The 56,453-nt window shown below is 69.5% G+C and carries 57 protein-coding genes and 2 pseudogenes (2 of these 59 cut by a window edge); 31 read left to right on the forward strand and 28 right to left on the reverse strand.

Annotation, left to right across the window (positions count from 1 at the left end; translation table 11 throughout):
* Positions 1-423, forward strand: partial view of an NUDIX hydrolase gene (locus ACWD10_RS04970; RefSeq protein WP_451087059.1) — the 3' portion only. Its footprint begins 42 nt before the window's first position; only the last 423 of its 465 coding nucleotides appear in the window; its start codon lies beyond the left edge, outside the window; its stop codon occupies positions 421-423.
* Positions 424-502: 79 nt separating this feature from the next.
* On the opposite strand, the gene ACWD10_RS04975 is transcribed toward ACWD10_RS04970, so the two are convergent.
* The 12 genes from ACWD10_RS04975 to ACWD10_RS05030 form a co-directional block, all read right to left on the reverse strand.
* Complete coding sequence (locus ACWD10_RS04975; RefSeq protein WP_451087061.1) at positions 503-1,159, reverse strand: HNH endonuclease family protein; 657 nt, start codon at positions 1,157-1,159, stop codon at positions 503-505.
* Positions 1,160-1,374: 215 nt separating this feature from the next.
* Positions 1,375-2,040, reverse strand: a complete 666-nt coding sequence (locus tag ACWD10_RS04980; RefSeq protein WP_451087063.1) for a hypothetical protein — start codon at positions 2,038-2,040, stop codon at positions 1,375-1,377.
* 83 nt (positions 2,041-2,123) lie between these two features.
* A complete protein-coding gene (locus tag ACWD10_RS04985) occupies positions 2,124-2,444 on the reverse strand; it encodes an STAS domain-containing protein (RefSeq protein ID WP_451087221.1) in 321 nt (106 codons plus the stop codon).
* 125 nt (positions 2,445-2,569) lie between these two features.
* Positions 2,570-2,851 carry a helix-turn-helix domain-containing protein gene (locus ACWD10_RS04990; RefSeq protein WP_451087223.1) on the reverse strand — a complete coding sequence of 94 codons (282 nt, stop codon included), beginning with the start codon at positions 2,849-2,851 and terminating at the stop codon, positions 2,570-2,572.
* A gap of 334 nt (positions 2,852-3,185) precedes the next feature.
* Entirely contained in the window at positions 3,186-3,980 is a 795-nt protein-coding gene (locus tag ACWD10_RS04995; RefSeq protein WP_451087065.1) for an NUDIX hydrolase, read from the reverse strand.
* 53 nt (positions 3,981-4,033) lie between these two features.
* On the reverse strand, positions 4,034-4,852 hold the full coding sequence (locus tag ACWD10_RS05000) for a phosphotransferase family protein (protein ID WP_451087066.1): 819 nt from the start codon (positions 4,850-4,852) through the stop codon (positions 4,034-4,036).
* 501 nt (positions 4,853-5,353) lie between these two features.
* A complete protein-coding gene (locus tag ACWD10_RS05005; protein WP_451087068.1) occupies positions 5,354-5,623 on the reverse strand; it encodes a hypothetical protein in 270 nt (89 codons plus the stop codon).
* On the reverse strand, positions 5,623-5,850 hold the full coding sequence (locus ACWD10_RS05010; RefSeq protein WP_451087069.1) for a hypothetical protein: 228 nt from the start codon (positions 5,848-5,850) through the stop codon (positions 5,623-5,625). The genes ACWD10_RS05005 and ACWD10_RS05010 overlap by 1 nt, the downstream gene beginning before the upstream one ends.
* A gap of 159 nt (positions 5,851-6,009) precedes the next feature.
* The gene (locus tag ACWD10_RS05015; protein WP_451087071.1) at positions 6,010-6,330 is read right to left on the reverse strand and encodes a VRR-NUC domain-containing protein; all 321 of its coding nucleotides are present in this window, start codon (positions 6,328-6,330) and stop codon (positions 6,010-6,012) included.
* On the reverse strand, positions 6,327-6,617 hold the full coding sequence (locus ACWD10_RS05020; RefSeq protein ID WP_451087073.1) for a hypothetical protein: 291 nt from the start codon (positions 6,615-6,617) through the stop codon (positions 6,327-6,329). The genes ACWD10_RS05015 and ACWD10_RS05020 overlap by 4 nt, the downstream gene beginning before the upstream one ends.
* A gap of 206 nt (positions 6,618-6,823) precedes the next feature.
* A complete protein-coding gene (locus tag ACWD10_RS05025; RefSeq protein ID WP_451087075.1) occupies positions 6,824-7,009 on the reverse strand; it encodes a hypothetical protein in 186 nt (61 codons plus the stop codon).
* A 632-nt stretch (positions 7,010-7,641) separates the two neighbouring features.
* Positions 7,642-7,899, reverse strand: coding sequence for a hypothetical protein (locus ACWD10_RS05030; protein ID WP_451087076.1), 258 nt, complete (start codon positions 7,897-7,899; stop codon positions 7,642-7,644).
* A 187-nt stretch (positions 7,900-8,086) separates the two neighbouring features.
* Here ACWD10_RS05030 and ACWD10_RS05035 point away from each other — a divergent pair, with 187 nt between their 5' ends.
* On the forward strand, positions 8,087-8,590 hold the full coding sequence (locus ACWD10_RS05035) for an N-acetyltransferase family protein (RefSeq protein ID WP_451087078.1): 504 nt from the start codon (positions 8,087-8,089) through the stop codon (positions 8,588-8,590).
* A gap of 24 nt (positions 8,591-8,614) precedes the next feature.
* Here the strand turns inward: ACWD10_RS05035 and ACWD10_RS05040 are convergent, their stop codons facing one another.
* The 7 genes from ACWD10_RS05040 to ACWD10_RS05070 all read right to left on the reverse strand — a co-directional run bounded on the left by ACWD10_RS05040 (position 8,615) and on the right by ACWD10_RS05070 (position 13,502).
* The gene (locus ACWD10_RS05040) at positions 8,615-8,896 is read right to left on the reverse strand and encodes a hypothetical protein (protein WP_451087080.1); all 282 of its coding nucleotides are present in this window, start codon (positions 8,894-8,896) and stop codon (positions 8,615-8,617) included.
* 441 nt (positions 8,897-9,337) lie between these two features.
* Complete coding sequence (locus ACWD10_RS05045; protein WP_451087082.1) at positions 9,338-10,216, reverse strand: hypothetical protein; 879 nt, start codon at positions 10,214-10,216, stop codon at positions 9,338-9,340.
* A 73-nt stretch (positions 10,217-10,289) separates the two neighbouring features.
* A complete protein-coding gene (locus tag ACWD10_RS05050; RefSeq protein ID WP_451087084.1) occupies positions 10,290-10,532 on the reverse strand; it encodes a hypothetical protein in 243 nt (80 codons plus the stop codon).
* A 30-nt stretch (positions 10,533-10,562) separates the two neighbouring features.
* Positions 10,563-10,790, reverse strand: a complete 228-nt coding sequence (locus tag ACWD10_RS05055) for a hypothetical protein (protein WP_451087086.1) — start codon at positions 10,788-10,790, stop codon at positions 10,563-10,565.
* A complete protein-coding gene (locus tag ACWD10_RS05060; protein ID WP_451087088.1) occupies positions 10,787-11,119 on the reverse strand; it encodes a hypothetical protein in 333 nt (110 codons plus the stop codon). The genes ACWD10_RS05055 and ACWD10_RS05060 overlap by 4 nt, the downstream gene beginning before the upstream one ends.
* Positions 11,120-11,239: 120 nt before the next feature.
* Entirely contained in the window at positions 11,240-12,190 is a 951-nt protein-coding gene (locus ACWD10_RS05065; RefSeq protein WP_451087090.1) for a ParB/RepB/Spo0J family partition protein, read from the reverse strand.
* A 580-nt stretch (positions 12,191-12,770) separates the two neighbouring features.
* Positions 12,771-13,502, reverse strand: a complete 732-nt coding sequence (locus tag ACWD10_RS05070) for a beta-ketoacyl-ACP reductase (protein ID WP_451087092.1) — start codon at positions 13,500-13,502, stop codon at positions 12,771-12,773.
* 378 nt (positions 13,503-13,880) lie between these two features.
* Here ACWD10_RS05070 and ACWD10_RS05075 point away from each other — a divergent pair, with 378 nt between their 5' ends.
* The gene (locus ACWD10_RS05075) at positions 13,881-14,717 is read left to right on the forward strand and encodes an MmyB family transcriptional regulator (RefSeq protein WP_451087225.1); all 837 of its coding nucleotides are present in this window, start codon (positions 13,881-13,883) and stop codon (positions 14,715-14,717) included.
* On the opposite strand, the gene ACWD10_RS05080 is transcribed toward ACWD10_RS05075, so the two are convergent.
* From ACWD10_RS05080 to ACWD10_RS05090, 3 genes are all read right to left on the reverse strand, one after another.
* Positions 14,639-15,568: an MBL fold metallo-hydrolase gene (locus ACWD10_RS05080; RefSeq protein ID WP_451087094.1), complete on the reverse strand. Its 930-nt coding sequence runs from the start codon at positions 15,566-15,568 to the stop codon at positions 14,639-14,641. The genes ACWD10_RS05075 and ACWD10_RS05080 overlap by 79 nt on opposite strands.
* A gap of 75 nt (positions 15,569-15,643) precedes the next feature.
* Positions 15,644-16,573, reverse strand: coding sequence for a recombinase family protein (locus ACWD10_RS05085; protein WP_451087227.1), 930 nt, complete (start codon positions 16,571-16,573; stop codon positions 15,644-15,646).
* Between the two features lie 294 nt (positions 16,574-16,867).
* The gene (locus tag ACWD10_RS05090) at positions 16,868-17,056 is read right to left on the reverse strand and encodes a DNA-binding protein (RefSeq protein ID WP_451087096.1); all 189 of its coding nucleotides are present in this window, start codon (positions 17,054-17,056) and stop codon (positions 16,868-16,870) included.
* A 186-nt stretch (positions 17,057-17,242) separates the two neighbouring features.
* Here ACWD10_RS05090 and ACWD10_RS05095 point away from each other — a divergent pair, with 186 nt between their 5' ends.
* The 12 genes from ACWD10_RS05095 (at position 17,243) to ACWD10_RS05150 (ending at position 33,556) form a co-directional block, all read left to right on the forward strand.
* Positions 17,243-18,925: a tyrosine-type recombinase/integrase gene (locus ACWD10_RS05095; protein ID WP_451087098.1), complete on the forward strand. Its 1,683-nt coding sequence runs from the start codon at positions 17,243-17,245 to the stop codon at positions 18,923-18,925.
* A 183-nt stretch (positions 18,926-19,108) separates the two neighbouring features.
* Positions 19,109-19,882 carry a GntR family transcriptional regulator gene (locus tag ACWD10_RS05100; RefSeq protein WP_451087100.1) on the forward strand — a complete coding sequence of 258 codons (774 nt, stop codon included), beginning with the start codon at positions 19,109-19,111 and terminating at the stop codon, positions 19,880-19,882.
* A gap of 296 nt (positions 19,883-20,178) precedes the next feature.
* Entirely contained in the window at positions 20,179-21,186 is a 1,008-nt protein-coding gene (locus ACWD10_RS05105) for a sugar ABC transporter substrate-binding protein (protein ID WP_451087102.1), read from the forward strand.
* Positions 21,183-22,244: an ABC transporter permease gene (locus ACWD10_RS05110; RefSeq protein WP_451087104.1), complete on the forward strand. Its 1,062-nt coding sequence runs from the start codon at positions 21,183-21,185 to the stop codon at positions 22,242-22,244. Before ACWD10_RS05105 ends, ACWD10_RS05110 begins: the two co-directional genes overlap by 4 nt.
* The gene (locus ACWD10_RS05115) at positions 22,241-23,065 is read left to right on the forward strand and encodes an ATP-binding cassette domain-containing protein (RefSeq protein WP_451087106.1); all 825 of its coding nucleotides are present in this window, start codon (positions 22,241-22,243) and stop codon (positions 23,063-23,065) included. Before ACWD10_RS05110 ends, ACWD10_RS05115 begins: the two co-directional genes overlap by 4 nt.
* Before the next feature lie 210 nt (positions 23,066-23,275).
* Positions 23,276-24,445 carry an ROK family glucokinase gene (locus ACWD10_RS05120; RefSeq protein ID WP_451087108.1) on the forward strand — a complete coding sequence of 390 codons (1,170 nt, stop codon included), beginning with the start codon at positions 23,276-23,278 and terminating at the stop codon, positions 24,443-24,445.
* Complete coding sequence (locus ACWD10_RS05125) at positions 24,442-25,023, forward strand: sugar kinase (protein WP_451087110.1); 582 nt, start codon at positions 24,442-24,444, stop codon at positions 25,021-25,023. The genes ACWD10_RS05120 and ACWD10_RS05125 overlap by 4 nt, the downstream gene beginning before the upstream one ends.
* Before the next feature lie 146 nt (positions 25,024-25,169).
* On the forward strand, positions 25,170-28,208 hold the full coding sequence (locus ACWD10_RS05130) for a DEAD/DEAH box helicase (RefSeq protein ID WP_451087112.1): 3,039 nt from the start codon (positions 25,170-25,172) through the stop codon (positions 28,206-28,208).
* Positions 28,205-30,400: an SWIM zinc finger family protein gene (locus ACWD10_RS05135; protein WP_451087114.1), complete on the forward strand. Its 2,196-nt coding sequence runs from the start codon at positions 28,205-28,207 to the stop codon at positions 30,398-30,400. Before ACWD10_RS05130 ends, ACWD10_RS05135 begins: the two co-directional genes overlap by 4 nt.
* A gap of 208 nt (positions 30,401-30,608) precedes the next feature.
* Positions 30,609-31,895, forward strand: coding sequence for a bifunctional 3-oxoadipate enol-lactonase/4-carboxymuconolactone decarboxylase PcaDC (gene pcaDC / locus ACWD10_RS05140; RefSeq protein ID WP_451087116.1), 1,287 nt, complete (start codon positions 30,609-30,611; stop codon positions 31,893-31,895).
* Positions 31,896-32,038: 143 nt separating this feature from the next.
* Entirely contained in the window at positions 32,039-32,707 is a 669-nt protein-coding gene (locus ACWD10_RS05145; RefSeq protein ID WP_451087118.1) for an MBL fold metallo-hydrolase, read from the forward strand.
* A 69-nt stretch (positions 32,708-32,776) separates the two neighbouring features.
* Positions 32,777-33,556, forward strand: a complete 780-nt coding sequence (locus tag ACWD10_RS05150; protein ID WP_451087120.1) for an exodeoxyribonuclease III — start codon at positions 32,777-32,779, stop codon at positions 33,554-33,556.
* Positions 33,557-33,707: 151 nt separating this feature from the next.
* On the opposite strand, the gene ACWD10_RS05155 is transcribed toward ACWD10_RS05150, so the two are convergent.
* Complete coding sequence (locus tag ACWD10_RS05155) at positions 33,708-35,579, reverse strand: SGNH/GDSL hydrolase family protein (protein ID WP_451087122.1); 1,872 nt, start codon at positions 35,577-35,579, stop codon at positions 33,708-33,710.
* Positions 35,580-36,039: 460 nt separating this feature from the next.
* On the opposite strand from ACWD10_RS05155, the gene ACWD10_RS05160 reads away from it, so the two are divergent.
* From ACWD10_RS05160 to ACWD10_RS05190, 7 genes and pseudogenes are all read left to right on the forward strand, one after another.
* Complete coding sequence (locus ACWD10_RS05160) at positions 36,040-38,082, forward strand: ABC1 kinase family protein (protein ID WP_451087124.1); 2,043 nt, start codon at positions 36,040-36,042, stop codon at positions 38,080-38,082.
* 76 nt (positions 38,083-38,158) lie between these two features.
* A pseudogene (locus tag ACWD10_RS05165) lies at positions 38,159-39,192 on the forward strand (zinc-dependent alcohol dehydrogenase).
* Positions 39,193-39,261: 69 nt separating this feature from the next.
* On the forward strand, positions 39,262-39,660 hold the full coding sequence (locus tag ACWD10_RS05170) for a 6-pyruvoyl trahydropterin synthase family protein (protein WP_451087126.1): 399 nt from the start codon (positions 39,262-39,264) through the stop codon (positions 39,658-39,660).
* Between the two features lie 10 nt (positions 39,661-39,670).
* Positions 39,671-40,351: a RibD family protein gene (locus ACWD10_RS05175; protein WP_451087128.1), complete on the forward strand. Its 681-nt coding sequence runs from the start codon at positions 39,671-39,673 to the stop codon at positions 40,349-40,351.
* Between the two features lie 153 nt (positions 40,352-40,504).
* Entirely contained in the window at positions 40,505-40,816 is a 312-nt protein-coding gene (locus tag ACWD10_RS05180; protein ID WP_451087130.1) for a trypco2 family protein, read from the forward strand.
* Positions 40,806-43,763, forward strand: coding sequence for a trypsin-like peptidase domain-containing protein (locus ACWD10_RS05185; RefSeq protein WP_451087132.1), 2,958 nt, complete (start codon positions 40,806-40,808; stop codon positions 43,761-43,763). Before ACWD10_RS05180 ends, ACWD10_RS05185 begins: the two co-directional genes overlap by 11 nt.
* Positions 43,764-43,960: 197 nt before the next feature.
* Complete coding sequence (locus ACWD10_RS05190; protein ID WP_451087134.1) at positions 43,961-45,049, forward strand: DUF2278 family protein; 1,089 nt, start codon at positions 43,961-43,963, stop codon at positions 45,047-45,049.
* Between the two features lie 158 nt (positions 45,050-45,207).
* Here ACWD10_RS05190 and ACWD10_RS05195 read toward each other — a convergent pair whose 3' ends face one another.
* Positions 45,208-45,675, reverse strand: a complete 468-nt coding sequence (locus ACWD10_RS05195) for a MarR family winged helix-turn-helix transcriptional regulator (RefSeq protein ID WP_451087136.1) — start codon at positions 45,673-45,675, stop codon at positions 45,208-45,210.
* A gap of 79 nt (positions 45,676-45,754) precedes the next feature.
* Here ACWD10_RS05195 and ACWD10_RS05200 point away from each other — a divergent pair, with 79 nt between their 5' ends.
* Positions 45,755-46,084 carry an HGxxPAAW family protein gene (locus ACWD10_RS05200; protein ID WP_451087138.1) on the forward strand — a complete coding sequence of 110 codons (330 nt, stop codon included), beginning with the start codon at positions 45,755-45,757 and terminating at the stop codon, positions 46,082-46,084.
* Between the two features lie 103 nt (positions 46,085-46,187).
* On the opposite strand, the gene ACWD10_RS05205 is transcribed toward ACWD10_RS05200, so the two are convergent.
* Positions 46,188-46,529 (reverse strand): BTAD domain-containing putative transcriptional regulator, encoded by a 342-nt coding sequence (locus ACWD10_RS05205; protein WP_451087140.1) that lies wholly within the window; start codon positions 46,527-46,529, stop codon positions 46,188-46,190.
* A gap of 189 nt (positions 46,530-46,718) precedes the next feature.
* On the opposite strand from ACWD10_RS05205, the gene ACWD10_RS05210 reads away from it, so the two are divergent.
* From ACWD10_RS05210 to ACWD10_RS05225, 4 genes are all read left to right on the forward strand, one after another.
* Positions 46,719-47,279 carry a PepSY domain-containing protein gene (locus ACWD10_RS05210; protein WP_451087142.1) on the forward strand — a complete coding sequence of 187 codons (561 nt, stop codon included), beginning with the start codon at positions 46,719-46,721 and terminating at the stop codon, positions 47,277-47,279.
* A gap of 270 nt (positions 47,280-47,549) precedes the next feature.
* A complete protein-coding gene (locus tag ACWD10_RS05215) occupies positions 47,550-48,152 on the forward strand; it encodes a carbonic anhydrase (protein ID WP_451087144.1) in 603 nt (200 codons plus the stop codon).
* A gap of 35 nt (positions 48,153-48,187) precedes the next feature.
* Positions 48,188-49,654 carry a SulP family inorganic anion transporter gene (locus tag ACWD10_RS05220; protein WP_451087229.1) on the forward strand — a complete coding sequence of 489 codons (1,467 nt, stop codon included), beginning with the start codon at positions 48,188-48,190 and terminating at the stop codon, positions 49,652-49,654.
* Between the two features lie 463 nt (positions 49,655-50,117).
* Positions 50,118-51,737: a CocE/NonD family hydrolase gene (locus ACWD10_RS05225; RefSeq protein ID WP_451087146.1), complete on the forward strand. Its 1,620-nt coding sequence runs from the start codon at positions 50,118-50,120 to the stop codon at positions 51,735-51,737.
* A gap of 503 nt (positions 51,738-52,240) precedes the next feature.
* Here ACWD10_RS05225 and ACWD10_RS05230 read toward each other — a convergent pair.
* Together ACWD10_RS05230 and ACWD10_RS05235 are read right to left on the reverse strand one after the other, a co-directional pair.
* Positions 52,241-52,594 carry a hypothetical protein gene (locus ACWD10_RS05230; protein WP_451087148.1) on the reverse strand — a complete coding sequence of 118 codons (354 nt, stop codon included), beginning with the start codon at positions 52,592-52,594 and terminating at the stop codon, positions 52,241-52,243.
* Positions 52,584-54,230 (reverse strand): polymorphic toxin-type HINT domain-containing protein, encoded by a 1,647-nt coding sequence (locus ACWD10_RS05235; RefSeq protein WP_451087150.1) that lies wholly within the window; start codon positions 54,228-54,230, stop codon positions 52,584-52,586. The genes ACWD10_RS05230 and ACWD10_RS05235 overlap by 11 nt, the downstream gene beginning before the upstream one ends.
* Positions 54,231-54,754: 524 nt before the next feature.
* Between ACWD10_RS05235 and ACWD10_RS05240 the strand changes: the two genes are divergently transcribed.
* Complete coding sequence (locus ACWD10_RS05240) at positions 54,755-55,027, forward strand: transposase family protein (protein WP_451087152.1); 273 nt, start codon at positions 54,755-54,757, stop codon at positions 55,025-55,027.
* On the opposite strand, the pseudogene ACWD10_RS05245 reads toward ACWD10_RS05240, so the two are convergent.
* Positions 55,020-55,214, reverse strand: a pseudogene (locus ACWD10_RS05245) (DUF6624 domain-containing protein); the annotation flags it as partial. The gene ACWD10_RS05240 and the pseudogene ACWD10_RS05245 sit on opposite strands and share 8 nt — an antisense overlap.
* Positions 55,215-55,378: 164 nt before the next feature.
* Here ACWD10_RS05245 and ACWD10_RS05250 point away from each other — a divergent pair.
* The 3 genes in view from ACWD10_RS05250 to ACWD10_RS05260 are tightly spaced (at most 18 nt apart) and all read left to right on the forward strand, a layout consistent with a single transcriptional unit that may run on beyond the window.
* The gene (locus ACWD10_RS05250) at positions 55,379-55,585 is read left to right on the forward strand and encodes a hypothetical protein (protein WP_451087154.1); all 207 of its coding nucleotides are present in this window, start codon (positions 55,379-55,381) and stop codon (positions 55,583-55,585) included.
* Positions 55,586-55,603: 18 nt separating this feature from the next.
* Positions 55,604-55,972: a hypothetical protein gene (locus ACWD10_RS05255; protein ID WP_451087156.1), complete on the forward strand. Its 369-nt coding sequence runs from the start codon at positions 55,604-55,606 to the stop codon at positions 55,970-55,972.
* A gap of 15 nt (positions 55,973-55,987) precedes the next feature.
* Positions 55,988-56,453 carry the 5' portion of an SUMF1/EgtB/PvdO family nonheme iron enzyme gene (locus ACWD10_RS05260; RefSeq protein ID WP_451087231.1) on the forward strand. Its footprint extends 266 nt past the window's final position, so the window shows 466 of its 732 coding nt (coding positions 1-466); its start codon is at positions 55,988-55,990; its stop codon lies beyond the right edge, outside the window.

A 56,453-nucleotide genomic window follows, 5' to 3' on the forward strand; every position in this document is an offset into this window, starting at 1 on the left:
ACCCGTGCCGCTGAACGTGACGGCATCGACAAGACTGCCGTCGGCGCCGTCATCGCGGACGGGGACGGGAAGGTTCTGCTGCTGCACCGGACATCCGACGACTACCTCGGCGGGTTGTGGGAGCTGCCTTCCGGCGGCGTCGACGACGGCGAGAACCTGATCGAGGCCCTGCGGCGGGAGGTCGCCGAGGAGACCGGTCTGGCCGTCGCCGCCGTCGGCGACTACCTGGGCCACTTCGACTACCGCTCGGGCAGCGGACGCGCCAGCCGCCAGTTCAACTTCGCCGCCACCGTCACCGAGGCCGACGAGACGGTGAAGCTTACCGAGCACGACGCGTACCTGTGGGCGGACCGCTCCGAGCAGGACCAGGTCTCCAGCGCCACCCAGGCCGTCCTCGACACCTGGCGTAACCGAGCACCCTGACCGGCTCGCGAGCCGGAAGCGGGCTCCGCCCATGCCTCCGAGGAGGATGGCCGGGGCCCGCTGCCGCACATACTGGTGATTACGGGGCGGGCTCGAATTGGACGGTGGTGTCGGGGCATGCCTCGGCGAGCTGGGTCAGGGCGCCCAGCTCGTCGGCGTCGACACTCAGACGCCAGCGCAACTTGGCTCCGGTCCACTCGGACAAGTAGCGGCACGTCACCTCGGCGTTCGGGAGCCACTCGGCAGGGTCCTTGTCGGCCTTGCTGCGGTTCGAGCCGGCCGTGACGGCGACGAGGTGGGTCTCGGAGTCAAGGTCGTTGGCGTAGGCCTCACGCCGTGCCGCGGTCCACTGCGAGGCTCCCGAGTCCCACGCTTCGGCGAGGGGCACCATGTGATCCACGTCCAGGGCGCCGGCGGAGGTCACCCACTTCGCGTCGTAGTAGGACCACCAGCGGCCGCCTGACAGCTTGCAGCCGGGCAGGACCTCCGGCGCGATGACCGCCTCCGCGAGGAGTACCTCCATGCGCGTGTTGCAGCCATCGGCCGGGTCCTGCCCGGCGTTCCAGTGCTTGAAGCTGCTGCGCCGGTAGCCGTCGCGGCTCTCCGCGGCCAGGGGCAAGCTGGCCACCGCTTCGGCCAGGGGCAAGGTTTCGGCGGCGTGTGCCGGTGCGGTCATGGTCAGGGGCAGGACGGCGAGCGCGGCTGCTGTCGCGGCGTGCAGAAGAGTCTTGATCACAACGCGAGTTGTAGCGGCCTGGATCAACTGTTCTGCACGACAACCGGGCTTCTCACCCAAGCGGGTGGGCAAGTTCACCGGAGAAACGATCAACTGCTGTGGCCTGGCGGCAGCCGCTGTGCAGGTAGAGGTGTACGCGGCTGTGACTTTCACGCGTACGCCGACAGGAGCCTCAACAGCATTCTGTCTCTGCCGCTCATTGGCAGGTACAGGACCTAGGAACGCTTGCCGCGAAGAGATTCGTTCAGCGTCTGGATGATCTCCCCTGGCATCCCGAGGTCGGCACACGGCGGCGTCGTGGAGGTCTCGCGGAGCTGTGAGTAGTAGGCGTACTGCTCATCGGTGAGCCGCTGGATGACGGCGCCCCCGCAGAACGAGCAACCGCGGAAGTCGGGAGTGCGGTAGAGGAAGGTGGCGAGGGTGAGGCAGTCCGCACCAGCCTGCAGTTCGGTCGGCACGTGCATGCATTCGGGCTCGTAGCGTCGGCGCCGCGGGCAATCGATCGGGTTGTGGGATTTCAGGCCGAGCCCGCCGTAGCCGTAGCCGTAGCCTGCGGTCAGGCCGTGGAGGTCCGTGCCGTAGACCAGCACGTCAGCCAGCGGCCCCAGGTCTTCTGGCCGGGCGAAATGGTGTAGCTCGATCCACCGGACAGCGAACGTAGTGGCCTCGAAGAACGCTTGCCTCAGTCCGCCATGTGTCTTTTCGGGCAGTTCAATCGTCCGCAGATCGGTGGAGTGGGTCACCGTGTGCCGCAGGATGTCCGCGACCGCGTTGGCTTGGCGCCAGTTCCACGCCGCGCGTTCGATGGCAGCCGTGAGTTGGTCGAGCGATGCGGACGCCTTCAACCGGTCCTCGATGTTCTTCACGGCGAGTATTCCCATGTCAAGCATCCTAGTTCGGCGCCGGCCCGCAGCGGCTTGTGGCAGTTCTCGCACCGGCGCATTACCCGCCTGGCCATTGGTCTTCACCGTGCGCCCGGCTGTTGGATGGTGAAGGCGCTGCCGGTGTGGGTGAGCCGCAGTAGCCGGGCCAGGGAGTGCGGGACCGCGTGCAGCCGCAGCTCGCTCCCGCTGGCTTTGGCTTCGCGGGCGACGGCCAGGAGCGCGGACAGGCCGGAGCAGTCGCAGAACGTCAACCCGCCGCAGTCCACGTCGACGCGGTCGTGGGTGGACACCGCGGCCCGGAGGGTGTCCCGCACGTCCGGGGCGCTGACCACGTCGAGGTCCCCCGCCACGGTCACCCGGCAGCTGCCGGGCTCGCTCGGAAGCACGGCCACCCGGAACATGTCGTACACGACGCCCCCAGTCAGCGAAACGGACGGGGCCTCGTGTCCAGGAAACCCCGGGCCAGGGCCGGTGTCCACACTCGCCATGGGGCCTGGCGGCTAGGCACTGTCCGGCGGATCTTTCGCTACGTGCTGGACTTTCCGCAGAGAACCCCAAGTTCCGATTCGAAGAGGCGAGTTGCAGCCTCGATCTGCCGAGCGGACTGACCTGTTTGACCCAGGATCCGGCCGCCACGTGGAGACATAACAGCACCGGCCTCGATGAGCAGTCTGCGGACGAAGCCGAAGCTCCGGCCGCAGGTCCGTGCCAGGGTCCGGATCGAAACTCCCTGGACGTATGCCCGCCGCAGGGCGACGCCCAACTGCCTCCGTTGCATCCCAGTGATACGGGCATGTTTGCTGAGCATGATGCCTTGTTGCTCCTTCACGTTCACAAGGCGATCTTGGCGCACGCGAAACTCCGGCTACCGCGGGACGGCAGCCCCCGCGACTGCATCACTCAATGAGCGGAGCCTGAGTCAAGAGGTGAAGAAGCCCTGTTCGCCACGTACCCCGATCATGAGCAGGCCAAGCCAGAGCCAGAGCCAGAGTCGGATCGACACGACAGTGACGGTGCCATGGAAGACGTAGGCGCATTTGACATGCCAACGACGAGAAGCCGACGGGTTCGCTGAATCTCGCAGGGATTGTTGCAGGAACCCAAGAGGCATCCACCTCATTTTCGGGAGAAGGCACGCGAGTTCACTCGTGCACGGGGCTATCGCTGTACCCGTGGTGCCGGGCGATGATTTTCCAGGTGTCGCGGTTGCTGTCCCAGTACAGGGCCTCGGCGACGCGGGCTGGTGGGAGCCACTGGTGGGCCTGGTGCTCGTGCGCGTTGGTGGTCACCATGGTGTCCGGTGTGACGGCGGTGTAGAGGGTCTTGCTGATGGTCAGCTCGGAGGAGATGACAACGGTCAGTCCGGTGGCGATCTCAGTGAGCTGAGTGTCGGCAAGTTTCAGTCCGGTCTCTTCACGGATCTCGCGGAGGGCGGCCTGGAGTGGGGTCTCGCCGGCTTTGATGCCGCCGGTGATCGGTTGCCAGAACGCTTCGTGCTTGCCCGACTGGCCCGGAACCTGGAGAAGAAGGATGTCCTGGCCAGGGCTGGTGAGCCAGCACTCGATGCTGTACGTGGTCGTCACAGAGCCCGACCTTCTCATGCGGGAGTGGTTCCCAGGGGTTCTTCTGAGGGGGCAGATGAAGCGTCTCGGCGGGCTCGGTGAGAATGTCGGCGCCGTACCGGACGACGACGCCGAGGGCTGGGAGCGCATGTCGGCGGCGAGGTCCCGTAGCGGGGCGATGGTGCGGTGGGAGCTGATCTCCTCGGTGAGGTCGAGTGCTCGGTGGGCGGTGGTGCATGCGTGCTCCAGGTCGCTCTGCCGCCACTGGGCGTCGGCCTGCCGGGTGAGGTAGAGCGCGTGCCTACGGACCCGGTCGGCCGGGAACAGTCCGGCGACCTGGGCGAATGTGCCCGCGGCGCGGTCGGCCTGGTTCATGTCGAGCTGGGTGGGGGCGAGGGAGCCGAGGAGCTCGGCCTGTTCGGTGAGGCTCAGTCCAGCAGCGCCAGCAGCCGTACGGCCTGCCGTTCCAGGGTTCCCTGCGGGTTGCGAGCGTGCCCTGGCCGGTCGGGCAGCAACATGACCAGCCACAGCAGCGCGAACAGCCGCCGCAGCTCCCGCAGCCGTACGGTCTCCGCCGCGCTCAGGTCGACGTGCGCGAGCAGGGCGGCCACATCGAGGGTGCTGTCCACCCAGCCGGAGGGGTGCTCGGCGAGCTCGGCGAGTTCGAAGGCACGGTCGCTGCGGCCGGAGTCCTCGAAGTCGACCATCCGCACCACGTCCCCGTCGAACAGGTAATTGGCGAGGTTGCCGTCCGTGAGGCCGAAGACCGGCACGACCTCGGCCTTGACCACGTCGTCCAGCGGCGCCATGCCCAGCCACCGCTGCCCCGCGGTGAACGCCTGCTCGACCTGAGGGACTGGGCCGAACCGGTGCGACTGAGCGCACCAGTCCCGGGCTTTGTCGACGGCCTTGACCACGTTCCACGCGCCCTCGGGGATCTTGTGGAGCACCTTCGCAGGGACGGCCTCGTGCAGCGTGGTGACGGCCTCGGCCAGGGCCGTCGCTGCGTTGCCGGTGACCGTGGTGCCGCGCAGCACCTTCCCCGGCAGGCGGGACATCACCACCACCGGCGGTTCGCCGTCCAGGTCGGCCTCCAGCGGCTGCGGAGCCAGACCGGGGGCGTGCTCGGCGAGCAGTGTGAGCGCCTGCCACTCCCGCACCGGCTCGCCGCGGTCCCAGGACGTGAACCGCTTGATCACCGTGTCGGGACGGATCTCCAGCCCATGGGTGCTGCTCTGCCCGGTCACACCATCCTCCTGCCGCCCTGCCGGGCATGCTTTCTGGATCACGGACACCGACACGCCCATGCTACGGCCGCTCCGGGCGGCCTGACTTTGCCGATCACGGTGTACGGGATCGTGATCGGTGCCAGGATGGCGGCGCGAACAACAGGGCGACGGGCAGGAGGGGCGTGCTGGAGGGAGAGCCCTGGATTGTCCGCCACCTCTAGGCTGCCGTCGACCGGCGGTTCGGTCCCCACCTCAGCGCCATGATGGACCTCCTGGGCAGGGCCCAGGAGACGCAGTGGATCTCCACGGTGCGCGACCGGCCCATCAGGGCGAAGGACGACATCGCACGCGCGTTGAAGGAGTCGGAGCCCGGAGCTGGTCACGGACAAGACGGAACGACTCCCATAGCAGGCGCCGGCTCCCGCGGCGGGCGCCCGAGCCCCTTCGGCGGGCACGCGAGGATCGCAATCGGCATGGGGCCCGCCTGGCTTTCTCATCGCGGTTCGTCTGTCAGATGCGTTACTGGCTGGGGCGGTCACCGATGTAACGGGCGTAGACGTCGGCGGTGCCGTCGTCGACGCTGCGGGCCCGGGCTTCGAAAGTGCCGGCCGGTCGGAACGCTGCGTGCCTCCCGGTGCGGATGCGGTAGCTGAGGTTGGTGGCCCGGTTCAGATTGCCGAGGTTGGCTATGTGTGCCCACTCGTCGTGGCGCTCGCGGAGTGCTGCGGCGGTGTCGTACGCGTCCTGGTTGCCGTGGGTGGCGGGCAGGGGTTCGAAGCGGGCGTGCATCAGGAGTCTCCGGGGCACAGGCGGGTGGTCTCGGCTAGATGGCGGATCTTGGCGGCGGCGGTGAAGTGGTCGTCTGCGAGGTGCTCGCAGAGCACGTTGGCGAGGCGGGCGATCTCTTCCAGAACCTGCTCGGGGTCGAAGCCCGCATCCGTGGGTGAACTCTGATCGCGCACCGCTGCGTCGAGGATGCCGCGGGGTGGGGTGGGGGCGCGATCAGAGTCGGTCATAAGCGTCTTCCTCGGCGAGGGCCTAACGGTTGTTGCAGCGGCAGGTGTTGGTGATGGTGTTGAACCAGCTGTCGCAGGAGGTGCACCACATGGCGCCAGGTGCGGGCGGTACTTCAGAGTGTCGCTTGGTGCGGTCGAGCACGGGGATGGGTCTCCTTTTCAGAGGTTGTCAGGGAGCTGAGCGCGTGGGCCGTCGGGGGCGAGGACAGCGACTATGTGGTCGAGATCCTTGGGCCGCCACAGGGCGGTTTCGAAGCCGCACGCCGCCAGGTGCTTGAGCCAGTCGCGCTGCGCTGCGCGCAGGCGCCCGGTGTTGGACTTGAACTCGGCGAAGATCGTGCGCCTGGCCTTGGGGTGTCCGTAGACCTCGTCGGGCCATCCGGCGTCGCTGCGCTGCGAGTTGTGCGTGTGGTAGGCGAGGGCCCAGCCGCGGAGGGCTGCGAGCTTGCGGACGTGCCGACGGAACTCCTCTTCGGTCACGCGGCAGCCTTCCGGTGGGGCCGCAGAGCGATGGCTTCTTCGAGTGCGACGCGGTGCGCGGCGGCGTCCGGGTCTGGGTTGCCCGGGATGAGGGGGCGGGCCGAAGGGCCCGGCAGGCTGGGCCGACGGCGCTGCTCCTTGAGGAGTTCCGGCAGCGGGTGGCGGGTCTTCTCCTGGAGGAGTGCCTCGAGCGGGCGCCCGTACTGCTCGACGATGAGGGCCTGGTGCAAGGCATCGTCGATGGTGTGGCGCAGGGCATCGTCGTATCGGGTGTTCGTGGCAGGCATGTCGGGTTTCTCCATGGGTGGGCCGGGACCCGCTGGGGGTGTGCGGGTCCCGGCCGGAGGGGTGGCTCGTATCGGACGAGCCGTTCCGGGCGGGCGGGGCGCGGGGGGTCGCTGCCCGTCCGGAGGCTGGGTGGATGGTGGGGCCGTGCCAGGGCCTCACATCATGTAAGAACCTAGCACGAAGATAAACATCGGCCTATTCGTGGTCAGTCTGCGATGGCCAGTTCGTCATCGTCGTACGGCAGCGCCTTCACGGCGCCGACCCACAGGACCATGTTCAACTGCTCGCCGGTCAGAGAGTCGCGGACATGACTCGTGACCCGCCCGACCGGGCGGAGCTTGCCTCCGGGGACGGGCTTGGCGGGAGTAACGAATGTCTGCTCATCAAGCACGGGCTCCTCCTTGTCGTGGCGTCGAGTCGCGGTGGGCCCGTCGGGCGACCGCGAGTGTGAGTGCGTCGAGGCCGCGGCCCCACGCTGCGGAGACGGGTTCGTTGAAGGCGAACCCGGAGCCCGGACTCTCGAAGTCGGTGGCGCGCCAGCCGTCGCTTGCACTGGCGGCAGGGCGTTCGAAGTGCTGGATGCCCCCGTCAGGAAGCGTTACCGCCAGCCGCAGGATGCCTGGCGGCGCGGCGGCAGGGGTGATGCGTCGACCCGTTTCGAGGGCCTGCTGAGCCAGTTGGTCTCCGAGATTCATCACTATCTACTCTCTAGTTAAGTCCCGGCCTATTTCTCAGCGGAATGAGGCGTATCCGTCGCATGTCGGACACGTGTCTTCCGTGCCCGGGGTGACGCCGAGGGTGCAATGGGGGCACGGGAGGCAGCGGCCTGCGCCGTGACAGGAGTCGCATTCTCGGGCGCGCTCGTACGGACCGTGCAGATAGATGACGGTCCCGGTGCCTTCGCAGGCTTCGCACTCGGGTGCCGGGACGCCAAGGGTGGCGGCGGCCTCGATCATGGCGGGGGCGGTGAACATCGCTTCTCCGTCTGAAGGGCCCTGCCATCGCGCGGCGGGCCCTGGTCGACTACTTGATCCTGGTGAAGGTGCGCGTGAGTGTCCCGCCGCCGCCCGTGAGTCGGCGTCCTGTCAGTTCGATGCGGTCGCCATCCTGCGTGACTGTGTCGTAGGCCATGACGAGGAGGGCTTTGACGTCACCGCGCACCTCTGAGCCTTCGATCGCGCCTATGGATGAGTTGACCAGTTCGCCTGCCGAGTCATGCGTGTATGTCTCGATGCCGTAGGTGGCCTTCTCGTCGATCTGCAGGTCCCGAACGTCGCTCACTTGGCGATCTCCTCTCGTGGGTGGTCAGTTGAGTGGGTTCTCACCCTTACCTCTTATGTATTATTCTACTCACGCTAAGCAGGGTGTCCAGTTCCCGAATGTGATCTCCGCTACGGCCAGCCAAGTCCACTCGCGGCGCAGGGAAAGGCGGTGCAACCGCCTGCACGGCGCTGGCATGCTGCTCGTCATGGATGTGGAACTCCGGATTGCCGGTCCTCAGGACGCCGATGTGCTTCTGAACCTCCAGCTCACCCTGGATCAGGAGTCCGAGTTCATGCTGCTGGAGCCCGGCGAGCGAGACACTGATCCAAGTCATCTGCGCAGACGGCTCAGCGACAACAACGACCCGTCCTACACCGTGATCAGTTGGGACGGCCCAACGGCCGTCGGTTACGTGTCCGTCGGAATCACCCCGCACGCCAGAGCCCGCTCGACGGGCCACGTAGTCATTGGTGTTGCCGCGCAGTTCGCTGGTCGAGGATTTGGACGCGCCCTGCTTCAGTCGGCTCGCGAGCATGCCGTGGAGCGAGGGCTCCGCAGGCTCGAACTGACCGTCATGGAGCACAACCACCGGGCCCTGGCTCTGTATCTGAAATGCGGCTTTCAGATAGAGGGGCTGCGCCGTGACGCCCTCATCGTCCAGGGCGAGTCGGTCAGCGAGTACTACATGGGTGCGCTGCTCACTCCATGAGCCTGTGCCAGCCCCCTTGGGCTGCTAGGTGGTGAACAAGCTCCCCTGCACGGGCTCGTTGCCTGTCGGCTCGATGCCATCGTTGAGGTGGTCGAGATGTTCAGCGAGGGTCCAGTCGAGCCACTGCCATTGCGGCAGGTAAGGCCAGGGCCGTGGGCCGGTCTTGTCGACCAACGTCACACCCGCCTTGCGAGCCGCGTTCGCCACGGCTGCGTTCTCGAGGATCAGCAGATGCGGTTTGACGCGGTGGATGGTGGTGTCGTCGAGCCACACTTCGCAGTACGGGCTGTCGAGGCGGGTGAGCATGGCCAGGCGGTGAATGTCTCCCCATCCTGGGTGTAGGCCACCGGGTTTCACCCAAAGCCACGTCCCGAGCCGAATGTCTCCGGGCCCGTTCGGCATGTGCTCGTACGGTGGCCTCTGGCGCTGTTTGCGTCTGGGCTTCGGCGGTCGCTGCGGCGGGAAGTGCGGATGGGCCTGGTGGTACTCGTGCAGCTCTTTGGCGACCGCGGCCATGGAGTCGTTGTGGTCGTAGCAGCTTGGTCCGGTGTGCCAGTGTCGCGGCAGGCGCTCTTCCCAGAATGTGGGTGAACCGCACTGGCAGCGCCCGGGCGTGAGGTAATCGCTCGCGGTGTCACACGGCCACGGAGTCGCGCACGTCCGGCATGTCCATGGTTCGGTGCGGCAGTTGGGGAGATGCACGTCGGGCAGGTAAAGGGGCGATGGCGGCGTCCAGGTGGCCATGCGTCACCGGCCTGTGCGGTCGAGCAGCGCCGTCGCGGCCGCGTGGATCTGATCGGCACTCCACTGCGATCCGGTGAACGACAAGGTCGCGAGTCGGTTTTGGCCTTCGTGCAGGGCGATGCGGGCGGAGCCGCGGTGGGCCGCCAGTGCGAGGTGGCGGCCCTGCGCGGTCCCGGCCGGCACGGTCAGCTGCCACCAGCCGAGGCTGAGGTTCTCGTCGTCCACCGTGTCCGGGGTGTGGTGTCCGATCACGTTGAGCAGGGTGCCGTCGTCGTGGCGGCAGCGCCCGTAGCAGGCCAGCAGGGCTGCGCGGGTGCCGCCGACCATGAAGGCGTGCCGGCTGAGCGAAGCGCGGGTCTGGGTGCGGACCTCGACGTGCGGGGCCGGTGCGTACGGAGTGCGGAGCATCCAGAAGCCGGGGCCTATCTGGTCGCGGTACTGGCGTCCCAACTCCCAGCCCCTCAGCCGCTGCAGCCGGAGCCAGGTCCATTGCTGCCCATGCGTGCGGTAGTCGGGGTCGTCAGGCCGGTCGGTCATCCACAAGGTGGTGACCGGCTGTGCGGCGGACGTGGCGCCGTCGGGGAATGCGGTCTCGATCCGGACGAGGACCCGGGGTGCGTTGAACGGCACACGTTCCCCGGAGTCGTCGAGGGAGGCGGTGAAGACGGAGCAGGTGTCGCAGTCGCCGTTGCGTATGCAGTGGCCGAAGCCGCCCCAGCGGGCGCGGCGGGTGTCGTAGCTCTCGTACAGCGTGGCCCACGACTTCGGCTGCAGGGCGCACTGTGCTCCACCGAAGCCCATGTGGGCATTCAGGCTGAGCCGGTTGTAGCCCTTGCCGTCGGCGGGGCGGGTGGGCGCGGGTTCGCGCAGGTAGATCGGCACAAAGAGTCCCAGAGGTGCGAAGGGGCAGGCGAGGCCGGTGCAGTACCGGCCCCATATGGCCGCGCGGGTGGGTTTACGGCTGTTGGTTGTTGGAGTTGTGGACGGTGATGACCGCGTGGCCGTGGTCCGCGAGGAGGAAGTGCGTGAGGGTGGCGGTCCCAGGGTCGGTCGCCGTCTGGTGGGCGTAGGCCTCGATGTCGTCGTTCCAGGCGAAGCCGCGCGCCAGGAGGGCGGCTTCGGTCGCTTCGTCGAGGTCGTCTTCTGATTGCGGGGCGGCTACGACGCCGTGCTCGGCGTCGATGGTGACCAAGTACAAGGGGGTTCTCCGAATCGGGGTGGGGCGGGGTCAGAAGAGCTGGTCTTGCCCGTCGACGTCGCCGGGTCGAGAGGGCTGCTGGTGTGGTGCGGGCGCTTCGGGTACGGGTTCGCCGAAGAGGGCCTGGGTGCCGACGTGGTCGGGAGCCGCTGGGATCCGGACCGGTCCGGTGGGCACGGGCAGTTCACCCGGCACAGTGACGTCGAAGTCGGCGCGCTGCATGGCGGTCCAGTCACGCCCAGCCGAGGCGGTACTCACAGGGCGGCCTCCTGCTCTTCGCCCGTGTCCGTGTTCTGCTGGTTGAGGCGGTCGCGGGTTTCCAGGACGGCGTCGGCCCAGTCGTGGACGAGCGCGGTGCCGGCCTTCGCTGCGGCCTCGCCGGGGCTGTCGCCTTTCTCGAGCGCCTTGAGGTAGCGGGCCGCGGTGACGTCGACGGCGGACGGTGAGGTGAGAGTTTGCATCAGGGTCTCGGTGTGGGCGGTGCCGCGCAGGTGGCTGATGGCGTTGGCGGCGAGGCCGATGATCGTGCCGACGTCGCGGCCGAGCTGCTCGGCCTGAGTGGGGGTGAGCGGCGCGGTGTAGCGCATGACGGAGCTGTCTCCTGACGATGGTCGAGTGAAGGCGAGAAGGGGCCGCAGGCGGCGGGCTGGGCCCCAATGGGCGGGCTGCGGGCGAAGGTTGCGCCCGCAGCCCAAATGGCGGGGTGGTCAGGCGGCGACGGTCTCGCGCTCGGTCTGCTGGTGCTCGTCCGCCTCGGCCTCCGGGTTGACGGTGACGAGTTCGCGGGCCTCGGCATGCGCCTTGGCCTGCTTGAGCTGGAAGCGGGCCTTCGTCAGCGACTCGGCGACCCGGTCGAGCTGCTCCAGGCGTGCCCCGACCTGCGTTTCGAGGTTCTCGGCGAGCTTGAGCGGCTCGGTGCGGGCGATCTCGTCGAGGAGTTCGCGGACCTGCTCGATCTTGTCGAGCGTGGTGCGCGTCTTCTTCTGCGCGGCCGCGCGCTCGGTGCGCTGCTCCTCGGTCATCTCCTCAACCACCATGAGGACGGCCTGGTCCTGCTGCTGCTTCATCGCGTAGGCGAAGTGCACGATCTCGTTGTCGGAGGCGAACTCGCCGCGCACGAACTTCGAGAGCACCGACCCCTGATTGGCGAGGTTGAGCGCGGCTATCTGCACGGCCGCCTGCGTGCCGATCTTCCCGTCCTGGACGAGCTGCTGGACCTCGATGCGCAGGTCGAGCAGCGTCAGGCGCAGCTTGACGTAGGTGGTGGTCTTGCTGAAGTCGGCGGCCACGGACTCGATGGTGGCGCCCTCTTCTTCGTCGAGGATGCGCTGGTAGCCGTGGGCCTCCTCGAAGGGGGTCATGTCCTCGCGGGTCACGTTCTCGGACATGGACCGCTTGAACCGCTGCAGTTCACTCTTCTCGGAGGTGATGTTGGCGCGGATCTTGGTGCGGCCGAGGATCCGGTGGGCGCGCCAGCGGCGCTCGCCGGAGACGATCTCGTACCCGCCGAGCTTGTTGTCGGGGCGGACCTCGATGGCCTGCATGAGGCCGTACTTGTCGATGGAGTCGGCGAGTTCGTTGAGCGCGTCCTCGTTGAAGTACTCGCGCGGCTGGCGCGGGTTGCGGTGGATCTGGTTCATCTTGAGGACGCGCTGCACTTCGGGCTCCAAGAGGTGGTGTGAGGACTTCTTTCTCCCTCACTTCTTATAATTATTCTACTAACCTCAGGAGGGGTGTCCACTCCCGGACTCGCCCCGGCAAGTGACCTCGACCACGCTCAACTCACGCCCCGGCCAGCGAAAATGCATGTAGGGCGCCGAGTTCCCTCGACGCCCTACATGTCTCTGCGGCCTCAGTCCGCGAGCGGCTGCTCCCTGCCCGGCCGCTCGCGCCATCGCGTCACCGCTGCGGGGGCACCTGAGGCCGGCACGGTAAAACACTCGGCCCGGATCGGGCAGCGTCCGCACACCCGCATCCTGGCCTCCCGACCGGGAAGTCCTCCCTCGTGCCGCCCTGCTGTCAGGCAGCATCCCGCGGACCATGCCACCGGCCGTGCGAGCGGCCCGGCCTCCTGCCCCACGCCGCTGAGGACCATCAAGCGGTCTGCGCCGCCCGGCTTGCCCGTACAGCGCCGGGCGGGCTGTTTCGCCAGCGCCGCAATGCGCTCAGGATCGACCACTCCCGCCCCTGCCTGTCCCCACAGCCCCTTGCGGGCTGGCACCCGTACGAGTCACCGCGTCAGTGCCCCATTCCCGCGCCGCCGTCCACCGGCAGGACAGCCCCGGTCACATAACTGCCTTCGCTGATCAGGAACCGCACGGCGCTCGCGATCTCCTCGGGCTGGGCGACTCGGCCGAGCGGAATCTGACCCAGCAGGGCCTTCATGCGCTCCTCGGGCAGTGCGGCGGTCATGTCGGTGGCGGTCAGGCCCGGAGAGACAACATTGGCGGTGATGCCGCGCGAGCCGTACTCGCGGGCCACCGAGCGGGCGAACCCGATCAGTCCGGCCTTGGCTGCGGCGTAGTTGGTCTGACCTGCTTCACCGTGCAGAGCCGTTGCGGAGGAGATGAACACCATGCGCCCCCGCTTGGCGCGGAGCATGCCCGGCAGGGCGCGCTTGGCGACGCGGTACGCCGCGGTGAGATTCGCCTCCACCACGCTGGTGAAGTCCTCCTCCGGCATGCGCGCCAGCAGCCCATCGCGGGTGATGCCTGCGTTCGACACCAGGACGTCGACCGGGCCGAGTTCGGTCTCGACCTCCTTGAAGGCCCGCTCGACCTGCTCGGGGTCGGTCACGTCGCACTGGACGGCGAGGAAGCCGCTGCCTGCGTGGGTCTCGCCCGGCCGGTAGGAACCCTTGGGCGGCTCGCTTGAGCGGTACGTCACGGCGACGTCGTAACCGAACTCCGCCAGGGCCTCGGCTATGGCGTAGCCGATGCCTCGATTTCCGCCGGTGATGAAGACGCTCATGCTGGGACACCTCTCGGATCGACGATGATGCGATGCCGCCCCATGCGCGTCCCCCCGGTAGGGGCGCGGTCGGTGAGGCGGCGGGCCGGCGGGAGGATGTGGCCCGTTACCGGCAGGTTCACATTGCCTGGTTTCGCGGCCGTTCGTTCGGTCCTTCTGGTGCCGGTAGCGGCACAACCGGTACTGCGAGTACGGATTTACCCCACAGCTCCCATGTGATTTGCCCGAAATGATCCGTGTATGTGTTGCACTGCCTGACAGGACCCTCAAGTCGGACAAAGGTCTAAAGTGAGTTAGGCTCTCCTGATCCTTTTCCTGGCCTTTACTTCAGGGGAGTAGTACGCCTACATGCCGAAAGACCCGCCGCCGATCACCCGCATGCTTAAAGCCTGGCGCGAAGCCCGAGACCCCGCGGCGGTGCCCGGCTTCACCGCCCGGTACGGCACACGCCGACGAAAGGGCCTGACGCAGGCAGAAGTTGCCCAGCTCGCTGGGGTGACAGAGGGCTGGTACGGGAAGCTGGAGAGGGGAACGGCTGGTCATGTAGGCGAGGAGCTTCTGGACCGGGTCGTGCGCATCCTCGACCTGGACGAGGCCCAGCGCGCCCACCTCTACTTCGAAGCCAACGGCTGCAGTCCGGTACTACGCCCCCGTCCGGGCGCCAGCGTGATCGACCCTTTCTTGTCCGCGATCATCCACCGTCTGCCCTGGCCCGCCTACAGCTTCGACAGCCGCTGGGACCTACGCGTCTTCAACGAGGCAGCAGCCCGCGACTTCCCATGGATGCTCCACGGCATCAACGTCATGATCTGGGCCCTGACCTACCCCGAAGCGCGGCTGCAGCTCATCGACTGGGAAGAGACCTGGGCCAAACCCATGGCCTCCCAACTGCGCCTCGCACACAAAGCCAACCGCGGCGATGCCCGCCTCACCGAGGTCTACAACTCCATCAAGGAACGTGACGAGGTCGCCCGCAGGATCCTCGAGCACGACGTCACCGCCGTCACGCACCCCGACGGCGACCGCCGCCGCCTGTACCTGCCGCACCAGCACGAGGAAGCCGAGGTCGAGTTCGTGACCTTGCCCCGGATGCGCGACAGCACCCGGCTCATGGTCGTCATGCCCGCCGACATCGCTCAGCAGGCCAAGGACGCCATGCCGTCCACCATCGCCAGCACGCTGGACGGCGCCACTGCAGCCCCGGCCTCCTCGTAGGCGGCCGAGACCTGGGTGAACAACCGCTCCGGGTGCGCCCACCAACCGGCGTGGCCCGCCATGACTCGGCGGGCCGCGTCGGCAAGCGGCACCCCGGCCTGCGCATAGCCTGAAGCGGCATCCTGGACCCGGCACAGATGGTCACGGATGACCGTGACACCGGCTCGGTCCAGCAGCGGCCCATGACCCGGCACAAACACCGGCGCCCCGGTGTCGAGCAACAGCTGACAGGCCCGAATGCAGCCGCTCAACGACCCCGACCACACCACCATGTGGCTGTCGGCGAACAGAGCATCCCCGGCGAAGACCACACCCTCGTCGGGTACATGCACCGCCACGTCACCCACGCTGTGACCGGCGCCCAGGTCCACCAACTCCACCAGCACGGAACCGACCTTGATCTCCTCGCGGCCGCTGAAGGTCCGCGTGGGTTCCACCACGCTTATGCCGGCGAAGTCAAAGTGCCCGAAGTGGCGGGCGATGTAGCCCGTGACCGGATCTGCCACGCGCGACCGGGACAGGGCGGCCAGCTGCTCCGGCCCCATCTCATGGCACAAGCCCTCGGCACTCGCCAGGGATGTGATGATCTCGGCTTCCGGCAGCAGCTGATTGCCCCACGTGTGATCACCATTGCCGTGGGTGGCTACGACCGTCCTGATCACTCCGCCTGGGACTGCCGCGTCCACCGCATCCAGGAGCAGACGGGTGGCCGCGAGCGTGAACTGTGTGTCCACCAACAGCACTTCGCCCCGAGAAGCGATGACGCCGCTGTTGCTGTACCCCCAGTCCGTACGGTCGTGCATCCACGCCCAACTGGAGGCAGACAACAGGCGCAAGGCAGGGGAGGTCACTGCAGGTCTTCCTTATGCGGCAGGGCACAGCACGCGAGCCCGGGCAGCGGACACGCGCAGTCAAATGCGTACTGGTCAGGAGGCAGCCTGACGCCACTGGATCCGGATCCTTTCGTGGGGGTCATTACTGCCTTCCGGCTGCGGCATGACCCACACCTTGTCGACCTCCAGCAGGACCAACGCCCGCTTACGAGCATGAGGCGCGGTATTCCACCACGCCACCAGATCCTTCACGTCACCAAGGGGAGGCAGGTCGGTGATCTGCTCCAGATAGCGAAGGCGGGCCCGCGCTGTCCGCAGGTCCTCCTTGTTGGCCTTCTGCGCCGCAATGAACGCGGCCTCGACCATCAGGCCCCGTCCGTATAGATCACCGATACTCGCGAACCGCTCCTCGGCCCCGTCGATGTGCTTACGCAGCCGGGCGATCTCCGCCTCAACATCCCTGAGCAGAGCCTCCAGTTGCTCCACAGCCCCGGGCTTGAGCAACTCGGCGAGCACCTGCTCCCCCACAGTGTCCTCAAGCCGGTCAGCGTTCATCCGCACCCGGCCACATGATTTCTGATCGTCGGTGGGCGGCGGGCAACGGTACGACGGGGGTGCATCAGCGGTCACCCGCGCACCCGTCATCGCGAACTCGCAGTTGTCGCACGTCGCGCAGCCCCGTGTCAGGAGGTAGTCGTGAGCCTCGCGCGGCTGGCTGCGCTCCTGGTGCTGCTCGTCGAACAGGGCTTGCAGACGCCAGTACTCCTCGGGCTCCAAAACTCGCTCGTCCCAGCCCTCGATCGGCTGCCCCGCCTCATCAAGGCCGGCGATCTTCGGGTTCTTGAACAGACGGATCAGCACCTCGCGACGCCACTGGTTGCCACGGGCCGTGGTGTAGCCCCGTTCGTTCAGCCAGCGGACGACCGCGTTGTGCGGCTGCCTGTCGAGCAGGCGAGAGGCCGCCTTCCGCAAGAAGGCGGCCTCGGGGCGGTTCAAGACCCCGTCGCTCGCATACCCGCTCATCCGTCCCACACTGACTCCATCCAGATCGGACGCCGATCGCCTGCCCATTAGCGATCCACTAGCTCCGTCATAGGTCAATGTATATCGACGTCGTGACGTCACAAGCCAACGAGGAGGCTGCGGCAGCCGCATCCATACGGGATCTTTGCAGGTCCAGGCGCCACGACCTGACGACTGCAGTGACGTAAACCACTGCAACCGGCCAGGCGAAAACCGCATCTCACCACCTACGGCTGAGCCCAAGAGAGGCAAAACTCCACATCAGACCGGGCCATGTAGGCCGGTGCGTATCTATCAAGGCGACACACCCAGGGCGTCCCACAGCGAAGCCGTCGCCACCTTCTGAGTCCGCCCCAGCGGAATCAGCTTCGCCGGGAACTCATCCGCCTTGATCAAGTCGTACGCCTTGTCCGCCCCAATCCCGAACGCACGCGCAGCCGTCGCCACACTCACTGCCGCCGGCAGCGACAACAGCTCCTTCACGGACATCCCGCTACGCGCATCAGCATGGCCGACCTGCGACGCCACAGATGAGGACAAAGGTGGTCACATCCTTCTTCCCCGCGCCACCTGACCGGAAGCATACGGTGCCCAACGAAGCATCTCGTTCGCTACAGCAAGATCAGGACACGTAAGGAAAGACCCAGCACATACAGGGGGATTCTCCGCGTGTTCGACGGAAGTATCTACAAACGATGCAAGTGCACCGAGCCCAGGATCGACAGCGACGGCCAGCCGATCCTCGACGCCAAAGGGCGCCCCAAGTCACGCGAACTCGGCTCCAGATGCCCGCAGTTGAAAAAACGCGACCACGGCTCCTGGTACTACTACCTCAACCTCCCCGACGGACCCGGAGGCGAACGACGCCGACCCCGCAAGGGCGGCTTCCCCACCGCCACGAAGGCCAAGGAAGCGGCACTAAAGCTCTGGGACGAAGCCGCCGACGGCATCGACGTCGACTCCAAAGAGACCGTCGCCGCCTACCTCAACCGCTGGCTCGACAGGCGCGTTGACCTCAAACGCGGCACCCGCGAGGAGTACCGCGACACCATCGACCGCATCCTCATACCCGGGCTTGGCCACCTCACCATGCGCGAACTCCGAGCGCGCCACATCCAGGAGATGTTCAAACAGATCTGGGCCTTCAACGAGGTCAAGCAAGCCAACCGAATCGCAGCCCAGCAGGCCAAAAGCGTATGCGACGACGCCTACCGAGCATGGAAACAAGCCCTCGCACCCCGCCCGCCCCACCTCCGCGAACGCTGGAACACAGCCAGAGCCGCCCTCAAAGAAGCCCGCGCCAAACCCCGCCGGAACACCGGCCCTGGCACACAGAGAAAGTTCAAGAACACCCTCGCCGCAGCCCTCGGCGACGCCGTCACGGAAAAGCTCATCACCGAGAACTGGGCGAACCACGTCACCCTCCCCACGTATGAACGCCCCGACGCCCTCGTCTGGACAGACGAACGCGTCGCCCACTGGAAACTCACCGGCGAAAAACCCAGCCCCGTCATGGTCTGGACCCCCGACCAGACCGGCGAATTCCTCGACGCCGCAGTCGACCACCCCATGTACGTCATGTGGCACCTCATGGTGTTCCGCGCCCCACGCCGCGGCGAAGCAACAGCCCTGCCCTGGAGCGAAGTCGACATGACCCGCGGCGTCGCCAGAATCGTCGAGCAACTGTCCACCAACTCCGCCTACGAAGTATGGGAAGACACCCCCAAGAGCCGCGCAGGCAAACGCAGCCTCACCCTCGACCACGCAACCTTCGCCCTCCTCAAAGCCTGGCGCGACGTACAGAAAGCCCAACGAGCCGAGTGGGAACAAAAGCACCGCGACAACCCCACCAAGTACGGCCCCTACATCAACTCCGGCAAGGTCTTCACCCAAGCCGACGGAACCCCCTGGCACCCCAGCAACGTCTCCCAAAACTTCGAGCGATTCATCAAACGCCTCGACCTGCCCCCGATCCGACTCCACGACCTACGACACTGCGCCGCATCCCTCAGCCTCGCCGCCGGCCTGTCCATGAAGGCCATCCAGGCCCTACTCGGCCACAGTAGCTACCAGCTCACCGCCGACACCTACACCTCACTCCTGCCGCAGTTCGAGCAGGCAGCGGCTAACGCACCCGTCGACCTCGTACCGCGCCGCAACGCTGTGGAGCAGCACACCCCGGAGGAGCCCACCGCCGCGGCCACAGCGATGGATGAGGAACCTGCCGCTGCCCCAGGAATTGAGGAGACGACGTCCGAAGTCATCACCCCTGATCAGAGCAGCGAGCAGGAGCACCATCTTCACCTTGTCTTGCCTTCGATCCCCCTGGATGAGGCCTCGGACGCCGCCTGACGAGCTGTCCCCCGCTTGTCCCCCGAGCTACGAAAGTGCCCCCTCGGAGAGCACTCCGAGGGGGCACTTCTATGCTTCGTTGCAGGTCAGAGACGTGCGCAAGGGCCGCAGATGCCCACGTTTTGTCCTGACAATCGAACTTCCGGACTTCCCGTCAACTTCGCGCGAGGATACGCTCGGCCCGTGTCCAAGCCAGCCCCCGACCCCAGCCCGCCCCTCGACCACCTCCAGCTCGGCGTCGACCGCAGCAGTCCCGTCCCGCTCTACTTCCAGCTGGCGCAGCAGCTGGAGGCCGCCATCGAGAACGGCAAGCTCGCCCCCGGCAGCCTGCTCGGCAACGAGATCGAGCTCGCCGGGCGCCTCGGCCTGTCCCGCCCGACCGTCCGCCAGGCCATCCAGTCCCTGGTCGACAAGGGCCTGTTGGTGCGGCGCCGCGGCGTCGGTACCCAGGTCGTGCACAGCCAGGTCAAGCGGCCCCTCGAGCTCAGCAGCCTGTACGACGACCTGGAAGCGGCGGGCCAGCGCCCCACGACCCGGGTCCTGAGCAACGCCGTCGTGCCCGCCTCGGCCGAGGTCGCCGCCGCGCTCGGTGTCGCCGAGGGCGCCGAGGTGCACCGGATCGAGCGGCTCCGGATGGCTCACGACGAGCCCATGGCGTACCTCTGCAACTATCTGCCGCTGGGCCCGTTCACCCCCAACGGCGCCGCCCTGGAGGCCACCGGCCTGTACCGGCTGCTCCGCAACGCCGGGATCACCCTGCACAGCGCCCGCCAGGCCATCGGCGCCCGGGCCGCCACGGCCGAGGAGGCCGAGCGCCTCGCCGAGCCCGAGGGTGCGCCGCTGCTCACCATGGCGCGCACCACCTTCGACGCCACGGGCCGCGCGGTGGAGTACGGCGCCCACGTCTACCGGGCCTCGCGCTACTCCTTCGAGTTCCAACTCCTCGTACGTCCGTGAGTCTGACGACAGGACCTGGCAGCGCCGCCGGGCGGCCGCCCCTGCCCCGTATCGAAGTCAGAATGTTCTGACAAACGCATTGACGCCGTCGAGCGGGCGCCGCTAGAACTCCCTCCAGCCGCACCGGGCGGCCGGGGAGAAGAGGTGACGCCATGCCTGAAGCCCACAGAGCCATGCCTGAAGCCCACAGAGCGACCGGTGCCGAACGGGGCCCGATGACCCCGCCGACCACCTCGGAAAACGCGGTGACCGATACTTGGGCGGCGCAACGCAAACAGCAAGAAGGGCACGGCTTCGTGGCAAGGGTTCGAACCTGGGCAATCATCGCGCTGGCGGCGGCGCTCGGCGTCGGCTCCCTGGCGGGATGCAGCAGCACCGGCGGCAAGCGCGCCGAGGACGCCCGCAAGGCGGCGCAGGCCCAGGGCAAGGCCGCGGTCAACACCCCGCGCTGGACGATCGGCATGGTCACGCACTCGGGCGACGGCGACACCTTCTGGGACATCGTCCAGAGCGGCGCCAAGCAGGCCGCCGTCAAGGACAACATCAACTTCCTGTACGCGCACAGCGACGAGGGCAAGGAGCAGGCCGAGCTCGTCGACTCGTACATCGACAAGAAGGTGGACGGCCTGATCGTCACGCTCGCCAAGCCCGGCGCCATGAAGGCCGCGGTGAAGCGGGCCGAGAAGGCCGGGATCCCGGTGATCACCGTGAACTCCGGGAGCAAGGAGTCCAAGGAGTTCGGCGCCCTCACCCACATCGGCCAGGACGAGACCATCGCAGGTGAGGCGGTCGGCGAGGAGCTCAACGAGCGCGGCCGCAAGAAGGCCCTCTGCGTCCTGCACGAGCAGGGCAACGTCGGTCACGAGCAGCGCTGCGACGGCGCCAAGAAGACCTTCAAGGGCGAGATGGTCAATCTGTACGTCGACGGCACCAACATGCCCGACGTACAGGCGAACATCGAGGCCAAGCTGCAGGCGGACCAGGACATCGACACGGTCGTCACGCTCGGCGCCCCGTTCGCCGACACCGCGGCGCAGGCCAAGCAGGACGCCGGAAGTGACGCCGAGATCGACACCTTCGACCTGAACGCCAAGGTCGCGGCCGGTCTCAAGGACGGCACCCTCGGCTTCGCCGTCGACCAGCAGCCCTACCTGCAGGGCTACCAGGCCGTGGACCTGCTCTGGCTGTACCGCTACAACGCGGATGTGCTCGGCGGCGGCCGACCCGTCCTGACCGGGCCGCAGATCATCACCAAGAAGGACGCCGCGGAACTCGAGGGGTACGCGAAGCGGGGGACCCGATGACCACCACGGCCAAGGCCCCCGCACCGACCCCGGACAAGACCGCCGACGAACGCCTCCTCGGCACCTCGCTGCTTCGCCGCCTGCTCGGCCGCCCCGAGCTGGGCGCCGTCGTCGGCGCCATCGCGGTCTTCGTCTTCTTCTCCTTCGCCGCCGACGGCTTCCTGCGCGCCACCAGCCTGTCGACCGTCCTGTACGCCGCGTCGACCATCGGCATCATGGCCGTGCCGGTGGCGCTGTTGATGATCGGCGGCGAGTTCGACCTGTCGGCCGGTGTCCTGGTGACCAGCTCCGCGCTGATCTCCTCGATGTTCAGCTACCAGATGACCGCGAACGTCTGGGTGGGCGTCGGGGTGTCGCTCCTGGTCACGCTCGCCATCGGCGTCTTCAACGGCTTCATGCTGACCCGGACCAAGCTGCCTAGCTTCATCATCACGCTCGGCACCTTCCTGATGCTGACCGGCATGAACCTCGGCTTCACCAAGCTGATCAGCGGCACCGTCTCCACCAAGACGATCTCCGACATGGAGGGCTTCGACTCCGCGAAGCAGCTCTTCGCCTCGCAGTTCACCATCGGCGACGTCGCCTTCAAGGTGACGATTCTGTGGTGGGCCGCCCTCGTCGCGGTCGCCACCTGGATCCTGCTGCGCACCCGCGCCGGTAACTGGATCTTCGCGGTCGGCGGCAACAAGGACGCGGCCCGGGCCGTCGGCGTCCCCGTGGTGAAGACCAAAATCGGGCTCTATATGGGCGTGGCTTTCGCCGCCTGGATCTCCGGCCAGCACCTGTTGTTCTCCTTCAACGAGGTGCAGTCCGGCGAGGGCGTCGGCCAAGAGCTGATCTTCATCATCGCGGCCGTCATCGGCGGCTGTCTGATCACCGGCGGCTACGGCTCCGCGATCGGCTCCGCCTTCGGCGCCTTCATCTTCGGCATGGCCAGCAAGGGCATCGTGTACGCCGAGTGGGACGCCGACTGGTACAAGTTCTTCCTCGGAGCCATGCTCCTTCTCGCGACCCTCCTGAACCACTGGGTCCGCAAGCGCGCGGAGGCGAACAAGTGAAGACCCCGGACGCCGCACCCAAGGACGCCGTACCGCCCCACGAGGACGGCACTCCTCTTGTAGAGCTGGATTCCGTCAGCAAGTGCTACGGCAACGTCCGCGCCCTGGAAGGCGTCTCCCTCCAGGTGCACGCCGGAGAGGTCACCTGCGTCCTGGGCGACAACGGCGCGGGCAAATCGACCCTCATCAAGATCATCGCCGGTCTGCACCAGCACGACGCCGGAACCTTCCGCATCGACGGCGAGGACACCCGCCTCGACAAGCCCCGCGAGGCCCTGGACCGCGGCATCGCCACCGTCTACCAGGACCTCGCCGTCGTCCCCCTGATGCCGGTCTGGCGGAACTTCTTCCTCGGCTCGGAGCCCACGAGGGGCACCGGCCCCTTCAAGCGCATGGACGTCGACGTGATGCGCCGCACCACGCGCGCCGAGCTGCTCCGCATGGGCATCGACCTGCGCGACGTGGACCAGCCCATCGGCACCCTCTCCGGCGGCGAGCGGCAGTGCGTGGCCATCGCCCGCGCCGTGTACTTCGGCGCGAAGGTCCTCGTCCTCGACGAGCCGACGGCCGCGCTCGGCGTCAAACAGTCCGGTGTCGTACTGAAGTACGTCGCGGCGGCCCGGGACGCGGGCCTCGGCGTGGTCCTGATCACGCACAACCCGCACCACGCCTACCTGGTGGGCGACCGCTTCGTGCTCCTCAAGCGCGGCACGATGGCCGGCAGCCACCTGCGCGCCGACATCGGCCTCGACGAACTGACCCGCCAGATGGCAGGCGGCTCGGAGCTCGAGGAACTCAGCCATGAGCTGGAGCGTTCCTAGATCGGTACCGCAGTACCGCTGTGGGCAGCTGTTCCGCAGGGCGAGTGGGGTCTCCCCTGCTCGAACGAAGTTGAGAGCTTGGGGAAGGGTGGGCACAGCCCACGGTGCCGGGCACCGCTGCGTACGGCGGCACGCGCGCGTGCCAAGGGGGACCTGGCGCGGGGGACGCCGCAATGCATCCGCAGGAACACGTGAGGCACAATCGGCCCGATGAGCACCTACCGCGACCTGGCGCACCGCGGCTCCGCAAGGGCCACCGTGCTGCGCACCGTCGGCACCCGCGAACGCCGTTCGCACCTCACCGCCCCCCGCGTCCCCACCGTCGGCATCGACATCGGCGGCACCAAGGTCATGGCGGGCGTCGTCGACGCGGACGGGAACATCCTGGAGAAGGTCCGCACCGAGACCCCGGACAAGTCCAAGAGCCCCAAGGTCGTCGAGGACACCATCTGCGAGCTGGTGCTCGACCTCTCCGACCGGCACGACGTGCACGCCGTCGGCATCGGCGCCGCCGGCTGGGTCGACGCCGACCGCAACCGCGTGCTGTTCGCCCCGCACCTGTCCTGGCGGAACGAACCGCTCCGGGATGCCCTCCAGGGCCGCCTCGCGGTCCCGGTGATGGTCGACAACGACGCCAACACCGCGGCCTGGGCCGAGTGGCGATTCGGCGCGGGCGTCGGCGAGGACCACCTCGTCATGATCACCCTGGGCACCGGCATCGGCGGCGCCATCCTCGAGGACGGCCAGGTCAAGCGGGGCAAATACGGTGTCGCGGGCGAGTTCGGCCATATGCAGGTCGTGCCCGGCGGGCACCGCTGCCCGTGCGGCAACCGCGGCTGCTGGGAGCAGTACAGCTCCGGCAACGCCCTCGTCCGCGAGGCCCGCGAGCTCGCCGCCGCGGACTCCCCGGTCGCGCACACCATCAACGAACGGGTCCAGGGCCACATCTCCGACATCACCGGCCCGCTCATCACCCAGCTGGCCCGCGAGGGCGACGCCATGTGCGTCGAGCTCCTCCAGGACATCGGGCAGTGGCTCGGCGTCGGCATCGCCAACCTCGCCGCCGCACTCGACCCGTCCTGCTTCGTCATCGGCGGCGGCGTGAGCGCGGCCGACGACCTCCTCATCGGGCCCGCCCGGGACGCCTTCCGGCGCCACCTCACCGGCCGCGGCTACCGCCCCGAGGCCCGCATCGCCAAGGCCCAGCTGGGCCCCGAGGCGGGCATGGTCGGCGCCGCCGACCTCGCCCGGCTCGTCGCCCGCCGGTTCCGCCGCGCCAACCGCCGTCGCCTGGAGCGCTACGAGCGATACGAGCGCTACGCCCAGGCCATCCGCGGCTCCCACGCCGCCCGCACCACCGATCAGGGAAACCACGAATGACGCCGTCCGTGCCCCACCAGTCCCCACTGCCGGGCGAGCCCTCCAAGAAACCCGAAAACCGTCGGCACATGATCCGCCGCCGCTGGTTCACGGCGATCATCATCGTGCTGCTCATCGGCATCCCCGCCGGTTACCTCGTGATCTCCGCGAACCAGAGCCGGGACAGCGGCCGCGACAAGGAGAAGAAGTACTCCGCCACCGGCCTCACCGAGGGCTGGCCCTCGAGGCTCCAGAGCCGCCTCTACAAGGTCCTGATCCCGAAGAGCTCGGACCACGTCGCGTACTACGAGACCAACAACTGGCGCACCAGCCGGCTCTATGTCCAGTTCCGCACCAGCAACGAGGGGCTCGAGCGGTTCCTGAAGAGGGCCGGAACCGACGTCGACAAGCTGGAGGACGGCGAGATCACCGTGAGCAAGCGGGACCGGAAGATCGTCGGCTGGGAGTTCACCCGCGAGGGCCCCTGGTCGGCGCTCACCCACAAGCACAAGGACCCGCTGCCCACCCTGGACATCACCGTCAACCGCTCCGACCCGAAGCACCCGATGGTCTACGTGGTCTCGGCGACGACGCCCTGAAACCGGGGCCGCACCCCGGCGAGCGCCGCCCGCCGGTCGATTGTCAGTGGTGCTCCGTACAGTCGTAGACGTCCGAGGATCCAGGGACGTCCGCGCACGGACGCGGCGGGCGTCCGTCGTACGAAGAGGGGGGTGCGCCGCGCCATATGACCGCTGGCCTGACGCGCTGCGCCGCTCTCTTCCTGCCCGCCGACCTGCCCCGCCAGGGCCGGATCGCCCTGTGGGCCCCGGACGGCGGCGAACTGCCCGAGCCGATGGCGTCCGCCGCCCCCGAAGCCCATGCGTCCGCCGCGCCCGATGTTCTGACCGAGGTCACGGTCGTACGTCGCCAGGGCGCCGCCGTCCGCAGGGTCACCGTCCCCGCCCTCACCCTGCCCGTCGACCGCGCCCTGCCTCTGCTCGCGCGCGCCGCGCACCACCGTGCCGCCCACCCCGCCACCGCCTGCTGGGGCGGCGCCGCCCGGCTCGCGCTGCACCTGGTGGCCCGGGGCCGCCTCCTTCCCGGGCTCACGGCCGACGACCACGACGCCTGGCGGGCGGGCCCGCTGGACGCCGAGGACATCGCCCACCTGCGCGCCCTCGCCGCGGCCCTGCCCTGGGAGGGCCACGCCGCCCCGCTGCCTGACGTCCGGCCGCTGCAACTGCCCGACCCCGAGGCGCTGTTGCGCGCCTTCCTCGACGCGGTCGCCGACACCCTGCCCCGGACCCCGGCCGCCCCGCACGCCCTGGGCGCGCCCTTCGCCGCGCGGGCGGCGCAGCGGCTGCCCGGGGCCCGGGAGTGGGCCGCTGAGGCGGCGGCCGGGCTCGATACGGGGGTACGGATCTCGCTTCGGCTCCAGTTGTCCGGGCGGGAGCTGTTCGACCGTGCGGATGACGGGGCGACCGGGGGCGCCGGGGAGTCGGTTCGTACGGCGGGGGCGGCGGTCCTTCAGGTGCACAGCTTGGCCGACCCCACTCTTGTGGTCGACGCGGCGGACTTTTGGGCGTCGGGTGCGCCCGATGGGTCCGGTGCGTCCGGTGCGTCCGGTGATGCCGCCCCCGATGCCGCGGGCGTTACCACGTCCTTCGGGCCGCGGGCCCGGGTCGACGCGGCGCTCGCGTTGCGCCGGGCGGCGCGGGTCTGGGCCCCGCTCGAACGACTCGTGGAGCATCCCGAGCCGGACGTACTGCCCCTGTCCGAGAGCGAGTTGGCCGATCTGCTCGGGGCCGCCGCGAGCCGTCTGCGCGCCGCGGGAGTCGCCGTGCACTGGCCGCGTGACCTCGCACGCGATCTCTCGGCGGCCGCCGTCGTACGGCCCGCGCCCGGCTCGGCCACGGATGGCACCGGCTTCCTCGAGAGCGGTGAACTTCTCCAGTTCCGCTGGCAGTTGGCGCTCGGTGGCGAGCCGCTCAGCGAGGCCGAGATGGACGCGCTCGCCGAGGCGCACCGGCCCGTGGTGCGGCTGCGCGACCAGTGGGTGCTCGTCGACCCGGACCTGGTCCGCAAGGCCCGCAAGCGCGAACTCGGCCTGCTCGACCCGGTCGACGCCCTCTCCGTGGCCCTCACCGGCACCGCCGAGGTGGACGGCGAGACCGTCGAAGCGGTCCCGGCCGGCGCGCTCGCCGAGCTGCGCGACCGGCTCACCGCCGGACTGGCTCCGGTGGATCCGCCGCCGAGCCTGAACGCCCGGCTCCGGGACTACCAACTCCGTGGCCTGGCCTGGCTCGACCTGATGACCTCACTCGGCCTCGGCGGCTGCCTCGCGGACGACATGGGCCTCGGCAAGACCGTGACCCTCATCGCCCTGCACCTGCGCCGCGCCCGCCCGGAACCCACCCTCGTGGTCTGCCCGGCCTCGCTGCTCGGCAACTGGCAGCGGGAGATCGCCCGCTTCGCCCCCGGCGTCCCGGTGCGCCGCTACCACGGCGCGGGCCGCACCCTGGAGGACCTCTCCGACCTCTCCGGCGGCTTCGTCCTTACTACGTACGCCACGATGCGCACCGCCGCACCCCAACTCGCCGAACAGAGCTGGGGCATGGTCGTCGCCGACGAGGCACAGCACGTCAAGAACCCCCTCTCCGCCACCGCGAAGGCCCTGCGCACCATCCCGGCCCCGGCCCGCGTCGCCCTCACCGGCACCCCCGTGGAGAACAACCTCTCCGAACTCTGGGCCCTGCTCGACTGGACCACCCCCGGACTGCTCGGCCCGTTGAAGTCCTTCCGTTCTCGGCACGCACGCGCTGTGGAGGGCGACGGCGTCGAGGGCCGCGACCCCGAGGCGGTGGCCCGCCTGGCCCGCCTGATCCGGCCCTTCCTGCTGCGCCGCAAGAAGTCGGACCCCGGCATCGTGCCCGAGCTGCCGCCGAAGACCGAGACCGACCACCCGGTGCCGCTCACCCGGGAGCAAGTCGCGCTGTACGAGGCGGTGGTGCGCGAGTCGATGGCCGCAATCGAGGCGGCGGACGGCATCGCACGCCGCGGCCTGGTGCTCAAACTCCTCGGCGCGCTCAAGCAGATCTGCAACCACCCCGCGCAGTACCTCAAGGAGGGCGTCCACGGCGACCACACAGGCGGCCCGCATCCGGCCGCCGCGACCACTCCGGTGGGCCCGCATCCGACGGGTCCGCGTCCGAACGGCCCGTACCCGGCAGGGACAGCGGCGCCGCGCCTGCACGGCCGCTCGGGCAAACTCGCCCTGCTCGACGAGCTGTTGGACACCATCCTCGCCGAGGACGGCTCGGCCCTGGTGTTCACGCAGTACGTCGGCATGGCCCGGCTGCTCGCCGCGCACCTCGCCACCCGGGCGCTGCCCGTGGAGCTGCTGCACGGCGGTACGCCGGTCGCCGAGCGGGAGCACATCGTGGACCGCTTCCAGGCGGGTGCCACCCCGGTCCTGATCCTCTCCCTCAAGGCCGCGGGCACCGGCCTCAACCTCACCCGCGCGGGCCACGTCATCCACTACGACCGCTGGTGGAACCCGGCGGTCGAGGAGCAGGCCACGGACCGCGCGTACCGCATCGGGCAGACCCAGCCGGTGCAGGTCCACCGTCTCGTCACCGAGGGCACGGTGGAGGACCGCATCGCCGACATGCTCACCGCCAAGCGGGCCCTCGCGGACGCGGTACTCGGCTCCGGCGAGCCGGCCCTCACGGAGCTGACGGACCGCGAACTCGCCGACCTGATCTCCCTGCGGAGGCCGTCATGAGCCCGGCACCCGGCTCCGGCGCGGAGAGCCCCGCGGACCGGGCCCGCCGCGCCCTGCGCGAGGCGCGCCGCACGGACGCCGCGCCCTCGGAGCCCGCCGCCCCGGCGGCCCCGGAACCGGCGACCCCCACCGCCGAGCCCGAGGCCGACGCCCACGGGCGCCCGTCGGCACCCCGTCCCGCCGACGCGGCGCGGGAGGCGCTGCGCGCGGCTCGCCGGGAGAGCGGTACCGGCGACGGTGTGGAGGACTCCGGTGTCCGGGGCGGAGGAGTCGAGGTATCCGGTGTCCGGGGCGAGGGAGTGGAGGGATCCGGCGTCCGAGGTGGGGGAGTGGAGGGATCGGAGGACTCCGTTCCCCAGGGGCGTGGAGCGGGGAACTCCGGTTTCCACGGCGGTAGTTCGGCCAACCGGAGCGGACGTAAGCGGACGCGCCGCCCGGTCGGCTCACAACCCGCCCGCCAGGCCGAGGAGTTGCGCAGGATGCTGCGGGAAGCCGTGCGGGGGCTCGACGACGGGGCTGTGCCGCAGGCGGCCGCGCCGCAGGAGGCCGAGCCGTCGAACGGAGGGTCGGCGGACGGAGAGTCGGCGGACGGAGGGTCGGCGGACGCCAAGCCCCGGACCGGTGCAGCCGCGCGTCCCCGATCCCGTCCCCGTACACGAGGACCTGTCGAAGCCGACGGGACTTCGATGTCATCCCCCGCCACACTGCCCGGACCGGAGGCGGAGGAGGCGGGGGACGCGGGAGAGACGGGAGAGACGAGAGAGACGAGAGAGACGAGAGAGACGCCCGCCCGCCGAAGGGCCGGTGCCCCCGGAGAGCTACGCCGGACGTTCCCGGCCAACTGGCCCGGCCGCGACGGCACGGACCGAGGGCGCAGGGTCCGGACCCGCACGGACCGTGGGCCCGCCTCTCGCGCGAGAGGCACGGACAAGACCGGGGAGACCACCCCAACCCCCACCCCCAGCTGGTGGGGCACAGCCTGGATCAACGCCCTGGAAGCAGCCGCCCTCGATCCGGCCCGCCTGGCCCGCGGCCGACGCTACGCCGACGGCGGACACGTGGACGCGATCACCGTCACGCCCGGCCTGGTGCTCGCGTACGTGCACGGCAGTCGCCCGCGCCCGTACCGCGTACGGCTCACCCTGCGCACCTTCTCCGACGCGGAGTGGGACGGCTTTCTCGAGGCCGCGGCCGACCGGCCGGGGCATATCGCCGCGCTGCTCGACAGGGAACTGCCGCACTCCCTGGCGGAGGACGGCGTCGGCCTGCTGCCGGGCCCCGGCGAGCTGCACCCGGAATGTTCCTGTCCCGATGCGGGGCGGCCCTGCAAGCATGCCGCGGCGCTCTGTTACCGGACCGCGCGGCTCCTGGACGAGGACCCGTTCCTGCTGCTCCTGCTGCGCGGCCGGGGTGAACGCACGCTCCTCGACGCCCTGTCCCGGCGTAACGCCACCCGCGCGGCCCGGGCCGACCGCAGCGGCATAAGCCCAAGCCCCGCCCGGCTCCCCGGCGTACGCGCCTCCGACGCCCTCGCGCCGCGCGACCTGCCGCCGCTCCCGGCACCGCTCCCGCCGCCCGCGCACCCGGGTCGGCCCCCGGTCTGCCCGGCCCCACCGGGTGGCCCGGACCCGCTGGCGCTCGACCAGTTGGCCACGGACGCCGCGGCCCGTGCGCACGCGCTGCTGACCGGCGGCACCGACCCGGTGGGCGAACTGAGCCTCTGGCAGGACGCGGTGCGCCTGGCCGCCGCGCGCCCCGGCTCCGGCCTGACCGCGGCGAGCCGCGCCCACTACGCCGCGCTCGCGGCCGCGGTGGGGCGCAGCCCGGCCGAGCTCGCGCGCGCCGTCGCCGCGTGGCGCCAGGGCGGCATCGAGGGCCTCGCCGTACTGGAAGAGCCCTGGGATCCGCCCGCGGGTCCTTTCGACCGGGCCCGACCGGCCCTGCGCGCCGCGCTCTCCCCGGCCGGCCCGCCGTTCAAGGTCTGGCGCAACCGCCTGACCCACCCCCGCGGCCACCTCCAACTGCGCCTCGGCCGGGACAACCTCTGGTACGCGTACGAGTCCGAGCCGAACCACGACGACTGGTGGCCCCGCGGCACCCCGACCCCGGACCCGGTGGACGCCCTGGCCCTCGTAGCCGCTCCCGAAGACCCGGATCGCCCAGGCGGCCCGGACAGCCGCGAGTGGCCATGATCCCCGACGTCCACGGCGGCCCTGACGCCCGAACTGCCGCCCGCACGCTGCCAATAGGCCCAATTCAGCCCTCTGCCACCCCACCCACTCCCCGAAACACCCACTCCAAAAAAGTGACCCGTCCCACAGCGAGGTCAGAAGCGCACAAATCCGGGCGACCGCCGCACCCGCTAACTCGGACGTCAGGATTGCCCCTTACCGTGGTCCGGTGACCGAATCGAAGACCCCTGCCCTCCAGTACCGCTTTGACGGACCGGAAGACGCCCCGGTCCTCATCCTCGGCCCGTCGCTCGGTACCACGTGGCACATGTGGGACCGGCAGATTCCCGAGCTCACCAAGACCTGGCGGGTGTTCCGCTTCGACCTGCCCGGCCACGGTGGCGCCCCCGCGCACCCCGCCGACAGCGTCGCGAACATCGGTGACCGGCTGCTCGCCACCCTCGACCAGCTCGGCGTGCAGCGGTTCGGCTACGCGGGTTGCGCTCTCGGCGGTGCCGTCGGTGCCGATCTGGCGCTGCGGCACCCGCAGCGGGTCGCCTCGCTCGCCCTGATCGCGGCCTCGCCCCGGTTCGGTACCGCCGACGAGTTCCGGCAGCGCGGCGTGATCGTGCGTACGAACGGCCTCGACCCGGTCGCCCGTACCGCCCCCGACCGCTGGTTCACGCCCGGCTTCGCTGCCAACCAGCCGGCGATCACCGAGTGGGCCGTGCAGATGGTCCGCACCACCGACCCCGGCTGCTACATCTCGGCCTGCGAGGCCCTCGCGGCCTTCGACATCCGTTCCGAGCTCGGCCGGATCGGCGTGCCGACGCTGGTACTCGTCGGCTCCGAGGACCAGGTCACCGGGCCCGCCGAGGCGCGCACCCTGGTCGCGGGCATACCGGACGCGCGGCTCGCGGTCGTTCCCGGCGCCTCCCACCTCGCCCCGGTCGAGCAGCCCGGCGCGGTCACCGACCTGCTCGTACGCCACTTCTCCACCGCCTGGGCGGAGCAGAACCCGTCGATGGCGGCGATCCCGGCGCCGCCGGTCAAGCCGGTGCTCACGCCGCCGAAGGCCGCGTCGCCGGTGGCCGAGATCGCGCCCGCCGAGGTGCCGATGCCGGGTGCCGTTCGGCCCGATCCGTACGACAGCGGTCTCAAGGTCCGCCGCGAGGTCCTCGGCGACAGCCATGTGGACCGGGCGCTTGCCGAGGCCGACGAGTTCTCCGGCGACTTCCAGGACTTCCTGACCCGGTACGCCTGGGGCGAGGTCTGGGCGCGGCCCGGTCTCGACCGCCGGATGCGCAGCTGTGTGACCCTCACGGCCCTGGTCGCGGGCGGCCACCGGGAGGAACTCGCCTTCCACGTTCGGGCGGCGCTGCGCAATGGCCTCACCCCGGACGAGATCAAGGAAGTGCTGCTTCAGGCAGGCGTGTACTGCGGCGTACCGGCGGCGAACTCGGCGTTCCGGGTGGCGCAGGAGGTCATAAGGCAGGAGACGACGCCGCAAGAGTAGGCCGGGTCTTGCGGACCACGGATGCGTACCGTCGTACGGGGCTCGGCCATCGCGCTGCACGCGCTCGTCCGCAAATGCCGGACGGGCTGAAATATGACGCCCACCGCCATGATCCGGAAGCATGCCGGAAGCATGATGGTGTCATGACGCACTCCGACCCCACCCCGACGCTCACGCTCACGAAGAAGGCGCACGCCTGCGTCCGCCTGGAGAAGGACGGGCGGACGCTCGTCGTCGACCCGGGCGGCTTCAGCGAGGCGGACGCCGCGCTCGGTGCCGAGGCGATCCTGATCACCCACGAGCACCCGGACCACTTCAACGAGGAGCGGCTGCGGGCCGCGCTCGACGCCGACCCGGCGGCTCAGATCTGGACGCTGCGGTCCGTCGCCGAGCAGCTCGGGGCCGCGTTCCCGGGCCGCGTGCACGTGGTCGGCCACGGCGACACGTTCACGGCCGCGGGCTTCGACGTGCAGGTGCACGGCGAGCTGCACGCGGTGATCCACCCGGACCTGCCGCGGATCACCAACATCGGCTTCCTGATCGACCCGGAGGCCGCCGCCGTCTTCCACCCCGGCGACGCGTTCACCGTCCCCGACCGGCCCGTGGACACGCTGATGCTCCCGGTGATGGCCCCCTGGAGCAAGGTCTCCGAGGTCATCGAGTACGTCCGCGAGGTCAAGCCGCGGCGCGCCATCGACATCCACGACGCGCTGCTCACGGACCTGGCCCGGCCGATCTACGACACCCACATCGGCAACCTCGGCGGCGCCGACCACGCCCGGCTCGCGTCCGGCGAGAGCACCGGGCTGTGAGCTGTGAGCTGTGAGTCGGTTCACCGGGCTCTGAGTCGGTTGTCAGACCGTGCCGGTAGGTTGTGAGACATGCGCATCGCGACTTACAACGTGAACTCGATCACCGCCCGCCTGCCGCGGCTGCTCGCCTGGCTGGAGAGCAGCGGTACGGACGTGCTGTGCGTGCAGGAGACCAAGTGCGCGGCCGAGCAGTTCCCGGCGGACGCGCTGCGCGAGCTGGGCTACGAGTCGGCGGTGCACGCCACGGGCCGGTGGAACGGCGTGGCACTGATCTCCCGCGTGGGCCTCGAGGACGTGGTGAAGGGCCTGCCCGGCGGCCCGGCGTACGACGGCGCGGAGGAGCCCCGCGCGATCGCCGCGACCTGCGGCGGCGCCCGCGTCTGGTCGGTGTACGTGCCGAACGGCCGGGAGCCGGACCACCCGCACTACGCGTACAAGCTGCGCTGGCTGGAGACCCTGCGGACGGCGGTCGCCGAGGACGCGGCGGGCACGACCCCGTTCGCGGTCCTGGGCGACTTCAACGTGGCGCCCACGGACGAGGACGTGTGGGACATCAGCCTCTTCGACGGCGCCACACACGTCACCCCGGCCGAGCGGGACGCCCTCGCGGCGCTGCGCGAGACGGGCCTCGAAGAGGTCGTGCCGCGGCCGCTGAAGTACGACGTGGCGTTCACGTTCTGGGACTACCGGAACCTCGGCTTCCCGAAGAACCGGGGCATGCGCATCGACCTGGTGTACGGGAACGAGCCGTTCACCAAGTCCGTCAAGGACGCGTACGTCGACCGCGAGGAGCGCAAGGGCAAGGGCGCGTCCGACCACGCCCCGGTCGTGGTCGACCTGGAGCTGTAACCGGTCGTGGTCGACTTGGAGCGGTAACCCGGGGTGGGCCGAAGGCGACGCAGCGCCTCCGGCCCACCCCGGCCCTCATCCCCGACCGCCGGGCAGAGCCTCAGTCCTCAAGGACCCATAGTCCTCAAGGCCCCTCAGCCTTCAAGGACCCTCAGCCTTCAAGAACCCTCAGGTCGATCGAATCCGCAAGGGCAGCCAACCCCGCGTCCCCCGGGTGCAGATGGTCGCCGCTGTCGTAATGCGGGAGCATCCGCGACGGACGCTCCGGGTCCCGCAGCACCGCGTCGAAGTCCACGAACGCGTCGTAGGTGTCGTTGTTGCGGATCCACTCGTTCACCGCCACCCGCTGCGCGTTCGCCTCCGGAGTGCACCGCCGCTCGCCCTCGCACGGCACGATCGTCGCCGCGATCACGCGCAGCCCGCGCGCCTTCGCCCGCGCCGCGATCTCCCGCAGCCCGGCGATCACTTCCTCGGCGGTGTCGCCCCAGCGCACATCGTTGACGCCCTCGAAGACCAGCATCGTGCGCGCCGAGGTCTGGGCGAGCACATCCCGGTCGAGGCGGTGCACGGCGCTCACCCCGCCGGTGCTCCCGCCCATGCCGTCGCCCGGATACCAGTCGTAGATCACGCGGTTCGCCGAGATGCCGTGGTTGATCACGCCGTAGTGCGGCACCTCGTCCTGCGCGAGCAGCCGCCGGGCCAGGACGTTGGGCCAGCGCTTGTTGCCGTTCATCGTGGACTTGTCGCCGTCCGTGATCGAGTCGCCGAGCGTCACCACGGACCCGGGCCCGCCGGCCACGTCCACGCCGGTCAGGAACGGCCAGGTGGTGATGGTCGAGGTGTACGCGCCGGGGCCCGCGTCCGCCGCGTGGTCGCCCGGTTCACTCAGGTACGACTCCTGTAGCGCCTGTCGGTGCACCGGGGCGGCCACGACCGTCCCCGCCAAATGGAAGCTGACCAGAAGGTTGGCGTCGGCGGGCACGTCGAAGCCGAGCGGGTCGCTGAACGCCTGGGCGCCCGCCGGGATTTCGGTCCCGGTCACGCCGTTGAAGGAGAGCGGTACGGGTGGCCCCGAGGCCGTTGCCCCCGATTCCTGCACGGCGACCGTCGCACTGCCGATCCGCACCGGCGTACCGGCGAACGTGTTGTCCAGGCGCACCCGCACCCGCGAGCCGCCCACCGAGGTGTGCACCACCAGGCGCAGCGTGCGGTCCTGCCACGGCCCGACCGAGGTGTACCCGGCGGTGGACGCCGACCACGTTCCGGTCCAGCCCGCGTCGGTGTTCCGTACGGACGCCGCGAACACATGCAGGTCGGCGCCGCCGCCCGGAACCGGAAGCCGTACCGCCTCGACCGCACGCCCGCGATCGAGCGGCACCGTCACGACGTACAGGCGGGCCTTCTCGACGCGTTGGCCCTCTGGCGTGTTGATGTGCGGCAGGGCCACGGACTTCGTGGCGAGCGGGCCCGAGCGCCAGTCCGGCGCGGTCAGTCGGAACGATGCCTTCCGGCCGTCCTCATACCGCACCGTCCCGGTCCCGCTCGCGGTGCCGCCGGTCCCGGCGACCAGGAACGCCAGGGACTCGCCCGTGCCGCGTACCGAAACCCACTGGCCGTTCGCGCGTACGTTGTCGGGCTCGCCCGGCTCGGTGTCCGGCAGCGCGAACCGGGCCGCGTCGACGGAGAGGTCCCGGCCCGGGGTCCAGCCCGCGGCGGCCAGGTCCTGGGCGGAGAGCGAGGCCCCGGAGCCGTCGAAGTCGGCGGCGGTGGGCGCGTTGTCGTCGCTCACCGCCCGATTGTCGAAGAGCCGCTCCAGTGGGAGCGGCTCTTGTCTCTTCTGCTGAGCGGTTCTTGGCGCGGCCGTGCCGGTCTCGTTCGCGGTCGTCCCGGTCGTCCCGGTCGTCCCGGTCGTGGCATTCCGCCCTGCCGTGGCAGCGCCCGCCGCGGGCGCCATCGGCGCCACCCCGGCCAGCCCGGAAAACAGAGCCAAGGCCACGGCCCCACCCCAGATACGTCGACGCACAGCCGACTCCTCCCTCTCGTACCGCTCGTCAGATGTCGCCACCTGTCCCCCGAGTCGCCCGTATGCCCTGTGTCCCCCGTGTACCCCCGTTCCGTGAGCTGCGCCATGAAGCTAAGGAGGCGTCAGGAACGCGTCAATGACCTACGTCTGAACTCGCCCTGAAATAAGGAAGGATGAGCCCTTCGAGGTGAGAGGGGGTGCGCAGGGGGCACGTGAGGTCAGCGTGAGGGACGGCAGCGGACGGGCAGAGAAGCTCGCTCGTGGAGGTGCGGAAGAAGGTCTGCACGGACGAGGCTCGCGGTGGTGTCGACGTGCGCGGTCAGGAGGCAACGTACGACCAAAGGGGCCTGCTCCTGGGTGAGTTCGCCGCCTTGCGCCCCGCCGAACCCGAGTCCACCCGCCGCGCCCGCTCCACGTACCCTCATGTCCTCGCCGGTCCTCAACAGGAGAGCCCCGTTCGATGGCTGCCACGCACGCCTTACCGTCCGCACTCGACGCGACATCGTCCGCGTTCGACCCGATGCGGCTTCTGGCCGCCGGTCCGCCCGACGCTTTCGGTTCCTTCGGACCCGGCGCGGTCATCGGCTTCGTGATCGTCTTTTCGCTCGCCTTCGGTGCGCGTCGCCTGGTCGGCCGGTACGGGGGCACGTTGCGCACCCTCGTATGCGCCCTCGCCGGGATGGCCACCGGCGGGATCGCCATCGGGCGGCGCCTCGGCGAACCGGGGATGAGCTGGTCCCTGGTCACCGTCATGGTCGGCATCGCCCTGGTCGTCACGATGGTGCTGCTCATCGCCACCGAGGCGCTGCTGCCCGTCGGCACCAGCCCCCTCAGCGTGCTGCGTGCCCTGCGCGCCCGCGTGGCCCGGGCCCGCCGCTATACGCAGGTGAGCGCGGCCGCGGCGCGGCACGGACTGATCCGGCGCGCCCGGCCGTTGCCGAGCCGCGGCGGACCGCAGGGCGGCGACGCCGCGTTCGCCCAGGCGCTGCGCGCCACCCTCGAGGAGTGCGGTGTCACCTTCGTGAAGCTCGGGCAGATCCTCTCGACCCGGCGCGATCTGCTGCCGCCCGAGTTCATCAACGAGCTCAGCAGGCTGCAGAGCGAGGCCGAGCCCGCTCCCTGGGCGGAGGTCGAGCGGCAACTGACCGCCGAACTGGGCGCCCCACCGGCCGAGTTCTTCGCCCACTTCGAGCGCAAGCCGCTGGCCGCCGCCTCCATCGCGCAGGTCCACCGGGCCACGCTCACCGACGGCAGCCAGGTCATCGTCAAGGTGCAGCGGCCCGGGATCGTGCCGGTCGTCGAACGCGACCTCGACATCGTGCGGCGCATCGCCGCCACCCTGGAGCGGCGCGCCGCCTGGGCGCGCGGCCTCGGCGCCGTCGACCTGGCCGAGGGCTTCGCCGCCGCGCTCCGCGAAGAGCTGGACTTCCGTATCGAGGCCCGCAACCTCACCACCATCGCGGCCGCGGCCGCCCTGCACGACGCACCGCACCAGGTCCGGCTCCCGGCCCTGCACGACAAACTCACCACGGCCCGCGTCCTCGTCATGACGGAGCTCGACGGCACCCCGCTCGGCCGCGCGGACCGGGCCATCGCCGAACGCGAGGTCGACCGGGCCGAGTTGGCGCGCACACTGCTCGCCTGCCTGCTACGGCAGGTGATGGTCGACGGGGTGTTCCACGCCGACCCGCACCCCGGCAACATACTGCTCACCCCCGAAGGCGGCCTCGCGCTCCTGGACTTCGGATCCGTGGGCCGTCTGGACACCCAACTCCAGTCCACCCTCCAGCGTCTGCTTCTCGCCGTCGACCAGCGCGATCCGGCGACGCTGCGGGACGCCTTCGTGGAGATCATGGACCGTTCCGACGGGGTCGACGGGGAGGCGCTGGAGCGCGCGTTGGGCCGCTTCATGGCCCGCCACCTCAGTACGGGCGTCGTCCCGGACATCGACATGTTCACGGACCTGTTCCGGATCGTCTCCGCCCACGGCATCGCCGTACCGCCCGAAGTCGCCGCCGTCTTCCGCGCGTTGGCCACGGTCGAGGGCACCTTGACCCACCTCGCCCCCGGCTTCGACATCGTGACGGAGGCCCGCACCTTCGCCCGCCGCGAGATCACCGCCCAGCTCGGCCGCGGCTCGCTACGGGAGACCGCGGAGGGCGAACTCCTCCCCTTGCTCCCGCTCCTGCGCCGACTGCCGCGCCGCGTGGACCGTATCGGACAGTCCCTGGAACGCGGCGAGTTCACCCTCAACGCCCGCCTGCTCGCCGACGAACGCGACCAACGCGTCCTCTCCGGCCTGCTGCACCAGGCCATGGTCTGCGTCCTCGCCGCCACCACCGGCATCATGGGCGTCCTGCTCCTCTCCGGCAGCGGCGGCCCGGCCATCAACAAGGACCTACGCCTGTACGAGCTGTTCGGCTACAACCTTCTCCTCCTGAGCCTGGTCCTCATGATCCGCGTGCTGGTCGGCCACCGGGCGCGGGGGGCCCGCTACGACTGAGGGGCGACCCTGCGTTTAGGATCGCGGGCACCGCTTGACGGTCCGAGGGCGGACCATCCTTAGCAGAGGATCAGCCGTGCAGTGCCCCATACGCTCTTTTTGGGTGGTAACTCCCGGACAGGGTGAGATCGTTACCTCTGCCTGCCTGCCTGCCTGCCTGCCTGCCTGCCTGCCTGCCTGCCCGCCTGCCCGCCTGCTCGTGAGGTCGCTGACGGCGAGGCCGTAGTCCGGACCTTGTACTCGGCCGTGAGCCGTGGCACGGAATCGCTGGTCTTCAACGGTCGCGTTCCCGTCGGCCAGTACGCGGCCATGCGCGCTCCGTTCCAGGAAGGTGACTTCCCCGGCCCCGTCAAGTACGGCTACCTCAGCGTGGGCCGGGTCGAGGCGGGGCCCGCCCAGCTGGTCGACCGGACCGTCTTCTGCCTGCACCCGCACCAGAACCGTTTCACCGTCCCGGTCGAAGCCCTCACCCTGGTACCCGACGCGGTGCCGCCGGAACGCGCGGTGCTCGCCGGCATCGTCGAGACGGCCCTCAACGCCTTGTGGGACGCGCCACCGCGCATCGGTGACCGCATCGCCGTGGTGGGCGCGGGCCTGGTCGGCTCCTGCGTGGCCGCCCTCCTGGCCCGGTTTCCCGGCCTCCGGGTGCAACTCGTCGACGTCGATCCGGCCCGCGCGGAAGTCGCCGCGGCGCTCGGTGTCGCCTTCGCCGACCCCGCGCAGGCGGATGGCGACTGCGATCTCGTCTTCCATGCCAGCGCCACCCAGGACGGGCTTGTCCGCTCCCTCGAACTGCTCGCCCCCGAGGGCTCCGTGGTGGATCTGAGCTGGTACGGCGACCGGCCGATCACCCTTCCGCTCGGCGGGTTCTTCCACTCCCGGCGCCTGGCACTCCGCAGCAGCCAGGTCGGCGCCGTCCCGCCGCAGCTGCGTGGGCGGCACGCGCCCGCCGACCGTCTCGCCCTGGCGCTCGACCTCCTGCGAGACCCCCTCTTCGACGTACTCATCACCGGCGAATCCGACTTCGACGAACTCCCCCAGGTCATGGCCCGGATCGCCGCGGGCGGACTGCCCGGGCTCTGCCACCGCATCCGATACGACCCCCGCTGACCCGCACCCACCGCCCGTACTGACCGCCGTACAGACCGCCCGTACCGACACCGAGCCTCCGGAGAAGTCTTGTTCACCGTCACGGTCCGCGAGCACCTCATGATCGCCCACAGTCTGCGGGGCGAGGTCTTCGGCCCCGCGCAGCGCCTGCACGGAGCGACCTACCTGGTCGACGCCACCTTTCAGCGCATGGAGCTGGACGCCGACAACCTCGTCGTCGACATGGGCCTGGCGGCTACGGAGCTGCGCGGGATCGTCGGAGCGCTGTCCTACCGGAATCTCGACGAGGACACTGCCTTCGCCGGGACCAACACCACCACGGAATTCCTGGCCAAGGTCATAGCGGACCGCCTCGCCGCCCGCATCCACGCCGGTGCTCTGGGCCAGGGGGCCCGCGACCTGGCCGGGATCACCGTGCAACTCCACGAGTCGCACATCGCCTGGGCGAGCTACCACCGCACGCTCTGATCACCCGGCCATGGCCATACGCCCGTACGTCCTGCTGTCGGCCGCCGTTTCCGTGGACGGCCATCTGGACGACACCGCCGACGAACGACTGGTGCTCTCCAACGACCAGGACCTCGACCGTGTCGACCGGGAACGCGCCGCCGCCGATGCCGTCCTCGTCGGCGCCACCACCCTGCGCAGGGACAACCCGCGCCTCCTCGTGAAGAGCGCCGAGCGGCGCGCACGGCGTATCGCCGCCGGTAAACCGGAGCATCCGCTGAAGGTGACGGTGACCGGGTCCGCGGAGCTGGACGCCGGTCTGCTGTTCTGGCACTGCGGCGGCGAGAAGCTGGTCTTCACCGTGGACGGCGCGGTATCCAAGGCCCGTCGCACCCTGGGCGGCCGCGCCGACATCGTCAGCACCGGCCCCGTGCTCGACTGGCCGTTGGTCCTCGACGAGCTCGGTCGGCGCGGTGTGGGCAGACTCCTGGTGGAAGGGGGCGGCACGATCCACACCCAGTTCCTGGCCCGGAGCCTGGCCGACGAGCTCCATCTGGTCATCGCCCCGCTCCTGGTGGGCCAAGCCGACGCCCCGAGGTTCCTGACCTCGGCGGCGTATCCCGGTGGTTCCACGGCCCGTATGAAACTCCTGGAGGCACGCCGGATCGGCGACGTGGTGTTGCTGCGCTACGCGCCCAAGCACCGCGGCTGAGACGTCCCGCGCGCCGGACCGGGATGCTCGCCGCTGCCGACCGCGCCGAGCCCGACCGCCGATCTCCGAACTCGGGCTCCTCGGTGTGCAGTTGACGGGTCCTAGGTATGATCGGCGGGACACGGTCGGCACGGGTGGGACGGGGGAGCCGCAGTGGACGACGCGGTCGAACTGGCGGACATGATCGCTCAGTTGCGGGACGAGCTGGGCCGGGCGATGGCGGCCGGAGACGGCCACGGGCTGCGGTTCCAGGCCGAGCGGCTCGAACTCGAGCTGACCGTTGGGGTGGAACGGAGCCGGGAGCCCGGCGCCAAGGTGCGGTTCTGGGTCTTCGACGCCGGCGCCACCGCGCGCAGCGCGAACACCGCCACGCAGCGGATCACACTCACCCTCCTGCCGGTGCCCGGCGACGCACCCGAAAGGCCCGCCCTGATCTCGGGCGCCGAGCTGCCCGATGAGGACTGACCCTTCGGCTGACGAGCCCGGCCTCGACCCGCACCGGATCGCCGAGCTCATCGTCGGAACGGACCACGGCAACCGGCGCGGATCCGGATACCGAATCTCCGACGGCACGGTCCTTACCGCCGCCCATGTGGTCGCCAACGCCACCGGGATACACGTACGGTGCGATGCCGACCGGCCCGGACAGTGGTCGGCTCCGGCGGCGGTGGCCTGGGCGGACGACGGCTGCGACCTGGCCGTGCTGACCGTCAGGCCCCCGGCAGAAGCCCCCACGGGCATCGAGCGCGCACGTTTCGGGCGCATCGCCGACGACCGCCACGGCGTGATCGGCGTGCACGCGGCGGGGTTCCCGCTGTGGAAGCGGCGCCGCCGCCCCGAAGGCGGGTACTTCCGCGAACTCCACCAGGCCGATGGGACCGTGGCGGCGCTCTCCAACCTCCGCACCGGGACGCTGGAAATGACCGTGGCAGCGGCGGGCGCCGACCCGGACCCGGACACCTCTCCGTGGGCGGGGATGTCCGGCGCCGCGGTGTGGGCCGGCAGCCGCATCGTCGGCGTGGTCGCCGAACACCACCGGGCCGAGGGCGCGGGCCGGCTCACCGCTGTCCGTCTCGACCACGCACTGCGCCGACTCCACGACGCGGACCGCGCCGAACTCGCCCGGCTCCTGGCGATCCCCGACCCGGCGGCGCTGCCGCTCGCGACGCAGGGGGTGGCGCAGGACGCGCGGGCCGCAGGGGTGCGCGTGGTCGGTGTCCCCGTCGCGCACGGGATCGAGCTCTTCAAGAACCGCGCCCACGAACGGGACGCGATAGCAAGGAACTTGAGCGACCCGGCCGTCCGCATGGTGACCGTGACCGGGCGGCGCGGCATCGGGAAGAGCGCGCTCGCCGCCAAGGTCATGGACCTCCTGGACCGTGGCGAGTGGCCCGGTCCTGCCCGCGGACCGGTCCCGTCAGGTCTGGTCAACCTCTCCACCCGTACGTCCGGGATCTCCCTGGAACGCCTCTACTTCGACTGCGCCCGCCTGCTCGGCCCCGACCACGAGGCACATCTGCGCAAGGTGTGGGCCACGAACTCCGAGCCGCGCGACCGCCTTGCCGAGCTGTTCGCGGCCATGGGCGACCGGCTCATCATCATCCTCATGGACAACCTGGAGGACCTGCTCCACGACGACGGCCGCATGGCCGACCCCGAGCTGTCCGTCATCATCGACTGCCTCTTCCGGGCCCGCGCCACCCCACGTCTCCTCGTCACCAGCCAGGTGCCGGTGCGCCTCCCGCCCGAACTGCGGCGCTTCGCCGCCCACGTGCCCCTCTCCGAGGGGCTCAGGCCTGCCGAGGCGGCCGAGCTGCTGCGAGAACTCGACCGGGACGGCAGCCTCGGCATAGCGGATCTGTCCGACGACGAACTCCTGAACGCGGCGGTCCACGTCCACGGCATCCCTCGTGCCCTTGAACTCCTGGTCGGCGCGGTCGCCGACGACACGGAGCTGCTGCCGAGCCTGTCGGACGTACTGAAGGACTTCACCCGCCGCAAGGACATCGCCGACGCCCTCGCCCAGGCGCGCTACCAGCGCCTGGACGCGTCGGCGCGTGCCGTCCTCGGCGTCCTCTCCGCACTGGGCACCCCGGTGCAGCAGAACGCCGTCGAAGCGATAGTCGGCGGGCTCGACCCGGGTCTACGTGTGGCACCTGTCCTCACGTCCCTCGTCCGCATGCACCTGGTGTCGGTGGACCGGGCGAGCCGTACTCTCGCCCTGCACCCCCTGGACGCGGACATAGCCGGCGGCCAGTTTCCCCAGGACGGACCCTTCCGGAGGCAGGCAGTGGAGCGGCAGATCGCATCCTGGTACGCGGGCCGGACGCCGCCGCGCGGCACGTGGCGGACGCTGGACGACATCGAGCCGCAGCGGCGGCAGTTCGACCACCTCGTGCGCGCCGGTGACCACGACAGCGCCGCGCAGGTGCTGAACGAGATCAGCGAATGGCTCGTCTGGCACGGCTCGGTGCTCGCCGCGGTCTCGATGCACCTCGCCGTCGACGGGCACATCGACGACGAGGGGGTGCGCCTCGCCCACACCGCCGCCTACGGGCACGCCCGGCTCAGTGCGGGCCCGATGGAGCAGGCCGTCGAGCTCTTCACCGGAGCGGCAGCCCTCGCCGAGCGCCTCGACGACCGGACCGCGCTGCTCAGCGCGCTGTTCGGACTCGGGGACGCGCACCGCCAGTTGGGCGACCTCGATGCCGCCGTACAGCCGCTCGAGCGGGCCGCCGTCCTCGCACGCGACCTCGGTGACAGTGAGCGCGAGGTGCACGCGCTGCTCTCCCTCAGCCTCAACCACAGCTACCGCCGCGACGGCGAGACCGCCCTGGCCGTTGCCGACCAGGTCACCGAACTCGCCCGTACGAGCGGCGATCCGCTCACCACCGCACGTGCCGGCAACGCGCGCACCATCGCCCTGCTCACGCTCGGCCGCTGGCGGGAGACCGCTGACGCGGGCGCAGAGACGGCCCGCGCCTACCGTGCGGCCGGCAGTCAGGAGGCGATCGCGTATGCGCTGAACGCGCAGGGCGTCGCCCTCCTCGCTCTCGACGGTCCGGCCCGGGCGGTCACCGTCCTGGAAGAGGCCCTCCGCGAGGCGTCGTTGATGGAAACCCCGCGCGCCGAGGGCGTCTGCCTGCTCAACCTCGCCTGGGCGTACTGGTGCGACGGCCGCCACGAGCAGTCCGCCACCACCGCCGAACGCGCCTCGGCCGCCCTCCAGATCGCCGGAGCGCCCCAGGCGGCAGCGGCCCGCTCCCTGGCCGAGGCGGCCCGCGCCCTGCCCGACTCCCCGCGATCCGCAGCCGATTCACTGACCCGCGCGGCCGCCGCGCTCGACGGCAACGCCGAGGTCGTCGCCCCCGCATGGCTTGCCGCTGACGCCCGGCGACTGAACGAGGACTGAAACGCCCGCCGGTCAACTCCCCACCCGGTCAACTCCCCAGCCGGTCAACTCCCCGGCCGGTCAACTCCCCACCCGCCCCCGAAAGTTGCACCCGGTGTTCACCGGATCGACAGCGTGTCACCTCGGGGGCAGGGTGTGGGCACCGATGTACTTCAGATGGGGCAACTCTCGCCACAACGCTGGAGGATGAACACCACATGCCGCTGAAGAACTACGGCGTGCTCGCCGCCCGGGCCGTCGACCATCGTCGGGAGGGTGCCGAGGACGACACCCCGCATTTCCAGATACGCCTCGTCGACGAGGGCGGCACCCACTACCGCGCCGCCGTCAACGTCAAGTCGCAGGAGAATCCTTCGGAGTTGCTGTATCTCGTCAACGAGAACTTCAGCCACGCCGTGATCGAGAAGCTTCCGGCCGTGGGCAGCGGGTGGACGGAGCTGCCGTCGCGTGTGGGCGGGGCCGCGCTCGACTACGTACGCGGTGAACTCCTGGACCGCGCGGACATGAAGAAGCTCCCGGCGGACCAGCCCGGTGCCGACAACGACCTGGCCGATGTGCTCGAGGAGCACGTCAGGCGCGCCGTCGAGGACGAGTCCGCCGCCGTCTACGTGTTCGGCGAGCGTTGGGGCCCCGAGGAGGGCACACCGGACAAGATCTTCGGCTTCGAGCCCGGCAACGGCGTTCACGACGTGCACATGAACCAGGGCAACAGCGAGCGCTTCAAGGGCCAGGACGGGGTCTGGCAGGACGGCGGCCTGCTGATCCATCTGCCCGGTGCCGACGGTGCCGACGGTGCCGAGGGTGTCGACCAGTGGATCGCGGTCTTCCTCGCCTTCCAGTCGCAGTCCTGGAACACCGACGACTCCACCGGCCACGCCGAGGAGCCGGGCGACCGACCGAACGACCCGGGGCAGCCCGACGACCCGGGGCAGCCCGGTGACCCGGGCGACGGCCCTGCCCCCGCCGTGCGCATCCGCTCGGCCATGATCAACCCCCAGGGCCCGGCCCCTGAGACCGAGACGGTCACCCTGGCCAACGACTCGCGGTCCGCGGTCGACCTCGGTGGCTGGCACCTCGCCGACCGCAACGAGAACCGCGTATCCTTGCCCGCCCAGCGCCTCGAACCGGGCGCCACCGTCACGGTCACCGCCGCCGACGGCTTCCAGCTCGGCAACCGGGGCGGCACGATCACCCTCCTCGACGACGCCGGGGAGACGGTCCACACCGTGACGTACTCCGAGGGCCAGGCCCGCCAGGAAGGAAGCCCGGTCGTCTTCGACGCGTAGAGCGCAGCCGTACGCGCAGGGGCCCGGCGGTCGTCCGCCGGGCCCCGGTCGTGTCTCGCCAAGGCGACCTGGAGTTCAGTCCGAGGGGAGAGAGGAGAGAGGGGAGGAGGAGGGCCGCCCTTCCAGCCGTTGTCGACCGGCGCGAAGCCGTACGCGCGCTAGCACGACTCCTCCAGATAAGTCCGCGTCAGCGCACTCGCGCGCGTGAACCAGTCGGTGAGTACGGCGACTTCGTCCGGCGTGTAGTCCGCGAAGAGGTCGGTGAGGAGGGCGAAGTACGGGCCGTGGACGGCCTGTACGCGTTCGGCGGCGGCCGGGACCGCGGTGATGCGCACCCGGCGCCGGTCGGCCGGGTCCGGCCGGCGGTTGACGAAGCCGCCGCGCTCGAGGCGGTTGAGGATGCCGGTCACCGCTCCCGTCGTGACGTGCGTACGCCTGGCCAGATCGCCGGCGGTGACCGGGGAGCCCTCGGCCTCCAGGATGTACGCGAAGCAGACGAGGTCCGTGACGCTCAGCCCCAGGTTCCTGGCGAACTCCTGCTGGCCGACGAAGTTCGCGGCGACGAGGTCGTTCATCGCCCTGATCGCGTCCGAGGCGGAGCCGGTGGGTCGGGGCTTGCCCTCCATTGAAGTTCCTTAGCGCGCGAGATAAATTCCTTACTTGCTAAGCCATTCTAAGGTTGGGCGGCTGCGAGGGGGCAGGTGCATGAGCGGGCAGCACGACGAGGGGCACACCGTCGCGGGATGGGCCGGTTCCGCCGTCGCCACGGTGGGGACCCTGGTCATCAGCGTCGGCATCATCGGCTGGCGCCCGGGGATCTGGCTGGGCCTTGCCGTCATGGTCTTGGCGGTACTGGTGACGTGGGGCCTGCACCTCGCCGGGTGGGGCAAGCCGCCCGGCATACGCGCCGCCGGTCAGCGGCGCTTCACGGCACGGGACCACACCGCGCGTGCGGGCCACGCGGACTGCCTCGGGTGCCGGATGGCCGGACGGGGCGGCGGCCAGGTGCGTCGTACGGCCGACCTGTCGTCCTGAACCCCTCGACTGCCGTCGGGTCCCGTTGGCGCGCTTCTTGCCGGGGGCAGCGTTTCCGCCCCGCTACCGTTGCTGGATCCGTGCTGGATGAGCTGACGGTTCGTCATCCGCCGAGGTCGGCGTCGATATGGGCCTGGATGGACTCGGCCTTGAGGCTCTCCAGTTCGTTCGCGCGCTGAACCACCGTCGAGGTGGCGTCGGCGTCCGCGTACGGATCTCCCCGCCACTGGGTGAGCGCACGCCTGAGGGGCTGGGAGGCGGCGCGCGGGTCACCCGAGGCCAAGGCCGCCTTGCCCTCCCGCATCAGGGACTCGGCGCGTACCAAGCGGATGACCGGGAGATCGCCTACGGGCCGGCCCGCGCCGGGCGCCGCCGAGCCCGCACGGTCGTCCGAGGCGTACGGCCCGCGTGTGCTGCGGCCTGACCAGCCTCCTGCCCCCAACACGAGCTACGCCCCTATCCGTTCGCGAGAGGCGAGTACCGCATGGCGCGGCACAGCCTTAGCGAAGAGAAGCGAAGAGAAGCGAAGAGAAGCGAAGAGAACCTGAAGAAGCCTTCAGGTGACTTCAGCCGGCGTTCAGGATCACGTCGGCAGGGTGATCCCCGTCGAAACAAACCGACTTGGGAGGACCCCGTGAAGCGCAACATCGTCATCGCCGCAGTCGCCGCGGCAGCCCTGATCGCGGGCGGTGCCACGTCCGCCGTGGCGGCGATCGGCGAAGACGACGTCACGTCGGCGACGAACGTCACGCAGGCCATCGACGCGTCGCTCGGGGCAGTCCCCGGCACCGTCTCCTCGGCCGAGCTGGACGACGACAACACCTGGGACGTCGACGTGCTCGGCAAGGACGGCAAGTGGCACGACGTGACGGTCCACGCGGGCAGCGGCACGGTGCGGGGCACCCATGTCGATGACGATGACGACGCCGTCACGACCGCCCGCACGGATGCGAAGGAGGCCGCCGCGGCCGCCACGCGCAGTGTCCCCGGCACGGTCACATCCGTTGACTTGGACGATGACGGCGAGGCCCGCGCCTGGGAGGTCGACGTTCAGAGCAAGGACGGCAGGGAGCACGAGCTGAAGGTAGACGTGAACTCGGCGAAGGCCACCGCCGACCACGTCGTAACGGACGACTCCGACGACGACTCCGACGACGGCTCCGACGAGGGCTCCGGCTCCCACTCCGACGAATGACCCGCTTCCGGTCCGGGGTCGCCCCTGACCGGTCCGGGCGTGCGCCCGCCGGAGCAAGAACCTGCCGTGACCCTGTGATCTCCGGCGTGCTGCCGCCCAGTTGCCATGCCCGCATGCCGCTGTGTGTGTTCGGCCTCCTCGCCTCCGCTCGCCCGGCTGCAGGGCTCACACGAATTTCGCAACACTTCGCAACACTTCGCAACACTTCGTAAAACTTCATAACACTTCGTCACACCGATGCACCCATAGGGCGCTCAGGAGCACACAGACATGAAGCACCTCATCGACCACGCCCGCGCGTTCCCGCGACGGGCCACGCAGCGGCCCGAGGAATTCAGCCGCCTCGCTGACGGGCAGTCACCGCACGCCCTGTTCATCACCTGCTCGGACTCTCGGGTCATCCCCTCTCTGATCACCGGGGCACGCCCCGGAGAGCTCTTCGAGCTGCGTACGGCGGGCAACATCGTTCCTTGCTACGACGGGCCGCACCCGGCCGGCGAGGTCGCCACCATCGAATACGCGGTCGAGGTTCTCGGCGTCGCCGACATCGTCGTGTGCGGGCACTCGCACTGCGGTGCGGTCGGCGCGCGGGTTCGTGGCGAGGACCTGAGCGCCGTACCGGCCGTCGCCGGGTGGCTGGGCAGCCAGCTGCCGGACGAGCTGAGCGAGTTGGGCGAGGACGGCAGCGGCGCCGCGGTCGCGGGGGCCGTGCAGCGCAACGTGCGGGAGCAGCTGGAGCGGCTGCGCGAGTACCCGTGCGTGGCCGAACGCCTTGAAGCCGGACAGCTGCGGCTGCACGGCTGGTTCTACGCCGTGGACACCGGCCTGGTCCTCTCCCACCAGCCGTCCGTCGACGCCTTCCTTCCGCTGTGAGCGCGACCGACCGGCGGCAGGCGGCCCAGGCCCGCCTGCGCGCGAAGACCGGTTCCTTCGCTCTGCGGCGCGACTTCGCCGCCTCTCTCGTCGTCTTCCTCGTCGCCCTGCCGCTGTGCGTGGGCGTGGCCGTCGCCTCCGGGGTACCGGCCGAGCTCGGCTTGGTCACCGGCATCGTCGGCGGCCTGCTCACCGGTCTCCTTCCGGGCAGCAGTCTCCAGGTCTCCGGTCCGGCCGCCGGCCTGACCGTGCTGGTCTACGAGGCCGTGCAGGAGTACGGCCTCTCCGCCCTCGGCGTGCTGGTGCTCGCCGCGGGCCTGCTGCAACTGCTCATGGGCGCGCTGCGGCTCGGCCGTTGGTTCCGGGCCATCTCCGTCGCGGTTGTCGAGGGCATGCTCGCCGGGATCGGACTGGTCCTGATCGCCGGCCAGCTGTACGCCATGGCCGACACCAAGGCCCCGTCCAGCGGCCTGGAGAAGATCGCCGGGCTGCCCATGATGCTCGTCGACACCATGGGTTCCGGCACCGCGCTCACCGCCTTCGGCCTTGCCGTCGGGACGATCGCGGTACTCGTGCTGTGGAAGAAGTTGCCCATGGCCGTGCAGGTCGTGCCCGCGCCGCTCGCCGCTGTCGCGCTGGCCACCGCCGCCTCGGCACTCCTGGCGCTGCCCGTGACCAAGGTTGAGGTACAGGGGCTGCTTGGCGCCATCCAGCGGCCGGGCCTGGGCGATTTCGGGCAGCTCGCGAGTGCGGGCGCCCTCGGGACCGTTCTGGCGTTCACACTCATCGCCTCGGCGGAGAGCCTGTTCAGCGCGGCCGCAGTGGACCGGCTGCACGACGCTCCGCGGACCGACTACGACAAGGAGCTGATGGCGCAGGGCGCGGGCAACGCGGTGTGCGGGGCGCTCGGCGCCCTGCCGATGACCGCGGTCATCGTCCGGAGCGCGGCCAATGTCCAGGCCGGAGCGAAGACCAAGGCCTCGCGGGTGCTGCACGGCGTGTGGCTGCTGCTGTTCGCCGCGCTGCTTCCTGCCGCGCTCGGCATCATCCCGGTCGCGGCGCTCGCGGGTGTTCTGGTGTATTCCGGCTGCAAGCTCATCCCCGTAAAGGAGTTGGGCAAGCTGTGGCGTGAACACCGCGGTGAGGCGCTGATCCTGGTCGTCACCGCCGTGGCGATCGTCGCGGTGAGCATGTTCGAGGGCGTACTCATCGGCCTGGCCCTCTCCGTGGCCAAGACCGCGTGGGAGACCTCGCACGTGCGCGTGGAGGTGATCGACAAGGGCGCCGGTCCGATCCAGGCTCACCTGACCGGCCACGCGACGTTCCTGCGACTGCCGAAGATCCTCGACGCTCTGGAGGCACTGCCGCAGAATCGGCCCGTCGAACTACACATGGCCGGTCTCCGTCATCTTGACCACGCGTGCCGGACCGCCCTGGAGAACTGGGCAGCCCGCCACAGCGCCGAGGGCATCGAACCGGTCCGGGTCACCGAGGCCGCCTGAGGTCACGCCGAGCAGGAACACGGGGGCCGCCGACACCACGGCGGCCCCCGTCACCATGGTGTGAGGGGAGACGTCGCCGCCTCGGCGTCGCGCGCGTGCGGTGATCCGGCCATTCGGCAGTGCAGGAGTCTTGTCGGCAGTGCAGGAGTGTTGCGTGTCATGTTGCCTCTTGCCTCTTGCCCCAACAAACCGTTGAGCAGGGGGCTTTGCCCAGGAGCACAGTCTTGTGCCCGTCCTGACTGGCGTGGGAGTCGTTGGTTCCGGTGCGGGCGGCGCGCCAGCGGTCGGGGGCTGTGACCCGGAGACTGTGATCCATCTGGCTCGGCTTTGCCGTTTGGGGGAGTCGCGGGGCGCGCATTCTTGATCGTACGCAGAAGCTACGCGTCAGTAGGTCTGCGCCTCCAACTGGCCGCAAGAGAAGAGCTTTTCGGACGTGTTACGTTCCCGTTTTGCGCGATGCGCGGTGGCTTCGGCCGCCACGCTTGCCATATCCCTGACCGCATCCCCGGCCACCCCCGCCGTCGCGCAGGACCACCCCTCGACCCCGGCAGCGGCCCCGGCATCGGCCCTGGGTTTCGCCTCCTTCCACCACGTGAAGATCCCCGGCGCCAACGGCACCAAGTTGGACGGCGCCACCTGGATCCACCAGGACGGCACGCCCCGCCCCGCCATCATCATGCCGGGCCCCTGGTCGCAGATCGGCTGGCGCACCTACATGGTGACAGCGTCCAGGTACGCGCTGTCCGGTTACAACGTTCTCGCGTACTCCGCCCGCGGCTTCGGCTCCTCGGAAGGCGGGGCCGAGGCCGGCGGCGAGCTCGACGTCCGGGACGGCTCCAAGGCGCTGGACTACCTCATCGCCAACTCCCCGGGCCGTACCACCAAGGTCGGCTTCACCGGTCTGTCGTACGGCTCCGGTCTCAGCCAACTCATCGCCGCCCGCGACTCCCGCGTCGACGCGGTCGCTGCGCTGAGCACCTGGGGCGACCTGGCCGAGGCGATCTACGAGAACCGCACCCGCCATCTCGCCTCCGTACGAGCCCTTCAGACGGTCAAGGGCAACGCGCGGCTGAGCGCGCGCACCCAGCAGATGTTCTCGGACGTCCTCGCCAACCGCAACATTCCGCAAGCACAGGAATGGGCGAAGCAGCGTTCCCCGCAGACGTACGTCAAGCAGCTCAACAAGCGCCGGGTGCCGGTCTTTTACGGCCAGGCATGGCACGAGACGCTCTTCCCCTCCAACCAGTCGCTGAAGACGTTCAACAGCCTCACCGGCCCCAAACGCATCGACCTGTCCATCGGCGACCACGCCGCCCCGGAGATGACCGGCATGGCCGGCCTGCCCAACCACGTCGCCAAGGACGCCAAGCGCTGGTTCGACCGCTTCCTCAAGGGCGAGCGCAACGGCATCGACACCGAGGGCCAGGTCAACAGCCAGGTGATGTGGAAGTACTGGCCGTGGCTGCGCGAAACGCGGCCCACCTGGGGCGCGTTCACGGAGCGCACGCAGCGGCTGAATCTGTCCGCCCCGGGCGGCAAAAGCGCGGACGGCGGGCTCCGCGCCTCCCCTTCGACCGGCTGGCGGATGCCGTTCAAGTCCGGTACGGACACGACGGCGAACGTCGCGGGCAACATCCCCTTCGTCGCCGGCATCAAGGAGATGGCCGGCCTCCCGAAGACGTACCGGACCGCCACCATCTCCCGTAAGAACGCGGCCGTTTGGACCAGCGCGCCCGTGGAGTCCACGACCCGGCTGCGCGGCACCCCTAAGCTGCGCCTGACCTACACGGCGACCACCGCCCGGTCGACGATCATCGCCCACCTCTTCGACGTCGACGCGAACGGCAAGGCGCACATCGTCACGCATGCGCCGTTCACGTCATTGGGGGGCCGGGCGGGCAAGCCTGTAACTGCTGACATCGACCTGCAGGCCGCCGCGTACGACGTGCCGGCCGGTCACCGCCTGATGCTGGTCGTGGACACGAAGGACGCGTTCTACGGGGACGAGAACGAGGACGGGGGCGGTATCACGGTCTCGTCGCCCAAGGGGCGGCCGTCTTACCTGGATGTGCCGACCGGCTGAGCGTTGGCCTGCAGCGCGCGTATGGAGGCGCCCAGGGGGCCGGGTGTCGTGGTGACGACGGCCTCGGGGTGTTCGCTCTCCCCGAGGAGGATGGGGTCGCCCAGAGCTCGTCTTCTCGCCGAACATTCACAAGCATGATGCTCCGCTGCGCATTACGTACGCTGGAGTTACGCGCTTCGAGATGGTGCGAGTTGACCCTGAATGTGCCGACCCGGAACCGTATCGCGTCCTATTGGACGAGATCATTCCCGAGCGAGCGGGCGGCCTTCCTAGGCTGAGGGGGCCATCGCCGCTACCGCGCATCTGCTTCGGACCTCGCTGCAGAGCCGTCAGCTCAGACACGCTCTCGGCCACCGGCACCCCTTCGACACCGTGCCAGCACCCTACGCCCACAGACAACGCAACGGCACTTCTCTTCAGACACCGGGAAGCTCCACCGGATGATACGCCGGTGGAGCTTCCAGAACTGGTGGAAGGTCAGACAGGAAGGGGCGGAATTCCTGCTAGTCCAGCTTGCCGAGAACCCCCTGCGGCCCCTCCTCCACGATCGCATGAAACGCCTCGACCATGGCAGCCACCCCGGGGTTGGGGATGATCACCAGATCCGAGCATTGGAAAAAGACCCCGCCGCCGTACTCACCAGTTTCCTGCCAGCGGTTCATGGTCTGTTCGATCGCCCCAAGGGTCATGAACGTGGCGCTCCACCGAGTGCCGTCAGGGAGCCGCAGCTCGGCATCAACGTCCTCGACTGTCTGCACTTGATCGTCACTGCCGAGCATGAAGAGTGCGGTGAAATCGGGCTCTCTGACAACGTGAAAGAGCTCGTCTTCGCTGAGGCCAAACAGGTCATTGTCCATAGAGCTGCTTCAACCTCGCGATCACCTTGGGTTCATTGCCTTTGTCCGCCTTACCGACGATCTGCACCTTCCCATTCACGTTCCTGAAAAACAGCCGGGCACCGTTACGGGAGCGCGCATAGGTGACGTCGGTGCCCGCCAGCGCCTTGGTGCTAATACCTGGATTCATGTTGCCACGAGAGAGCTGCTCGAACATGTGGTCCAAGTCGCGCTGAACTTTCTCGTTCTTGCCGGCCTGCTGTGCCGCTTTGGTCAGGAAGGGATCCTTGTCGATGGCGGACGATACCGACACGCACGGGCCGGAGTTGTGGACGAGTACGGGCGTGTGGCCTGCCGACGCGTAGTACGTGTGGAGGTCGTCGCCGGAGAGGTTGTGGACCGTCTGATGCCGGGCCGTCCATGCCTTGACCGCGTTGACGCGGACGACGGTGTCGTTGCTGGTGCGCAGCCGCATCCCGGGCTTGAGGTCTGCGGCGTCGGTCCAGTGGGTGGGGTGTTCGGTCCAGAAGGGGTGGTGGTCGGTAGCGGTGAGAGTGTCAGTGCGCCGGCCGCGCGGGCCGTCGGTGTTCACGGTGAACTGGACGAGGTTCTTCTCGCCTTTGCCGGTGATGAGGGCGGTGACGGGCGCCGATTCGGTCCGGCCCGACTCGGGGTCGGTGGCCTGGACCTGGTCGCCTACTCGTACCTGTTCGATCGGGCGATGGGAGCCGTCGGCCAGCAGTACCGGGGTGCCAGGGATGAAGCTGTTGCCCGTGGCGCAGGTGACAGGCTTGCGGCCCTTGCGGACGTCTTCGGCTCGCAAGACCTTGCGTCCGGTCTTGAGCCAGTGCAGGACCGTGACCGAGCCCATCAGCCGGTCGGTGCCGCTGAGTTTCTCTCCTGTGGCCATGTCCTTTCCGGTCACGGCCTCGACGATGCCCTTGCCGTCGCTGATGCCGGGGATCAGGTCGAGGAGCAGGCCCATCCGGCGTTCCTGCTCGGCGGTGTCCAGACCGGTCGAGCCAGAGCCCCAGGTGTCACCGATGTGGGAGAAGTCGAAGTCGAACGCGGGGACCTCGCCGAGCTTCTCCGCGCCCTTCTTGATGCCGGGAATGGCCTTGTTGGCCTCGGCCATGCCGCGGTTGGCCTGCGCGATGCCCTCGTTCATCTGCGCCATGCCGCGGTTGGCTTTGGCGATGCCCCTGTTGGCCTGCTCCAGACCTTTGTTGACCTGGGCGACGCCTGCGTTCATTTGCGCGAGGCCACGATTCATCTGGTCGAAGCCTGCGTTTATGTCGTCGAAGATCGCGCCAAGTTCGGCGAGTTCTTTGCCCCAGTCGATGAGGTGGACAGTGGGATCGTCCTTGAGGTGCCTCGGCTCGGGATAGTAGTCCCCGAGGGCGATCGTCAGGATGCTCAGTGCGAGCAGGGAATCGGTCTCACCGTCGAAGAGACGCAGAGCCTCGGCGAGATCGGTATTGAGCTTCTTGAGGTGAGGCTCGGCGGCCCGGAAGGCCCGGACCGCATGGGTCAGTTCCTCCTCCTGCCGCTTGGGGTCCCCGGCCTTGGCAGGGTCCTCCAACGTGTCGAGCTTGAGGTCCGCGAGGGCCTTGAGCTCCTTGTTGAGTTCTGTGAAGCGAGCGCCGTTGTCCTTCATCGCGCTCTGGGTTCCGTACAGGAACAGAGCGCTACCGGCACCGACCTTGACCGCCTTGCCCGCGAACTCCCGCAGGCACTTGGCCTTCGCCAGGAGCTGGAGGTCGTGGCACTTCGAGTGCTTCGCGAGGCGGCCGGCTATCTCGATCAGGCTGGGTTCAGCCTTCTGCTCGGCGGCCTGAGCGCGACTGCTGTTCCCGACGCCCGATGCGAGCAGGGTGCACAGGGCAGTGGCGATGATCGCGACTCTGGATATGAATCTGTGGTGCATGGGTTCCTTGGTCGAAAGAGGCCGCGGCGTCCCCCGGTGTCGCGAACCTCGGCTCCCCCTGAGAGCCCCCGATTGTTACCAGTTGGGACACTAACATCCCATTCATGTTGAAGCGGGATGTGGACTTTTGTCGGCGTACGAGCTGAAGTGGCCCTGGCAAGATTTCCGTGAAGCTGGGGTGTGCCACCGTGCGCCGGTGACGCTCCGTCACGCGTAGCGGCAGTCCCGGCGAGTGTGATGACCTCGTACGGATTATGTCTCCGCACCTGGACGCGGTGCGGGTGGAGCGAGCGTGGGTGGCGGGCGGGGTGGTCCGAGTCGCAGCCCGTACCTGGGAGTTGGCGGTGGCTCGTCCGGACTGCGGTCGCGGTTCCGCGCGGATGCACAGCCGCTACGGCCGCACGCTGGCCGATGTCGCTGTCGGTGGCAGACCGGTGCTGATCGGGCTGTCGGTGCGGCGGTTGTTCTGTGACGGCCCGGGCTGTGGTCGGCGGACGTTCGCCGAGCAGGTCTATGGCACTCATTGACCAGCGTGCGATCGCGCAGAAAGGCCAGCTCGCGCGGGCTGGCCTTGCCTGCAGACACCGCCTGCTCCATCTGCTGGAGGGCGCGACGCTGGGCGTCGAGCTGCCGGTCGGCGTGCTGGGCGATCAGCCGCGCCGCGCGTGCCGCCTCCTCGCCGACCAATGCTGCCGTCGGCCAGCCGTACTCGTCGGATGTTGCGCACCTTGGTGCCCGCCTTGATGCCGCTGAGGCGAGCGTCGCCTGATGGATGTCCATCTCCTCGCTGCCTGTCCGATCGGCCGCCCCGACTCGATCACGAGCCGCACCGCCCCCTCACGGATATCAGCGTCGTTCTTCCGCTGCCCGGCGTCACTATGGCCCTGCTCCAGCAGCATGCCGAGTGCCGCGTCGCCACCGTCACCCTGGATCAGGCCAAGGCCATGACCTGCGCGTTCGCAACGAACACCAGCATCGAGGTCCTGCCCCTGTCGGCGATCGGCGAGACCGAACTCTCCACGGAGCACCCGGTCTTGACCCAGCTTCAGGAGACGTACCTGTCGATCCCCGGCGAGGCCCTGTAGGGCGAGACCATGACGGGGATGGCCAGCTGGTCCGGCCGCGAGGCCGGGCTGCTGCGCCAGGCCATGCGCAAGACCGGCAAGGCGTTCGCCGAGCTGGTCGGCGTGAATCCCCGCCAGATCCCCCGCAGGGAAGGCCGGGGCGAGACCATCGAGTTGGAACTCGACAACCAGGCGGCCCTCGACACACTTCTAGCCCAGGCCGCCCCCGCCGTACAGCAGCGCTTCGCCGCGCTCCTCACGGAGCGGGTCGCCGTCGAACACGACGAGCGCGCCGAGAAGCTGCTGCGAGCGGACCCGCGCACCCACCAGTATCCCATCGACGGGAAGGTGATGACCCTCGTCGAGGAGGGAATCTCCCTCTCCGGCCCCGACAACCGATCGGTGTAGCTGGAGCCGTACCTCATCGACGTCTACCCGACGACGAACGAGGACTACGCGAGGTTCGTGGCGGCGACCGGGTACCGGCCGCCGCAGCACTGGCCTCAAGGACGCTGCCTCACCGAACTGGCTACCCATCCGGTGGTGTGGGTGACCTGGCACGACGCCGCCGCGTACGCCCGCTGGGCAGGCAAGGCTCTGCCATCGTCCCGGCAGTGGGAGAAGGCGGCCGACGGCCAGGAGTGGTGTTACTGGCCGCGCGATTACGGCAGATGGGCTCTGACCTGCTATTTGGTAGGTGACATTCTTCCGTTGCAGGCCGTCTGGGCCGTCTGCCCCGCATCGAGTGGAACCGCAGGCGCTGGGGCGCGACGATGTCGCCAGGGAGATTGCACGGTTGTTCCTCGACTACCTCAAGGTCGTGACGTGGCCCATCGCCGTGCTTCTCATCGTGTGCTGGTCACGAACGCGATGCGGAGTTCCTCGCGAG

Source organism: Streptomyces sp. NPDC002851 (assembly GCF_053591935.1).

Bases quoted from the DNA above. Each gene is read 5' to 3' on its own strand.
- ACWD10_RS05020 (WP_451087073.1), bottom strand. From the start codon at position 6,617: ATGCCTGCCACGAACACCCGATACGACGATGCCCTGCGCCACACCATC.
- ACWD10_RS05230 (WP_451087148.1), bottom strand. From the start codon at position 52,594: ATGGACAATGACCTGTTTGGCCTCAGCGAAGACGAGCTCTTTCACGTT.
- ACWD10_RS05150 (WP_451087120.1), top strand. From the start codon at position 32,777: ATGCGCATCGCGACTTACAACGTGAACTCGATCACCGCCCGCCTGCCG.
- ACWD10_RS05135 (WP_451087114.1), top strand. From the start codon at position 28,205: ATGAGCCCGGCACCCGGCTCCGGCGCGGAGAGCCCCGCGGACCGGGCC.
- ACWD10_RS05255 (WP_451087156.1), top strand. From the start codon at position 55,604: ATGGCCAGCTGGTCCGGCCGCGAGGCCGGGCTGCTGCGCCAGGCCATG.
- ACWD10_RS05075 (WP_451087225.1), top strand. From the start codon at position 13,881: ATGCTTAAAGCCTGGCGCGAAGCCCGAGACCCCGCGGCGGTGCCCGGC.
- ACWD10_RS05215 (WP_451087144.1), top strand. From the start codon at position 47,550: ATGAAGCACCTCATCGACCACGCCCGCGCGTTCCCGCGACGGGCCACG.
- ACWD10_RS05125 (WP_451087110.1), top strand. From the start codon at position 24,442: ATGACGCCGTCCGTGCCCCACCAGTCCCCACTGCCGGGCGAGCCCTCC.
- ACWD10_RS05010 (WP_451087069.1), bottom strand. From the start codon at position 5,850: ATGACCGACTCTGATCGCGCCCCCACCCCACCCCGCGGCATCCTCGAC.
- ACWD10_RS05185 (WP_451087132.1), top strand. From the start codon at position 40,806: ATGAGGACTGACCCTTCGGCTGACGAGCCCGGCCTCGACCCGCACCGG.
- ACWD10_RS05035 (WP_451087078.1), top strand. From the start codon at position 8,087: ATGGATGTGGAACTCCGGATTGCCGGTCCTCAGGACGCCGATGTGCTT.
- ACWD10_RS05195 (WP_451087136.1), bottom strand. From the start codon at position 45,675: ATGGAGGGCAAGCCCCGACCCACCGGCTCCGCCTCGGACGCGATCAGG.
- ACWD10_RS05250 (WP_451087154.1), top strand. From the start codon at position 55,379: ATGGCCCTGCTCCAGCAGCATGCCGAGTGCCGCGTCGCCACCGTCACC.
- ACWD10_RS05005 (WP_451087068.1), bottom strand. From the start codon at position 5,623: ATGCACGCCCGCTTCGAACCCCTGCCCGCCACCCACGGCAACCAGGAC.
- ACWD10_RS05110 (WP_451087104.1), top strand. From the start codon at position 21,183: ATGACCACCACGGCCAAGGCCCCCGCACCGACCCCGGACAAGACCGCC.
- ACWD10_RS05160 (WP_451087124.1), top strand. From the start codon at position 36,040: ATGGCTGCCACGCACGCCTTACCGTCCGCACTCGACGCGACATCGTCC.
- ACWD10_RS05235 (WP_451087150.1), bottom strand. From the start codon at position 54,230: ATGAAGGACAACGGCGCTCGCTTCACAGAACTCAACAAGGAGCTCAAG.
- ACWD10_RS05070 (WP_451087092.1), bottom strand. From the start codon at position 13,502: ATGAGCGTCTTCATCACCGGCGGAAATCGAGGCATCGGCTACGCCATA.
- ACWD10_RS05190 (WP_451087134.1), top strand. From the start codon at position 43,961: ATGCCGCTGAAGAACTACGGCGTGCTCGCCGCCCGGGCCGTCGACCAT.
- ACWD10_RS04980 (WP_451087063.1), bottom strand. From the start codon at position 2,040: ATGGGAATACTCGCCGTGAAGAACATCGAGGACCGGTTGAAGGCGTCC.
- ACWD10_RS04990 (WP_451087223.1), bottom strand. From the start codon at position 2,851: ATGCTCAGCAAACATGCCCGTATCACTGGGATGCAACGGAGGCAGTTG.
- ACWD10_RS04985 (WP_451087221.1), bottom strand. From the start codon at position 2,444: ATGTTCCGGGTGGCCGTGCTTCCGAGCGAGCCCGGCAGCTGCCGGGTG.
- ACWD10_RS05040 (WP_451087080.1), bottom strand. From the start codon at position 8,896: ATGCTCACCCGCCTCGACAGCCCGTACTGCGAAGTGTGGCTCGACGAC.
- ACWD10_RS05200 (WP_451087138.1), top strand. From the start codon at position 45,755: ATGAGCGGGCAGCACGACGAGGGGCACACCGTCGCGGGATGGGCCGGT.
- ACWD10_RS05175 (WP_451087128.1), top strand. From the start codon at position 39,671: ATGGCCATACGCCCGTACGTCCTGCTGTCGGCCGCCGTTTCCGTGGAC.
- ACWD10_RS05130 (WP_451087112.1), top strand. From the start codon at position 25,170: ATGACCGCTGGCCTGACGCGCTGCGCCGCTCTCTTCCTGCCCGCCGAC.
- ACWD10_RS04995 (WP_451087065.1), bottom strand. From the start codon at position 3,980: ATGAACCAGGCCGACCGCGCCGCGGGCACATTCGCCCAGGTCGCCGGA.
- ACWD10_RS05240 (WP_451087152.1), top strand. From the start codon at position 54,755: ATGTCTCCGCACCTGGACGCGGTGCGGGTGGAGCGAGCGTGGGTGGCG.
- ACWD10_RS05120 (WP_451087108.1), top strand. From the start codon at position 23,276: ATGAGCACCTACCGCGACCTGGCGCACCGCGGCTCCGCAAGGGCCACC.
- ACWD10_RS05085 (WP_451087227.1), bottom strand. From the start codon at position 16,573: ATGAGCGGGTATGCGAGCGACGGGGTCTTGAACCGCCCCGAGGCCGCC.
- ACWD10_RS05060 (WP_451087088.1), bottom strand. From the start codon at position 11,119: ATGCGCTACACCGCGCCGCTCACCCCCACTCAGGCCGAGCAGCTCGGC.
- ACWD10_RS05145 (WP_451087118.1), top strand. From the start codon at position 32,039: ATGACGCACTCCGACCCCACCCCGACGCTCACGCTCACGAAGAAGGCG.